This window comes from Paracoccus zhejiangensis, from assembly GCF_002847445.1.
In the GTDB taxonomy this organism is placed as follows: Bacteria; Pseudomonadota; Alphaproteobacteria; order Rhodobacterales; family Rhodobacteraceae; genus Paracoccus; species Paracoccus zhejiangensis.
This window is the reverse complement of record NZ_CP025430.1, coordinates 2,471,173-2,526,536: the sequence shown is the minus strand read 5'-3', so window position 1 is coordinate 2,526,536 and position 55,364 is coordinate 2,471,173. Positions and strand designations below refer to the sequence as shown.

General features: G+C 66.9%; 54 protein-coding genes (1 of these 54 running past the window's edge). 27 read left to right on the top strand and 27 right to left on the bottom strand.

Annotation, left to right across the window (positions count from 1 at the left end):
• Positions 1-37 precede the first annotated feature (37 nt).
• A complete protein-coding gene (locus CX676_RS12220) occupies positions 38-985 on the bottom strand; it encodes an L-threonylcarbamoyladenylate synthase (protein WP_101752868.1) in 948 nt (315 codons plus the stop codon).
• A 115-nt stretch (positions 986-1,100) separates the two neighbouring features.
• On the opposite strand from CX676_RS12220, the gene CX676_RS12215 reads away from it, so the two are divergent.
• The 4 genes from CX676_RS12215 to CX676_RS12200 are packed head-to-tail and all read left to right on the top strand — an operon-like array spanning position 1,101 to position 4,698.
• The gene (locus CX676_RS12215; RefSeq protein ID WP_101752867.1) at positions 1,101-2,798 is read left to right on the top strand and encodes an acyl-CoA dehydrogenase; all 1,698 of its coding nucleotides are present in this window, start codon (positions 1,101-1,103) and stop codon (positions 2,796-2,798) included.
• Positions 2,798-3,817 (top strand): MBL fold metallo-hydrolase, encoded by a 1,020-nt coding sequence (locus CX676_RS12210; protein ID WP_232816655.1) that lies wholly within the window; start codon positions 2,798-2,800, stop codon positions 3,815-3,817. The genes CX676_RS12215 and CX676_RS12210 overlap by 1 nt, the downstream gene beginning before the upstream one ends.
• 51 nt (positions 3,818-3,868) lie before the next feature.
• The gene (locus CX676_RS12205) at positions 3,869-4,021 is read left to right on the top strand and encodes an aa3-type cytochrome c oxidase subunit IV (protein ID WP_101752866.1); all 153 of its coding nucleotides are present in this window, start codon (positions 3,869-3,871) and stop codon (positions 4,019-4,021) included.
• Positions 4,022-4,071: 50 nt separating this feature from the next.
• Entirely contained in the window at positions 4,072-4,698 is a 627-nt protein-coding gene (locus tag CX676_RS12200; RefSeq protein WP_101752865.1) for a hypothetical protein, read from the top strand.
• Here CX676_RS12200 and CX676_RS12195 read toward each other — a convergent pair.
• The 7 genes from CX676_RS12195 to greA all read right to left on the bottom strand — a co-directional run bounded on the left by CX676_RS12195 (position 4,683) and on the right by greA (position 9,444).
• The gene (locus CX676_RS12195; protein WP_101752864.1) at positions 4,683-5,015 is read right to left on the bottom strand and encodes an AzlD domain-containing protein; all 333 of its coding nucleotides are present in this window, start codon (positions 5,013-5,015) and stop codon (positions 4,683-4,685) included. The genes CX676_RS12200 and CX676_RS12195 overlap by 16 nt on opposite strands.
• Positions 5,012-5,800, bottom strand: coding sequence for an AzlC family ABC transporter permease (locus CX676_RS12190; protein WP_101752863.1), 789 nt, complete (start codon positions 5,798-5,800; stop codon positions 5,012-5,014). The genes CX676_RS12195 and CX676_RS12190 overlap by 4 nt, the downstream gene beginning before the upstream one ends.
• A 97-nt stretch (positions 5,801-5,897) precedes the next feature.
• Positions 5,898-6,557 (bottom strand): HD domain-containing protein, encoded by a 660-nt coding sequence (locus tag CX676_RS12185; RefSeq protein WP_198590187.1) that lies wholly within the window; start codon positions 6,555-6,557, stop codon positions 5,898-5,900.
• On the bottom strand, positions 6,550-7,170 hold the full coding sequence (locus CX676_RS12180; protein WP_101752861.1) for a 2-dehydro-3-deoxy-6-phosphogalactonate aldolase: 621 nt from the start codon (positions 7,168-7,170) through the stop codon (positions 6,550-6,552). Before CX676_RS12180 ends, CX676_RS12185 begins: the two co-directional genes overlap by 8 nt.
• On the bottom strand, positions 7,167-8,060 hold the full coding sequence (locus CX676_RS12175; protein WP_101752860.1) for a 2-dehydro-3-deoxygalactonokinase: 894 nt from the start codon (positions 8,058-8,060) through the stop codon (positions 7,167-7,169). Before CX676_RS12175 ends, CX676_RS12180 begins: the two co-directional genes overlap by 4 nt.
• Positions 8,047-8,970 (bottom strand): hypothetical protein, encoded by a 924-nt coding sequence (locus CX676_RS12170; RefSeq protein ID WP_101752859.1) that lies wholly within the window; start codon positions 8,968-8,970, stop codon positions 8,047-8,049. Before CX676_RS12170 ends, CX676_RS12175 begins: the two co-directional genes overlap by 14 nt.
• A 3-nt stretch (positions 8,971-8,973) precedes the next feature.
• A complete protein-coding gene (gene greA, locus CX676_RS12165; protein WP_101752858.1) occupies positions 8,974-9,444 on the bottom strand; it encodes a transcription elongation factor GreA in 471 nt (156 codons plus the stop codon).
• A 231-nt stretch (positions 9,445-9,675) separates the two neighbouring features.
• Here greA and CX676_RS12160 point away from each other — a divergent pair, with 231 nt between their 5' ends.
• From CX676_RS12160 to CX676_RS12120, 9 genes are all read left to right on the top strand, one after another.
• Entirely contained in the window at positions 9,676-11,331 is a 1,656-nt protein-coding gene (locus tag CX676_RS12160) for an electron transfer flavoprotein-ubiquinone oxidoreductase (RefSeq protein ID WP_101752857.1), read from the top strand.
• Positions 11,332-11,419: 88 nt separating this feature from the next.
• Positions 11,420-13,378, top strand: a complete 1,959-nt coding sequence (locus CX676_RS12155; RefSeq protein ID WP_232816440.1) for a tetratricopeptide repeat protein — start codon at positions 11,420-11,422, stop codon at positions 13,376-13,378.
• Positions 13,375-14,211: a 4-(cytidine 5'-diphospho)-2-C-methyl-D-erythritol kinase gene (locus tag CX676_RS12150; RefSeq protein ID WP_101752856.1), complete on the top strand. Its 837-nt coding sequence runs from the start codon at positions 13,375-13,377 to the stop codon at positions 14,209-14,211. Before CX676_RS12155 ends, CX676_RS12150 begins: the two co-directional genes overlap by 4 nt.
• 23 nt (positions 14,212-14,234) lie before the next feature.
• Positions 14,235-14,969: a pyridoxine 5'-phosphate synthase gene (locus tag CX676_RS12145; RefSeq protein ID WP_101752855.1), complete on the top strand. Its 735-nt coding sequence runs from the start codon at positions 14,235-14,237 to the stop codon at positions 14,967-14,969.
• 22 nt (positions 14,970-14,991) lie between these two features.
• Positions 14,992-15,399 (top strand): holo-ACP synthase, encoded by a 408-nt coding sequence (gene acpS / locus CX676_RS12140; RefSeq protein WP_101752854.1) that lies wholly within the window; start codon positions 14,992-14,994, stop codon positions 15,397-15,399.
• A gap of 73 nt (positions 15,400-15,472) precedes the next feature.
• Positions 15,473-16,264, top strand: a complete 792-nt coding sequence (gene lepB / locus CX676_RS12135; RefSeq protein ID WP_101752853.1) for a signal peptidase I — start codon at positions 15,473-15,475, stop codon at positions 16,262-16,264.
• Positions 16,261-16,950 carry a ribonuclease III gene (rnc, locus tag CX676_RS12130; protein WP_101752852.1) on the top strand — a complete coding sequence of 230 codons (690 nt, stop codon included), beginning with the start codon at positions 16,261-16,263 and terminating at the stop codon, positions 16,948-16,950. Before lepB ends, rnc begins: the two co-directional genes overlap by 4 nt.
• Entirely contained in the window at positions 16,947-17,888 is a 942-nt protein-coding gene (gene era, locus CX676_RS12125) for a GTPase Era (RefSeq protein ID WP_232816439.1), read from the top strand. The genes rnc and era overlap by 4 nt, the downstream gene beginning before the upstream one ends.
• On the top strand, positions 17,881-18,213 hold the full coding sequence (locus tag CX676_RS12120) for a DUF1491 family protein (protein ID WP_101752851.1): 333 nt from the start codon (positions 17,881-17,883) through the stop codon (positions 18,211-18,213). Before era ends, CX676_RS12120 begins: the two co-directional genes overlap by 8 nt.
• Positions 18,214-18,289: 76 nt before the next feature.
• Here CX676_RS12120 and CX676_RS12115 read toward each other — a convergent pair whose 3' ends face one another.
• The 3 genes from CX676_RS12115 to CX676_RS12105 are packed head-to-tail and all read right to left on the bottom strand — an operon-like array spanning position 18,290 to position 21,119.
• A complete protein-coding gene (locus CX676_RS12115; protein WP_101752850.1) occupies positions 18,290-19,591 on the bottom strand; it encodes a TRAP transporter large permease in 1,302 nt (433 codons plus the stop codon).
• Positions 19,584-20,075 carry a TRAP transporter small permease gene (locus tag CX676_RS12110; protein ID WP_101752849.1) on the bottom strand — a complete coding sequence of 164 codons (492 nt, stop codon included), beginning with the start codon at positions 20,073-20,075 and terminating at the stop codon, positions 19,584-19,586. The genes CX676_RS12115 and CX676_RS12110 overlap by 8 nt, the downstream gene beginning before the upstream one ends.
• A gap of 6 nt (positions 20,076-20,081) precedes the next feature.
• On the bottom strand, positions 20,082-21,119 hold the full coding sequence (locus tag CX676_RS12105) for a TRAP transporter substrate-binding protein (protein ID WP_101752848.1): 1,038 nt from the start codon (positions 21,117-21,119) through the stop codon (positions 20,082-20,084).
• Between the two features lie 352 nt (positions 21,120-21,471).
• Between CX676_RS12105 and CX676_RS12100 the strand changes: the two genes are divergently transcribed.
• The gene (locus CX676_RS12100) at positions 21,472-22,188 is read left to right on the top strand and encodes an IclR family transcriptional regulator (RefSeq protein ID WP_101752847.1); all 717 of its coding nucleotides are present in this window, start codon (positions 21,472-21,474) and stop codon (positions 22,186-22,188) included.
• A gap of 74 nt (positions 22,189-22,262) precedes the next feature.
• Here CX676_RS12100 and CX676_RS12095 read toward each other — a convergent pair whose 3' ends face one another.
• From CX676_RS12095 to CX676_RS12080, 4 genes are read right to left on the bottom strand one after another with little or no spacing between them, the layout of a single operon-like run.
• Positions 22,263-23,390 (bottom strand): acyl-CoA dehydrogenase family protein, encoded by a 1,128-nt coding sequence (locus CX676_RS12095; protein ID WP_101752846.1) that lies wholly within the window; start codon positions 23,388-23,390, stop codon positions 22,263-22,265.
• Complete coding sequence (locus tag CX676_RS12090) at positions 23,390-24,577, bottom strand: acetyl-CoA C-acyltransferase (protein ID WP_101752845.1); 1,188 nt, start codon at positions 24,575-24,577, stop codon at positions 23,390-23,392. The genes CX676_RS12095 and CX676_RS12090 overlap by 1 nt, the downstream gene beginning before the upstream one ends.
• A gap of 24 nt (positions 24,578-24,601) precedes the next feature.
• Positions 24,602-25,369, bottom strand: a complete 768-nt coding sequence (locus CX676_RS12085; protein ID WP_101752844.1) for an SDR family NAD(P)-dependent oxidoreductase — start codon at positions 25,367-25,369, stop codon at positions 24,602-24,604.
• Between the two features lie 3 nt (positions 25,370-25,372).
• Complete coding sequence (locus CX676_RS12080; protein ID WP_101752843.1) at positions 25,373-27,040, bottom strand: acyl-CoA synthetase; 1,668 nt, start codon at positions 27,038-27,040, stop codon at positions 25,373-25,375.
• A gap of 130 nt (positions 27,041-27,170) precedes the next feature.
• Between CX676_RS12080 and CX676_RS12075 the strand changes: the two genes are divergently transcribed.
• The 4 genes from CX676_RS12075 to CX676_RS12060 all read left to right on the top strand — a co-directional run bounded on the left by CX676_RS12075 (position 27,171) and on the right by CX676_RS12060 (position 29,905).
• Positions 27,171-28,184, top strand: a complete 1,014-nt coding sequence (locus CX676_RS12075; RefSeq protein ID WP_101752842.1) for an AraC family transcriptional regulator — start codon at positions 27,171-27,173, stop codon at positions 28,182-28,184.
• A 67-nt stretch (positions 28,185-28,251) separates the two neighbouring features.
• Complete coding sequence (locus CX676_RS12070) at positions 28,252-28,812, top strand: hypothetical protein (RefSeq protein WP_101752841.1); 561 nt, start codon at positions 28,252-28,254, stop codon at positions 28,810-28,812.
• Positions 28,809-29,357, top strand: coding sequence for a hypothetical protein (locus tag CX676_RS12065; protein WP_101752840.1), 549 nt, complete (start codon positions 28,809-28,811; stop codon positions 29,355-29,357). Before CX676_RS12070 ends, CX676_RS12065 begins: the two co-directional genes overlap by 4 nt.
• Positions 29,354-29,905, top strand: coding sequence for a hypothetical protein (locus tag CX676_RS12060; RefSeq protein WP_101752839.1), 552 nt, complete (start codon positions 29,354-29,356; stop codon positions 29,903-29,905). Before CX676_RS12065 ends, CX676_RS12060 begins: the two co-directional genes overlap by 4 nt.
• Here the strand turns inward: CX676_RS12060 and CX676_RS12055 are convergent.
• From CX676_RS12055 to CX676_RS12015, 9 genes are all read right to left on the bottom strand, one after another.
• Positions 29,877-31,178, bottom strand: coding sequence for a hypothetical protein (locus CX676_RS12055; protein WP_101752838.1), 1,302 nt, complete (start codon positions 31,176-31,178; stop codon positions 29,877-29,879). The genes CX676_RS12060 and CX676_RS12055 overlap by 29 nt on opposite strands.
• Positions 31,179-31,261: 83 nt before the next feature.
• Complete coding sequence (locus CX676_RS12050) at positions 31,262-32,092, bottom strand: sulfite exporter TauE/SafE family protein (RefSeq protein ID WP_101752837.1); 831 nt, start codon at positions 32,090-32,092, stop codon at positions 31,262-31,264.
• A 3-nt stretch (positions 32,093-32,095) separates the two neighbouring features.
• Complete coding sequence (locus CX676_RS12045) at positions 32,096-32,845, bottom strand: DUF1028 domain-containing protein (protein WP_101752836.1); 750 nt, start codon at positions 32,843-32,845, stop codon at positions 32,096-32,098.
• 3 nt (positions 32,846-32,848) lie between these two features.
• On the bottom strand, positions 32,849-34,639 hold the full coding sequence (locus CX676_RS12040; protein ID WP_101754300.1) for a gamma-glutamyltransferase family protein: 1,791 nt from the start codon (positions 34,637-34,639) through the stop codon (positions 32,849-32,851).
• Between the two features lie 13 nt (positions 34,640-34,652).
• A complete protein-coding gene (locus tag CX676_RS12035; RefSeq protein ID WP_101752835.1) occupies positions 34,653-35,519 on the bottom strand; it encodes an ABC transporter permease in 867 nt (288 codons plus the stop codon).
• Positions 35,519-36,463 (bottom strand): ABC transporter permease, encoded by a 945-nt coding sequence (locus CX676_RS12030; protein WP_101752834.1) that lies wholly within the window; start codon positions 36,461-36,463, stop codon positions 35,519-35,521. The genes CX676_RS12035 and CX676_RS12030 overlap by 1 nt, the downstream gene beginning before the upstream one ends.
• 73 nt (positions 36,464-36,536) lie before the next feature.
• On the bottom strand, positions 36,537-38,039 hold the full coding sequence (locus CX676_RS12025) for an ABC transporter substrate-binding protein (RefSeq protein ID WP_101752833.1): 1,503 nt from the start codon (positions 38,037-38,039) through the stop codon (positions 36,537-36,539).
• Positions 38,036-39,163 (bottom strand): ABC transporter ATP-binding protein, encoded by a 1,128-nt coding sequence (locus CX676_RS12020; protein ID WP_101752832.1) that lies wholly within the window; start codon positions 39,161-39,163, stop codon positions 38,036-38,038. The genes CX676_RS12025 and CX676_RS12020 overlap by 4 nt, the downstream gene beginning before the upstream one ends.
• Positions 39,160-40,185, bottom strand: a complete 1,026-nt coding sequence (locus tag CX676_RS12015) for an ABC transporter ATP-binding protein (protein ID WP_232816438.1) — start codon at positions 40,183-40,185, stop codon at positions 39,160-39,162. Before CX676_RS12015 ends, CX676_RS12020 begins: the two co-directional genes overlap by 4 nt.
• A 435-nt stretch (positions 40,186-40,620) precedes the next feature.
• On the opposite strand from CX676_RS12015, the gene CX676_RS12010 reads away from it, so the two are divergent.
• Genes CX676_RS12010 through CX676_RS11990 form a run of 5 tightly spaced genes read left to right on the top strand, consistent with a single transcriptional unit; the run spans position 40,621 to position 45,502 of the window.
• Entirely contained in the window at positions 40,621-41,601 is a 981-nt protein-coding gene (locus CX676_RS12010; protein WP_101752830.1) for a TRAP transporter substrate-binding protein, read from the top strand.
• A gap of 57 nt (positions 41,602-41,658) precedes the next feature.
• On the top strand, positions 41,659-42,258 hold the full coding sequence (locus tag CX676_RS12005; RefSeq protein WP_101752829.1) for a TRAP transporter small permease: 600 nt from the start codon (positions 41,659-41,661) through the stop codon (positions 42,256-42,258).
• A complete protein-coding gene (locus CX676_RS12000; RefSeq protein WP_198590186.1) occupies positions 42,258-43,544 on the top strand; it encodes a TRAP transporter large permease in 1,287 nt (428 codons plus the stop codon). The genes CX676_RS12005 and CX676_RS12000 overlap by 1 nt, the downstream gene beginning before the upstream one ends.
• 4 nt (positions 43,545-43,548) lie before the next feature.
• Positions 43,549-44,736: a CaiB/BaiF CoA transferase family protein gene (locus CX676_RS11995; RefSeq protein ID WP_101754298.1), complete on the top strand. Its 1,188-nt coding sequence runs from the start codon at positions 43,549-43,551 to the stop codon at positions 44,734-44,736.
• Positions 44,729-45,502, top strand: coding sequence for an enoyl-CoA hydratase (locus tag CX676_RS11990; protein WP_101752828.1), 774 nt, complete (start codon positions 44,729-44,731; stop codon positions 45,500-45,502). The genes CX676_RS11995 and CX676_RS11990 overlap by 8 nt, the downstream gene beginning before the upstream one ends.
• Before the next feature lie 7 nt (positions 45,503-45,509).
• On the opposite strand, the gene CX676_RS11985 is transcribed toward CX676_RS11990, so the two are convergent.
• Positions 45,510-46,193, bottom strand: coding sequence for a GntR family transcriptional regulator (locus CX676_RS11985; RefSeq protein ID WP_101752827.1), 684 nt, complete (start codon positions 46,191-46,193; stop codon positions 45,510-45,512).
• The gene (locus CX676_RS11980) at positions 46,190-49,090 is read right to left on the bottom strand and encodes an FAD-binding and (Fe-S)-binding domain-containing protein (RefSeq protein WP_101752826.1); all 2,901 of its coding nucleotides are present in this window, start codon (positions 49,088-49,090) and stop codon (positions 46,190-46,192) included. Before CX676_RS11980 ends, CX676_RS11985 begins: the two co-directional genes overlap by 4 nt.
• A 118-nt stretch (positions 49,091-49,208) precedes the next feature.
• On the opposite strand from CX676_RS11980, the gene CX676_RS11975 reads away from it, so the two are divergent.
• Positions 49,209-50,399 (top strand): pyridoxal-phosphate-dependent aminotransferase family protein, encoded by a 1,191-nt coding sequence (locus CX676_RS11975; protein WP_101752825.1) that lies wholly within the window; start codon positions 49,209-49,211, stop codon positions 50,397-50,399.
• A gap of 8 nt (positions 50,400-50,407) precedes the next feature.
• On the opposite strand, the gene CX676_RS11970 is transcribed toward CX676_RS11975, so the two are convergent.
• Positions 50,408-50,833, bottom strand: coding sequence for a GlcG/HbpS family heme-binding protein (locus CX676_RS11970; RefSeq protein WP_101752824.1), 426 nt, complete (start codon positions 50,831-50,833; stop codon positions 50,408-50,410).
• Between the two features lie 1,209 nt (positions 50,834-52,042).
• Here CX676_RS11970 and CX676_RS11965 point away from each other — a divergent pair.
• The 3 genes in view from CX676_RS11965 to CX676_RS22560 are tightly spaced (each overlapping or abutting the next) and all read left to right on the top strand, a layout consistent with a single transcriptional unit that may run on beyond the window.
• On the top strand, positions 52,043-54,748 hold the full coding sequence (locus tag CX676_RS11965) for a xanthine dehydrogenase family protein molybdopterin-binding subunit (RefSeq protein WP_157935916.1): 2,706 nt from the start codon (positions 52,043-52,045) through the stop codon (positions 54,746-54,748).
• Positions 54,745-55,266: a (2Fe-2S)-binding protein gene (locus CX676_RS11960; protein ID WP_101752822.1), complete on the top strand. Its 522-nt coding sequence runs from the start codon at positions 54,745-54,747 to the stop codon at positions 55,264-55,266. The genes CX676_RS11965 and CX676_RS11960 overlap by 4 nt, the downstream gene beginning before the upstream one ends.
• Positions 55,263-55,364, top strand: the beginning of a protein-coding gene (locus CX676_RS22560; RefSeq protein ID WP_157935915.1) for a hypothetical protein. Its footprint extends 837 nt past the window's final position; 102 of the gene's 939 nt are visible here — the first part of the coding sequence; the start codon lies at positions 55,263-55,265; its stop codon lies off the right edge, out of view. The genes CX676_RS11960 and CX676_RS22560 overlap by 4 nt, the downstream gene beginning before the upstream one ends.

Genomic DNA, 55,364 nt, shown 5'->3' with positions numbered 1-55,364 from the left:
CGGCGAGTCCCCCGGGATATTTCGGGTGAAGTAATGTTCAGCGCGGTGCGGCGGCGCGGCGCAGCCGGTCATTGATCGCCACGCCCAATCCATGCTCGGGGATCGGCGCGACGGCGATGGGCCGGCCAAGCCGGTCGGCGCGGCGCAGCAGGTCGAAAAGATGCGCGGCGGCTTCGGCCAGATCGCCATGGGCCGAGAGGGTCAGCGGCCCGGGATGGCCGAAATCGAGATAGGTTTCGCCCGGCTCTGGTCTGTCCACGTTGAGGCGCAGCACGGCCTTCGGGGCGTAATGGCTGGTCAGCTGTCCGGGTGCGCTGGGGGCGGAAGGGTCGGCGTGATGCTGCGCCAGCGGGCGGCCCAATGCGGCTTCGATGGCTTCCGACGGCAATCCGCCGGGGCGCAGCATGAGGGGCTGACCGTGCTCCCATCCGATGATGGTCGATTCCACGCCGACCGGGCAGGGACCGGCATCGAGCACCGCGGCAATGCGGCCATCGAGCCCACCATCGGGATCTAGGACATGCGCGGCGCTGGTTGGGCTGATCCGGCCCGAGGCATTGGCCGAGGGCGCGGCAAGCGGTCCGCCAAAGCTGCGCAGCAAAGCCTGTGCCGCACTGGCCGCCGGAACGCGGATGGCCACGGTGTCGAGACCGGCGGTCACCAGCGAGGCAATGCCGGCGTCCGTGCGCAGCGGCAGCACCAGCGTCAGGGCGCCGGGCCAGAAGGCTTGCGCCAGCGCCCGTGCCTCATCCGAAAAGGTCGCGATGGCCTCGGCCTCGGCCAGACCCGCGACATGGACGATCAGCGGGTTGAAGCTGGGCCGGCCCTTTGCGGCATAGATGGCGGCGACCGCCTCGCCGTTTCGCGCATCCCCGGCAAGGCCATAGACGGTCTCGGTCGGCATGGCGACGGTCTGTCCCCGGCGCAGAAGATGCGCCGCCGTGGCAAGGCCACTTTCGTCAGGGGCGAGTCGCAGGGTTTTCATTCGTGACGCCGGGTTTGGGTTGCCGCAGGACGGTCCGTCGCTAAGGTGACGACAGCGTTAACTGCATATGCCGGCCCGGCGTACTTGCCAAGCCGCACCGAGGGGGGGAACAACCATGAGCTATCGCGCGCCCGTCGACCAGATCACCTTCATCCTGAACCATGTGTTGAACTTCCCGCGATTGGCCAAGACCGAGCTGTTCGCCGAAGCCACCGACGAGACGGTCAACGCCATCCTCTCCGAGGCCGGCAAGCTGGCCGAGAACGAGATCGCCCCCCTGAACCGCAATGGCGACCTGACCCCGGCCCGGCTGGAAAACGGCAAGCTGCGCTCCTCCCCCGGCTTCGAGGCCGGTTTCCGCGCCATTGCCGAGGGCGGCTGGATCGGCCTTGCCTCGGACCCCGAATATGGCGGCATGGGCCTGCCGCAGGCGCTGAACATGGCGGTGGCCGAGATGCTGTCGGGCGCCTGCCTGTCGCTGCAGCTGAACCCGCTGCTGACCCAGGGCCAGATCGATGCGCTGCAGCATCACGCCGATGACGAGATGAAGGCGCTGTACCTGCCCAAGCTGAACAGCGGCGAATGGTCGGGCACGATGAACCTGACCGAGCCGGGTGCCGGCAGCGACGTGGGTGCGCTGACCACCAAGGCCGAGCGCAACGAGGACGGCACCTATTCGATCACCGGGCAGAAGATTTTCATCACCTGGGGCGACAGCGACGTGACGGAAAACGTCTGCCATGCGGTGCTGGCGCGGCTGCCCGATGGCGGCAAGGGCACCAAGGGCATCAGCCTCTTCATGGTGCCGAAATTCATCCCCGACGAGAACGGCAATCCGGGTGTGGCCAACAGCCTCAAGGTCGTTTCGCTGGAGCACAAGATGGGCATCCACGGCTCGCCCACCTGCGTCATGAGCTATGAGGGCGCGACCGGCTGGCTGATCGGCAAGGAACATGGCGGCATGGCCGCGATGTTCACCATGATGAACGCAGCCCGTCTGGGGGTTGGCGTGCAGGGCGTCGGCGTGGCCGAGGCGGCGCTGCAGCAGGCGGTCGAATACGCGACCGAGCGCAACCAGTTCGGCCCGATCATCCGCCATGCCGATGTGCGCCGGATGCTGGCCACCGCCCGGGCCGAGGTTTTTGCCGCCCGCGCCATCTGCCTTGCCACCGCCATCACCGCGGATGTCGCGCGCTCGACCGGGGACGAGGATTGCGCCTCGCGCGCCGCCTTCCTGACGCCGATCGCCAAGGCCTATGGCACCGATGTGGGTTGCCGGGTGGCCGACATGAACGTGCAGGTCCATGGCGGCATGGGCTTCATCGAGGAAACCGGCGCGGCGCAATATCTGCGCGATGTCCGCATCACGCCCATCTATGAGGGCACCAACGGCATTCAGGCGATGGATCTGGTCGGTCGCAAGTTGGCCGATGGCGGCGAGGCGGCGAATCGGCTGCTGGACGAGATGCTGGACGTGGCCAAGGCGGCGCAGGCCGATCTGCCGGACCTCGCCAATGATGCCTTCCAGGCGGCCGAGAACCTGCGCGATGCCACGCAAGCGATGCTGGAGCGCGACCTGCAGGACCGTTTTGCCGGGGCGGTGCCCTATCTGAACGCCTTCGCCAAGGTTCTGGGTGCGCTGTTCCACCTGAAGGCGGCGATGTCGGGCGATCCGGGCCGGATCGTGCTGGCGCGGATCTTCATCACCCGGGTGATGCCGCGCTATGCCGCCGATCTGGCCGAGGCGCAGGCCGGGCTGGCGGATCTGGAAGCGATCACCGACGACCAGCTGGCCGGGGCCTTCGGGGCGTGATCCGCTATCCGGTCGAGCAGCCGCCCGGCGAGGGCGAGGCGATCGAGATCGCCGAAGGCGTGCTCTGGATGCGCCTGCCTTTGCCGATGGCGCTGGACCATGTGAACGTCTACGCGCTGGACGAGGGCGATGGCTGGACCATCGTCGATACCGGCTTCGATTCGCGCCGCAGCCGGGCGATATGGCAGACGCTGCTGGACGGCCCGCTGGGGGCGCGCCCGGTGCGCCGGGTCATCGGCACGCATCACCATCCCGACCATATCGGCCTTGCCGGCTGGTTCATGGACCGGGAGGGGGCCGAGCTGTGGATGAGCCGCACCGCCTGGCTGACCGCGCGAATGCTGGTCCTTGACGAACAGGCGCGGCCCTCGCCGCAATCGCTGGCCTTCTGGCGATGGGCGGGGATGCCGCAGGAGCTGCTGGACCGGCGCGCGGCCGAGCGGCCCTTCAACTTCGTCGATTTCGTCCATCCGCTGCCCCTAGGCTTCACCCGCCTGACCGAGGGCGAGCGGGTGCGGTTCGGTGGCCGCGACTGGCGGGTGCACATGGGCGACGGTCATGCGCCCGAACACGCGACCTTCTGGTCCGAGGATGGCGATCTGGTCCTGGGCGGCGACCAGCTGCTGCCCTCGATCTCGCCCAATCTCGGCGTCTATCCGACCGAGCCCGAGGCCGATCCGGTGGGCGAATGGCTGGCATCGTGCCTGCGCTTTGCCGAGCTGGCCGAGGAGCGGCACCTGGTCCTGCCCGGCCACAAGCTGCCCTTTACCGGCCTGCCCTTGCGCTTGCGGCAATTGATCGACAACCACCACGGCGCGCTCGAGCGGCTGAGCGGGGCGCTGGCCAAGGGTCCGCGCAGCGCGGTCGGCTGTTTCGACATCATCTTCAAGCGCAAGATCGGCGAGGCCGAGTTCGGGCTGGCGCTGGTCGAGGCGGTGGCCCATGTCAATCACCTGCGCCGGCAGGGGATCGTGCAGGCGGCGGGTGAAAGCGATGGCGCGGTGCTGTGGGGGGCGTGACAGGCCTTTCCTAATCGGCTATCCGAAAAACGAACCGAAACGGAGGGACGTATGGCCACGCATCACGAAGGCACCGAGCACAAGCACGGCGAGATGGATATCACCGCGCACCAGAAGACCTTTGCCGGCTTCGTCAAGCTGTCGACCTGGGTCGTCATCATCTCGCTTGGCGTGCTGGTCTTCATGGCACTGACCAACGCCTGATACGGGCAGACGCAGGCACTTCACATAAAAAGACGGGCAGGGGCAGCAGCATGAAAAGACGGACATTCCTCGTCGCGGCAGCGGCGCTGCCTCTGGCGGCTTGCGGGGCCGACAATATCTGGGCCAGCGACGAGGCGGTGCGCGCCGCGCGCTTCGTCTCGGACGAGCCGCCTTCGATCACCCTCTTCACGGTGATCGGCATTCCCAAGGGCGAGGGCGGGCATTCGGCGCTGATGATCAATGGCAGCCAGCGGATCATCTATGATCCGGCCGGCAGCTGGCAGCACCCGCGCATCCCCGAACGGCATGACGTGCTGTACGGCATCACCCCGAACTTCAAGAACTTCTACATCGATTACCACGCCCGCAGCACCTACTGGGTGGCCGAGGACCGGGTGCCGGTCAGTCTGGCGGTGGCCGATGCCGCCATCCGCTCGGCCGAGCAGGAGGGCGCGGCCAGCAAGAGCTTCTGTGCCGTCAATACCGGGCAGGTGCTGAACCGGGTGCCGGGCTTCCAGGGCGCGCCGACCGGCTTCTCGCCGTTGAAGCTGCGCCAATGGTTCCTGACCCGTCCGGGCGTGGTCTCGAAAAGCCATCGCGACGGCGACCCGGCGAACAATCACAACGTCCTTCTGCAGCAGAAGGACGGGACGATCACGGGTTATCCCAGGAACTGAAGCGTCAGGACCAGCGTGGCCGCGCCGGCAAGGATCGCGGCCAGCATGTTCTTCCAGATCATCCCGACAGCGACGGTAACAACGGCGGCGATCAGCCGTGCCGGGTCGGTCTGGCCTTCGGTCGCCGCCGGCCACATGACCAGCGGCGCGACCAGCGCCGGCAGCACCGCAACCGGGGTATAGCGCAAGAGGCGTAGCACCCAGCCCGGCATGGCATAGCGCCCCAGCGCGCCGAGGAAGGACCAGCGGATCAGGAAGGTCCCGGCGCCCAGCACCAGGATGACCAGCCAGATCTGGGCGTTGGACAACTCGATCATGCCGTGGCCTCCTTCTGCCGCCGCTCCTGCCAGGCCTCGACCCAGGCACCCACGGCCATGCCGATCGGCGCGGCGATCAACAACCCGGTGCCGGCGGGCATCCAGGCCAGCGCCAGCGCCATCAGTACCGACACCAGCGCCGCCGCCTTATGCGCCAGCGTGCGCAGCATCGGCGCGATCATCGCGAGGAAGGTGATCGGCACGGCGAAATCCAGCGCGATGCCCTCGGGGATGGCCTCGCCGACCAGCGCGCCGACGACGCTGGCAATGGCCCAGGGAATGCACATCGCCGCCGCGGCACCGTAGAAATAGCCAAGCCGCTGCTTGAGGCTGAGACGCGGGTTCATCTCGTAATGCTGGATGCTGAGCGCAAAGGTCTGGTCAACCAGCAGATAGGAGACTGCCGCCCGGTCCTTGCCCGGGGCCGAGCCGAGCCAGGGCACCAGCGAGGCCGAATACATCGCCATGCGCAGGTTCACCGCCAGCGCCGAGACGATGGCCAGCACGACCGGCACATTGTCGGAAAGAAGCTGCACGGCGGTGAATTGCGAAGCCCCGGCCAGCACCAGCACCGAGAAGCCGATCACCTGTGAGAGATCGAGGCCCGCTTCCGAGGCCAGCACCCCGAACAGGATGCCGAAGGGCAGCAGCGGGACGAGGAAGGGGATCGACTGCACCATGCCATGGCGGAAACACTGCGCCGGGCTGCGCGCGAGGATACGGGCCTGCACCTCGTCGGGCAGGGGATGTTCATGCGCAGGCACTGAGGAGGGCGTGGGGGACATGGTAATTTGCAGATTCTGAAAAGTTGATCCTGACTGTCACGCCGCAGGGTGACGCACAAGGGCACTCTTGGCGGCGGGCGGTCCTGTCAGCCGGGAATCAGCCCAGTTCGGCCAGAAACGCGTCATGGAACCGGCGCAGGCTGGCGTCGCGATCCTTGGCCAGCGCCCTGCCGGTCGCGGTCTGGAAGCCCTCGGCCAGACCGAGAAGCTTGGTCTGGAAATGATCCAGCGCGAAAGCCGCATCATCCAGCGGGCGCCCCTCGGCTGCCGGGTCCTGCGGGTCATAGAGCGCCCGCTGGCCCAGCCCGGCGACGTAGAAGCAACGGGCCACCCCGATCAGCCCGATCGCGTCCAGCCGGTCGGCATCCTGCAGGATCCGCGCCTCCAGCGTCTCGGGCGTGATCCCGGCGGAAAAGCTGTGGGCATGGATGGCATGGGCCACCGCCGCGATGTCCTCTTGCTGCCAGCCGAACCCTTCCAGCAGCTCCACCGCCCGATCCGCCGCCAGCCGCGAGGCCAGCTTGCGCTCGGGCGAAGCCTTGTCGACCCAGACGCAGTCATGAAGGATCGCCGCCGCCTGCAACAGGCGAAGGTCGCCACCCTCCACCGCCGCGATCCGTTCCGCATTGCGCCAGACCCGCAGCAGATGTGCCTCGTCATGGGCGCCGTCGCGCCGGTCGAAGGCATGGGGCAGAAGCTGCCGCGCGAGGTCGGGGTCGGCGAACTGCCGGTGCAGCGTGGGCGCAGGATCAGCCAAGGGCCGCGTCATAGGCCGCGACCAGATCTGCCGCCTTCCGCGCCACCACCTCGGCGCTGTCACCGGGCTTGTAGAGCGACGAGCCGATGCCGAAGCCCGTGGCCCCCGCCGCGCGCCAGTCGGCCATGTTCGCGGCCGAGACCCCGCCCACGGCGTAAAGCGGCACCTCTTTCGGCAGCACGGCGGCCATGGCCTTCAGGCCCATGGGTCCGACCAGCTCGCCCGGGAACAGCTTCAGCGCATCGGCCCCGGCCTTCAGGGCCGCGAAAGCCTCGGTCGGGGTCATCACGCCGGGATAGGACAGCATCCCCGCCGATTTCGTCGCCGCGATCACTGCCGGGTCGCAGTTCGGCGACACGATCAGCCGTGCCCCGGTCGCGCCGATGGCGACCACCTGCGAGGGCGTCAGCACCGTGCCGGCGCCGATCAGCGCGTGATGCCCGTGTGCCTTCTGGATCGCCGCGATGCTGTCCAGCGGGTCGGGCGAGTTCAATGGCACCTCGATCAGGCTGACGCCGGCGCGGATAAGCGCGTCAGCCACGGGCAGCGCCTCGGCGGGGGTGAGGCCGCGCAGGATGGCAACGATGGCGCGACCGCCGGTCGGATTTGTCATGATCTGTCCTCTGTCCTTGCCTTGGTCAGTCCGGCCAGGGACATCGCCCCGCCGTCATGCTGACGTGCCTCGTTCCCCTGCAGCGCCAGCGCTGCCGCATAGCGCGCGGTCAGCGTCGGCGCGCCGATCAGCGCCACATCCTGCCCCAGCCACCAGCCGCGCATGGCCGCCAGTTCCGCCCCGATCAGCAGGCCCGACAGCCGCGACCGGGCGGCATCGGGCGACAGCTCGCCCGCCAGCCCCTCGGCCCTGAGCGTGAACAGCCGCGCCATCAGCCGCTCGGCATCGCGCCGGCCCTCCGTCACGCCGGCCTCAAAGGCGGCCTCGTCCCAGCCCTCGCCCATCCCATGCCGCAGCACCGATTGCGTCGACAGCAGCTGGAACAGCTCGCCCGTCATCGCGGTCTGGAAGCCCACCACCTCGCCCGCACTGATCCGCGCCCATTTGTTATGGGTGCCGGGCAGGGCCACGACGCCATCGAAATCGGGGTGCAGCGCCAGAAGCCCGGCGATCTGGGTTTCCTCGCCGCGCATCACATCGGCCGGGCTGGCCTGACGCATGCCGGGCAGGATGCGCAGATCGATGCGCGGATCGCGGGCCGGTGCGCGCACCATTGCAGACGGGTCCAGCGGTGCCGAGGGGGTCGGCAGATAGGGCGCCTCGATCCAGCCCTGACGGCTGCCGACCATGCCGCAGGCCAGCATCGGCATGGCTGCGTCAGAGAGCCAATCGCCGACAACGCCCAACAGCGCGAATTCGAAGGCCATCGCGTCGGGCAGGCTGGCGGCGCCGGGGCCGCTGGCCTCGGCCAGGATGGTCGTGCCCTGCATCGCATGGGCGCGCAGGTTGGTGCTGCCCCAGTCGAGGGCGATCCAGTCAGGCGAAGACATTCGCGGCACGTCCCAGCAGCATGAAGGCGCGGGCCGACCGGGTATCGGCCAGCCGGCGCAATTGGGTATCGTCCAGATGGCCGCCGATGCGGGTCAGCATCAGGTCGAAATGGCGCAGGAAGTGATGCGCGGTGTCGCGAAAGATCTCATCGCCCTTCAGCATGGCGACGGTCAGGGCCAGCGCGTCCTCGTCATGGATGCCCGCCATGTCCTGCATGGCATCGCCGCGCATCCCCTCGGCAAAGCGTCGCCACAGGTCAGGGCGCGGCGCATCGGGGCTGAGGCTGTCCATGTAGAGGCCGTTTTCCGACAGAAGCGTCACCACGTCCTGGGCCGAGCGGATGACCCGCGAGGTCTCGTGGTCCTTCAGCGCGGCGCGCAAGGCGGCGATGGTTTCGACGTCATCCGGCCCCTCGGGAAAGTTCAGCGCGCGGATCAGGTCATCCGAATCGACCGCGACCGAGGCCGGCGCGTCAAAGCGCATCGCCGTCTGCCGGCCATCGCTGGCGGGGGCGGATGCGCGTGCAGGTGTCGGGGCAGATGCCGCGCGTGGTTGCGCAGGTTGCGGATTGGCGCGCGGCGTCTGCAGCGGTGCCGCTGCCGGCAGTACCACGCCGCCCCGCGCCGCCGCCTCGCGCATCTGCCCAAGCCGCAGCCGCAGTTCTGCCGCCTCGGCGCGCAGGCCGGCAATTGCGCTGGCCAGCCCCACCGCCATCCAGATCAGCGCCACCGGCAACAGCACCGCCAGCACCGTGGCCAGCCGCATCAGCCCGCTGACCTGACCCTCGGCCTCGGGTCCGAACAGCCAGAACCCGCCGGTCAGCACCAGCCAGATGGCCGTCAGGATCGCGCCGATGGTGACCGCCTCGTCGCTGCCAAGGGCAGCGCCTATCCTCTGCCGCAGGGTCATGGCTTACTCGTAGCGGATCGACAGGATCTCATAGCTTTTCTGGCCGCCGGGGGTGACGACATCGACGCTGTCGCCCTCGTCCTTGCCGATCAGGGCGCGGGCCAGCGGCGAGCGGATGTTCAGCAATCCCCGCTCGATATCGGCCTCGGGTTCGCCGACGATCTGGTAGGTCTTTTCCTCGTCCGTATCCTCGTCGACGATGGCGATGATGGCGCCGAACTTGATCGAGCCGGACAGTTTCGAAGTGTCGATCACCTCGGCCCGCGACAAGAGCCCTTCAAGCTCCTTGATACGGCCCTCGATGAAGCCCTGCTTCTCGCGTGCGGCGTGGTATTCGGCATTCTCCGAAAGGTCGCCATGCTCGCGCGCCTCGGCGATGGCCCGGATCACTGCCGGCCGTTCTTCGCTTTTCAGCTGGGCCAGTTCCTTGTCCAGCGCCTGATGGCCATTCCGGGTCATCGGTACTTTTTCCATCGCAACATTCCAATCGACAGAAGGGGTCAAATAGTAATTGAACGCCCCCGCCAATGAGGATGGCAGGGGCGATGTATCTCGGGACACCCTGCAACCAAGACCGGGCCGAATGCAAGCGCGCAGACCTTCAATCGGCATCTTTTGGCCCTATGGGTCTTTGCGTCATGATTGCCCCCGGCTTTCGAGCACGCTAGGGCTGTTCCCAGCAAATCTGAGGGGAGAGAGCCAAGCATGACTGACGAGACCCAGATCACCCGCGAGTCGATGGAATATGACGTCGTGATCGTTGGCGGCGGGCCATCGGGCCTGTCGGCGGCCATCCGGCTGAAACAGATCGATCCCGACCTGAATGTCGTCGTGCTGGAAAAGGGGTCCGAGATCGGCGCGCATATCCTCTCGGGCGCGGTGCTGGACACCTCGGGTCTTGATCGGCTGATCCCCGACTGGAAGGCGCAGGGCGCGCCGATTTCCACCGAGGTGACCGACGACAATTTCTATGTGCTGGGCGAAGCCGGGCAGATGCGCGTGCCGAACTGGCCGATGCCGCCGTTGATGTCGAACCACGGCAAGTACATCGTCAGCATGGGCAATGTCTGCCGCTGGCTGGCCGAACAGGCTGAGGCGCTTGGCGTCGAGATCTTCCCCGGCATGGCCGCCAGCCAGATCGTCTGGGACGGCAACCGGGTGAAGGGTGTCGTGGCGGGCGAGTTCGGGCGCAACCCCGATGGCAGCATCGGCGACGGCTACGAGCCGGGGATGGAGCTTCTGGGCAAATATGTCTTCATCGCCGAGGGCGTGCGCGGCAGCCTCGCGAAAGAGATCATCAACAAGCTGAACCTGTCCGACGGCCATGACCCGCAGAAATTCGGTCTCGGCATGAAGGAAATCTGGGAGATCAAGCCCGAGAAGTTCAAGCAGGGCCGGGTCGTCCACACCATGGGCTGGCCGCTTGGCAAGAACGCCGGCGGCGGCAGCTTCATCTATCACCTTGAGAACAATCAGGTTCTGGTGGGCTTCGTGGTGCACCTGAACTACCAGAACCCGCATCTCTATCCCTACATGGAGTTTCAGCGCTTCAAGCATCACCCGATGGTCGCGGAGCTGCTGGAGGGCGGCAAGCGCGTGGCTTACGGCGCCCGCGCCATCAGCGAGGGCGGCTGGCAGTCGATCCCGGAACTCAGCTTCGACGGCGGCGTGCTTCTGGGCTGCTCGGCCGGCCTGGTGAACGTGCCGCGGATCAAGGGCAACCATAACGCCATGCTCTCGGGCATCGCCGCCGCCGAGGCCGCCGCGAAAGCCATTGCGGCGGGCCGCGAGGGTGACCGGCTGGCGGATTACGATGCCGACGTGCGCAGCGGTCCGATCGCCAAGGACCTGAAGCCGGTGCGCAACGTCAAGCCGATCTGGTCGAAACTGGGTCTCTGGCCCAGCCTCGCGCTGGGTGGCTTTGACATGTGGGTGTCGAACCTGACCGGCTGGAACCCGCTGGGGACGTGGAAACACGGCAAGACCGACGCCGCCGCCACCGGCAAGGCCAAGGATTTCGCCGCGATCGACTATCCGCGCCCGGATGGCAAGCTGAGCTTCGACCGGCTGACCAACGTGTCCTTCAGCTTTACCAACCACGAGGAAAGCCAGCCCTGCCACCTGAAGCTCAAGGATCCCTCGATCCCGATCTCGGTGAACCTGCCCGAATATGACGAGCCGGCGCAGCGCTATTGCCCGGCCGGCGTCTACGAGGTGCTGCAGGGCGAGAACGGGCCGAAGTTCCAGATCAACTTCCAGAACTGCGTCCATTGCAAGACCTGCGACATCAAGGATCCGTCGCAGAACATCAACTGGACGACGCCGCAGGGCGGAGACGGGCCGAATTACCCGAATATGTGATCGAATCGGCGGGCAGGGCGGCGTTGCCCCTTGCCCGCAGCGCCGCTAGGCTGCGCCAAGACAATTTTGCGCGAACGGGACGGTGACCTTGACCTTTTCTCTCCACAAGCTGGGGCTGGCGACGGCGCTGCTCGCGTTGATGTCGGGTGCGGTTCAGGCGCAGGACGCCCCGCCGCCGCCGCGTCCCGACAACTTGCAGGCGCCCGCGACTTCGCAGGACGCAAACCCTGAGGCCGAGGATGAAGACGCCCCGGCACCCGAAGCCGGGCCGGAGGCCCCGGTCGAGGAAGCCGTGGGGCCGGTAGACGAGGCTCCTGCCGAACCCGACCTGCCGCCCGCACCGCTGACGATGGGGCTTGCCGGCCCCTACCTGGCCGCCCGCATCGCTGTCGTGGAAAATGATTTCATCGTTGCCGCGCGCTATTTCAAGCAGGCCATTGCCCATGATCCCGGCGATCCCTTCCTGCAGGACAGCGCACTGGTCTCGATGATCTCGGCCGGGCAGATGGACGGGGCGCTGGAACTGGCCCAGCAGATGACGAGCGACGGCAAGGACGGTACGGAACTGGCCGGGCTGGTGCTGCGCGCCCATTATGCGCAGGCCGAAGATTGGGATGGGCTTCTGGCCGAGATCGCCCGCAATAATTCTGAAGGAGCCGAAGGTGGCCCGCAGGGCAACAACCTGCTCGACGGGATGCTGGCGGCTTGGGCCAAGCTGGGCGCGGGCAATGCCACAGAGGCGCTGGCCGATTTCGCCGCCATGGCCAAGGTGCCGGGTGCCGCCGGAATGCTGGATTACCAGCTGGCCATGGCCCGCGCGCTGGCCGGCGATTACGAGGGCGCCAATGAGCTTCTGTCGCGCGATGGCGCCGACAGCCACCTGATGGGCGTTCTGGCCCGCGCGCAGGTTCTGGCCCAGCTTGACCGGCGCGACGAGGCGCTGGCGCTGCTCGATGGTGTGCCCGCCGGCGCGTCCGAGCCGCAGGTTGTCGATCTGCGCAACCGGCTCGATGCCGGCGAGGATGTGACCTTCGACGTGGTCAAGTCGCCGCGCGACGGCATTGCGCAGGTCTTCCTGACCTTCGCCACCGCGCTGGCCAGCAGCCCCGAGCCCGAGCCGCTGGCGCTGATCCATGCCCGCCTGGCCAGCTGGGTTGCCCCGGAACTGGGCGAGGCGCGGCTGGTCACGGCGCAGATCCTGCAGATGCACCAGCAATATGATCTGGCCGAGGCCGAGTTCGAGGCATTGCGGCGTCTGGGGCAGGTACGCCCCGTGGCCGAGCTGTCGCGCATCGACTCGCTGTCGCGCGCCGAGCGGTTCGACGAGGCCGAAAAGGCTGCGCTCGCCCTGACGGCGGCCCAGCCCGATCTACCGCAGGCCTGGATCGCGCAGGGTGATCTGCTGCGCCAGCAGGACAAGTTTTCCGCCGCCGTGCCCGCCTATGACAAGGCGCTGTCGCTGATCCCCGAGGATCAGGGCGATCAGCGCTGGTTCCCCCTTTATGCCCGCGGGATCGCGCTGGAGCGCTCGGGCCAGTTCGACCGCGCCGAGGCCGATCTGAAGGCCGCGCTCGAGATCCGTCCCGACCAGCCGAGCCTCTTGAACTATCTGGGTTACAGCTGGATCGACCGGGGCGAGAATCTGGACGAGGCGCTGAAGCTGATCCAGAAGGCGGTCGAGCTGTCGCCTGACGACGGTTATATTCAGGACTCGCTGGCCTGGGCCTATTTCCGTCTCGGCCGTTACCAGGATGCGGTCGAGCCGATGGAGCTGGCCGCCCGCAGCATGTCGGCCGATCCGCTGGTCAATGACCATCTGGGCGATGTCTACTGGATGGTCGGCCGCAAGCGCGAGGCCGAGGTGCAATGGCGCCGCGCCCTGTCGCTGAAACCGACCGAGACCGAGGATGACGTCGATCCCGAGCGGATCAAGGCCAAGCTGGAACGCGGCCTTGATGCGGTGATGGCCGAAGAAGGTGCCGGACCCTCGCATGCGCCGGTGACGCCAACCACGGCCGAAAACGGCACGGCGACGCAAAGCGAATGATCCAGCCGGCCCCGGCCAAGCTGAACCTGGCGCTGCATGTCACCGGCCGGCGCGCCGATGGCTATCACCTGCTCGATTCGCTGGTGGTCTTTGCCCGCCATGGCGATGCGGTCGAGGTGGTGCCGGGTGCCAGCGCGCTGACCGTCGATGGCCCCTTCGCCGGCGATGTACCTGTGGGTGCCGACAATCTGTGCCTGCGCGCCGCGCGGACGATGGGGACCGGGGCGCGGATTCACCTGACGAAGAACCTGCCGGTCGCCTCGGGCATTGGCGGCGGCTCCGCCGATGCGGCGGCGGTGATGCGGGCCTTGGCAGCACAGGGCCATGCGCTGCCCGCCGATCCTGCCGCCCTTGGTGCTGACATTCCCGTCTGCCTTGCCGGCCAGCCCGCCCGGATGCGCGGCGTGGGCGAGCGGCTGGACCCGGTGCCGGAGGTTCCGGCCCTGCCGATCGTGCTGGTCAATCCCGGCATCCCGCTGTCGACGCCCGCCGTGTTCAAGGCGCTACAGCGACGCGACAATTCCCCCATGCCAGAACCGGACTGGCATGATGCCGATAGCCTGATTGGCTGGCTCGGGAAGACCCGCAACGACCTGCAGCCCGCTGCCATCTCCCTTGCCCCGGCCATTTCGGAGGTGCTTACGGCGCTCGAGGGGCAGGGCGCGCGGCTTTCCCGCATGTCCGGCTCCGGTGCCACCTGCTTCGGACTCTTCGACGATGCCGACAGTGCCGCCCGCGCGGCCCGTGCGCTGGCCCGTCCCGACTGGTGGGTCGTCGCCAGTGAACTGGCATCTGGCCCGGTGCGCGGCTACACTTCCACCGCAACCGTCTGAAAGGCCCGCGAGAAAGGACCACCATGCTGCGTCTCGGTGTGAATATCGACCACGTCGCCACCATCCGCAACGCCCGCGGCACCCCCTGGCCCGACCCGCTGCGCGCCGCCCGGATTGCCGAGGAGGCCGGGGCCGATGGCATCACCGCCCATCTGCGCGAGGATCGCCGCCATATCTCGGATGCCGATATCGACGCGCTGATGGACGGGTTGCGCCTGCCCCTGAACCTAGAGATGGCGGCGACCGCCGAGATGCAGACCATCGCGCTGCGTCACCGCCCCCATGCCGTCTGCCTCGTGCCGGAAAAGCGCGAGGAACGCACCACCGAAGGCGGGCTGGACGTGGCCGGCAACGAAAACGCACTGGCCCATTACATCGCGCCGCTGCGCGATGCCGGCAGCCGCGTCTCGCTGTTCATCGGCCACAGCCCCCGCCAAATCGAGGCCGCCGCCCGCATCGGTGCCGCCGTGGTGGAACTGCATACCGGTGCCTATTGCGACTATGACACCGAGGGCCGCATGGACGAGCGTGATGCCGAGCTGGCCGGCCTGCGCGAGGGCGCGGCGCTGGCCGCAAGCCTCGGGCTCGAGGTCCATGCCGGCCACGGGCTGACCTTCGACACGGTCGGCCCCATCGCCGCCATCCCCGAGATCATGGAGCTGAACATCGGCCATTTCCTCATCGCCGAGTCGGTTTTCATCGGCCTTGGCCCCGCCATCGAGGAAATGCGCCGCCGCATGGACGAGGCGCGCCGGTGATCACTGTGGACATCGCCGGATCATGATCCTCGGCATCGGCACAGACCTTGCGAATATCGAGCGCATCCAGGGCACGCTCGACCGCTTTGGCGACCGCTTCCGCAACCGCGTCTTCACCGAGACCGAGCTGGCGAAGGCCGCGCGTCGCAAGGACGAGGCGGGGACGCTGGCGAAACGTTGGGCAGCCAAGGAAGCCTGTTCCAAGGCGCTTGGCACCGGGCTTGCGATGGGCATCTCGTGGCGCGATATGGCGGTCAGCAACCTGCGCACCGGCCAGCCAGTCATGCATCTGACCGGATGGGCGGCCGAGCGTCTGGCCGAGATGACGCCCCCCGGGCATGAGGCCATCGTCCATGTCACCCTGACCGACGATCACCCCTGGGCGCAGGCCTTCGTGGTCATCGAGGCCCGCCCGAACGCGCCGGCATAGCCCGTCCAGCTTGACTCGCCCCCCGCGCGGGACCATGAACGCGCCACGCGCAGAACCTAAGGATCAAGGCATCATGGCAGACAGCACCGTCCGCAAGAAGGAAGGCATCTGGGAGACCGTCAAGACGATCTTCTGGGCGCTGGTCATCGCGGGCATCTTCCGCACGCTGTTCTTCCAGCCCTTCTGGATTCCCTCGGGCTCGATGAAGGACACGCTGCTGATCGGGGATTTCCTGTTCGTCAACAAGATGGCCTATGGCTATTCGCAACATTCCTGCCCCTTCTCGATGTGCCCGATCTCGGGCCGCATCCTCGGCTCCGACCCAGAGCGTGGCGATGTCGTGGTCTTCCGCCACCCGACCCGCAATGTCGATTTCATCAAGCGCGTCATCGGCCTGCCCGGCGACACCGTGCAAGTGACGGGTGGCAAGCTGATCCTGAACGGCGAGCCGGTGCCGACCGAACCCGCCAGCGATTTCGTCGAGATCAAGGCTCAGCAGGGCCCGCAGGGGCTGATCCCGCGCTGCGTCAATGATCCCGTCCCGGAAGGCGGCGAATGCATCAAGCAGCGTTTCACCGAGACGCTGCCCGGCGGCAAAAGCCATGACGTGCTGAACATCCTCGATGGCTGGGTGGCCGATGACACGCCGGTCTTCACCGTGCCCGAGGGCGAATATTTCTTCATGGGCGACAACCGCGACAATTCCGAGGATTCGCGCTTCTCGCCGGTGACCGGCGGGCTTGGCTTCGTGCCGGCGGAATACCTGATCGGCCGCGCCGACCGGATCATGTTCTCCTCGGCCGGCCGCTCGCTCCTCTACTTCTGGACCTGGCGCGCCGACCGCTTCTTCAAGGCGGTCGAGTGAAACCCGGCGCCGATATCCGCGCCTTCATGACCCGGCTGGGGCACGAGTTCAGCCGGCCGGATCTGCTTATCCGCGCGCTGACCCATGGCTCGATCGCCACGGCCACGCGCCCCGACAACCAGCGGCTGGAGTTTCTGGGCGACCGGGTGCTGGGCCTCGTCATGGCCGAGGCGCTGTTCAGCGCCGACCGGCAGGCGACCGAGGGCCAATTGGCGCCGCGCTACAACGCGCTGGTGCGGGGCGAGACCTGCGCCGCCGTGGCCCGCGAGATCGGTCTGGGCGATGTGCTGAAACTCGGCCGCTCGGAAATGCTGTCCGGCGGTCGCCGGAAAGAGGCGCTGCTGGCCGATGGCATGGAGGCCGTTCTGGCCGCCGTCTATCTGGATGCCGGGTTCGAACCCGCGCGCGAGGTGATCCTGCGGCTCTGGGCCGAACACATGGACGCAACGCCCGACGACCCGCGCGACGCCAAGACGGCGCTGCAGGAATGGGCGCAGGCCCAAGGGATGCCGCCCCCCGAATATGAACAGACCGGACGCGATGGCCCCGACCACGCGCCGGTTTTCCACATCACTGCCCGCCTTGCCGATGGCAGCACCGCCGAGGCGCGGGGCGCGGGTACCAAACGCAGCATCGAACAGGCCGCCGCCCAGGCCCTGCTGGACCGGCTGGAGGGCCGTTCATGACCGAAGAAATGAAGACCGAAGACCAGCCGACCGACACCCGCGCCGGCTTCGTCGCCCTGATCGGCGAACCCAATGCCGGCAAGTCGACCCTGCTCAATCGCATGGTCGGCGCCAAGGTCTCGATCGTGACCCACAAGGTCCAGACCACCCGCGCCCGCATCCGCGGCATTGCCATCGAGGCCAAGGCGCAGATCGTTTTTGTCGACACGCCCGGCATCTTCCGCCCGCGCCGCCGGCTGGACCGCTCGATGGTCGCCGCCGCCTGGGGCGGGGCCTCGGATGCCGATATCGTCTGTCTGCTGGTCGAGGCACATCGCGGGCTGACCCCCGGCGTCCGCGCCATCATCGACGCGCTGAAGGAACACAAGGTCAGCGCCCCGGTGGCCCTGGTCATCAACAAGATCGACCGGGTGAAGGCCGAGGCGCTGCTGGCGCTGTCGGCCGAGGCCAATGCCGAATATCCCTTCGCCCATACCTTCATGATCTCGGCCGAGCGCGGCCATGGCGCCGCCGATCTGGGCGAATGGCTGGCCCAGACCCTGCCGCTTGGTCCCTGGCTCTATCCCGAGGACCAGATCGCCGACCTGCCGATGCGCATGATCGCCGCCGAGATCACCCGCGAAAAGCTGACCCTGCGCCTGCACGAGGAAATCCCCTACCAGCTGACGGTCGAAACCGAGAACTGGGAAGAACGCAAGGACGGTTCGGCCCGGATCGACCAGCTGATCTATGTCGCCCGCCCCGGCCACAAGGGCATCGTCCTTGGCAAGGGCGGCGAGACGATCAAGGCCGTCAGCACCGCCGCCCGCGCCGAGCTGGAAGAATTCACCGGCCGCAAGATCCACCTGTTCCTGCAGGTGAAGGTGCGCGAGAACTGGCTGGACGAGGCCGAGCGCTACAACGAGATGGGCCTCAACTTCCGCGACGGCGATGGCTGAGGCAAGGCTGGCGACGGGCATCTGGGTCTCGGCCTATCTCGCCCGTCTCGGCCAGAACAACATCCCCGCCTATATCCTCGCCCGGGGCGACGACACCGCCGGCGCCGTGCTGGTCAAATGCGCCCGGCTTGACGGCACCGCCCAGCTTTGGGCGCGCGAATGGGACTTTGAGACCGATACCCGCGACTGGAGGGTGATCGAGGACGCCCCCGAGCGCACCATCGACGAATCCATCCGCCGCCAGCGCGGCTATGATCCCGACCTCTGGGTCGTCGAGGTGGAAAGCCGCGAGGGCAGGGTGCTGCTGGGGGAAGAGGGGTTATAAGCGGTCCATGTGAAACCGCCCGGTCCTCGAAGGGACCGGGCGGCTCTTGTTTGGATGATCAGGAACGCGAGGACCGTCAGCCCATTTGCCCCGGCAGCCACAGCGCCAGCGCCGGGATGCCGACCAACATCGCCAGCCGGACGATATCGGCCAGGATGAAGGGCAGGATGCCACGGACCACGGTACCCATCTTCAGCCCGGGCTGGGTCGCCTGCACCACGAACAGGTTCATGCCAATGGGCGGGGTGATCAGCCCGATCTCGGCCACGGTGACGACGATGATCCCGAACCAGATCAGGTCGTAACCCATCTGCGCGGCAATCGGCATCAGCAGCGGCACGGTCAGCAGCACCATGGACATGCTGTCCATGAAGCAGCCCAGCACGATGTAGAAGGCGAGGATCAGCAGCAGCACCGCCATCGGCCCCAGCCCCGCATGTTCGATCAACCCGATCAGGTATTGCGGCAGGCCGGTGCCCTCGAGGAAGAAGTTGAACAGCGCCGCGCCGATCAGGATGAAGAAGATCATCCCGGTCAGCCCCGCGGTCTCGGCGATCGAGGATTTGAGCGTCGCCCGATTCACCCCGCCCGAGAAAAGCGCGAGGATGAAGGCACCGACGGCTCCCACAGCGGCGGCCTCGGTCGGTGAGAACCAGCCGGCATAGATGCCGCCGATCACCACCGCGAACAGCGCCGCCACCGGCCAGATGCGCAGGGTGGCGCGGATACGCTCGGCCCAGTCATGGCGCGGGCTGGGTGGGGCCAGTTCCGGCTTCAGCCGCACCTGCACCATGACCGCGACGGCATAGAGGACCGCGCCGAGGATACCGGGGATCAGCGCCGCGATGAACAGCTGCCCGATGCTCGATTGCGTCAGCAGGCCATAGACCACCAGGATCACCGAGGGCGGGATCAGCACGCCAAGCGTGCCGCCTGCCGCCACCGTGGCCGAGGCCAGCGAGGGTGAATAGCCGTGACGCGCCATTTCCGGCATCGCCACCCGGCCGATGGTGGCGACCGTTGCCAGCGACGATCCGCAGATCGCCCCAAAGAGCGCCGAGGCCCCGACCGAGGTGACCGCCAACCCGCCGCGCACATGGCCGATCCAGGCGTTGATGGCCTGAAACAGCGCCCGCGACAGCCCGGCATGGCTGGCGAATACCCCCATCATCACGAACAGCGGGATGACCGAGAAAGAATAGGGAAAGATCGCCTCGAACGGTGCCGAGCCCAGCACATAGGCGACCCCGCCCCAGCCGTTCATCCACCAGAAGCCAAACGCGCCGACCGCGCCCATGGCGATGGCGACCGGCAGGCCGAGGGCGATCAGCCCAAGCGCCACGAAGAAGCCCAGAAGGCCAAGAACAGGATCAGACATGGGCCGCGGGCTCCGTCGGTTGGTCGTCGCGCAGGATGCCGGCGAAATGCAGCGCCGCGCCGATCAGGCTGATCGCCATGCCCGCGAGCAGCGGATACCAGAACCAGGCGATGGGGATGCCCAGTTGCTGCGAGACATCGCCAAAGGCGGTGCGGGTCTTGAAGGTGGCAAAGCCGTGCCACAGCAGCAGGGCCAGAAGCCCCAGCGTGACCAGCGTGGCAAAGCCGCGCAGCACCAGCGCCACCGGGCGCGGCACCGCGCCAACGATGACATCGACACCCACATGCGCGCCGGTCAGGAAGGCGAAGGGCATCACCAGCCAGGCGCCGGTGAAGACGCAAAGCTGCACGATATCGACCACGCCGATGATCGGCGCGCCAAACCGGCGGCCGAGGATGTCGGCCACCGTGATCAGGGCGGCGGCCGAATAGGCCGCCACCCCCAGCACGGCGAACAGCCGCACCATCTTGTCGAGACGCTGCATCAGGGATCAGCTTTCGTTCGGGTGCTGGGCCTCGTATTCGGCCACCGCATCCTGCATCGCCTTGTAGATCTCGGCGGCGTTCTCGACCCCTTCGCCCTCGACCGTCTTGATGTAGTTCTGGATCATCGGCTGCAGCGCCTCGCGCCATTTGGCGCGCTCGTCCTCGCTCAGCTTGGTGATGACGTGCCCTGTGGCCTCGGCCTCTTCCCGGCCCGGCTTGTCCCAGGCATCCCACCAGTCGCCGAACTTGGGCTCGAGCGCGTCGCCCGAGGCCTGATCGATGCAGCTTTTGGCGGTGTCGCTCAGCTTGTCATAGCTGTTCTGGTTCATCACGAAGAAGAACGAGACGGTATAGGCACCGGCGTCGAGGTGGTATTTCAGCACCTTGTTCAGGCCAAAACTTTTCACCGGGTCCCAGGGGAAGACGGTGCCGTCGATCACGCCCTTCTGCAGGTTCTCATAGACCTCGCCCGGCGGCAGGCCCTGCGGATCGGCGCCGAGGAAGGTCAGCATCTCCGAGACGGCGGGGCTGGGCGTGCGGATGCGCAGACCCTTCATGTCCTCCATCACCTTCACTTCCTTGGCGCTGGTATGGATCAACCCGCCATTATGGGCGAAGAGACCCAGCACCTTCAGGCCCTGATATTCCGGGGCGAGGTAGTCGGGGAAGACCTTCCACAGCGCATAGGTGGCGGCACCGGCATCGGCGGTCAGGAAGGGCATGTCGATCAGCGAAGTGCGCGGAAAGCGCCCGCGCGGCAGTCCGGTCAGGCCGACGGCGATGTCGCTGACACCGGCCAGAACCTGTTCCTGCTGGCGGGCCACGTTGCCCAGCTGGCTGCCGGCGCCCGAGATCTCGAATTCCAGCTCGCCCTTGCTGCAGGCGGCGACCTGCTCGGTCCAGGGCTGGATGAAGTCGACCTGGAAGCCGTGGACGGCGGGCAGGTAGTGGCTGAGCTTCAGCTTGGTCACCTCGGCCGCAGCCGACAGCGGCAGCAGTGCGACGATCGCGGCCGAAGCCATCAGGGTCTTGGAGATGGTCATGGGTTTCCTCCCGTAAGGGTGCGTGAGTGGCGTGGAACTGGATGTACGGAAAACGACTGCCGCGGCCCGGCGCGCCTTCTGCGCGCCTCTGCGGTTCAACCTGCTGCGGGCGGGGCCGGCAGTGGCTGGGTCCAGGGCTGCGGTTGCGGCGGCCGGGTGGAGGCCGTGGCGCAAATCCCCGCATTGGGGGTGCGGTCCCGGAAAAGGCTGATCTGTTGGCTCGCGCCCTGCCGGTCCGATTGTGCCTCGGCTGCCGGTGGCGATTTTTTGCTGATTGCCATGCGCCCTCCCTTGCGCTGCATCAGATTTACTATTATTGAACAACTATGTTCGATTAAAGAGATACGTCTAAATGTGCGCATCTGTCAACGACTCTTCGTCGGGCCCCGAAAGCAACCGTCTGCAGACGCTGGATCGGGGTCTGCGCGCGCTGCGGGTCATCGCCGACTCTCCGGACGGGGTCAGCGTGGCCGAACTGGCCAGTTCGCTTGGAATTGCACGGGCCATTGCCTATCGCATCGTCAGCACGCTCGAGGATCACAGCGCCGTTCACCGCTCTGCCAGCGGGCGGCTGCACCTGGGGGCCGGGCTGCTGACATTGGCGGCGCAGGTCGAGCAAGGGCTGCGCGGCCATGCCCGGCCGATTCTCGAATCACTTGCAGAGGCCAGCGGCTGCTGCGCCTTCCTGTCGGTGGCGCAGGGCGATGAATGCGTGGCGATGTTTTCGGCCGTGCCTGTCAGCGGTTTTCTGGAGGTGAACTACCGCGTCGGCTCGCGGCATCCGCTGGACCGGGGCGCGGCGGGCGTCTCGATCCTTGCCGCCCGCGCCCCGCGCGAGGACGACGATCCGCGTCTGGCGCAGGTGCGTGCCGATGGCTTCGCCCATACCAGGGGCGAGCTGGAGCGCGGCGCCACCGGTATCGCCGCCTCGGTCGCCCTGTCGCGGCTGCGCCATCCCGGGCTCGAAGCCTCGGTCGGCATCGTGACCCTCGGCGCACTGGACGTGGACCGCATCGCCGGGTTGGTCATGTCCGCCGCCGCTGCGCTGGCCGCGCAGATGAACGCGTAGGGTGCGCATGCCAATCGAATGAAAAGAAGCGCCCCACGGGGCGCTTCTTTTTTGTCACGATCAGGGATCGCCGGTCACAGCCCCCGCGCGATCACCATGCGCTGCACCTCGCTGGTGCCTTCATAGATCTGGCAGACCCGCACGTCGCGATAGATGCGTTCGACCGGGTAATCGGCCAGGTAGCCATAGCCGCCATGCAGCTGGATCGCCGCCGAGCAGACCTTTTCGGCCATTTCCGAGGCGAAAAGCTTGGCCATCGAGGCTTCGGTCAGGCAGGGCTTGCCGGCCTCGCGCAGCGCCGCCGCCCGCAGCACCATCAGCCGCGCCGCGTCGATCTGGGTCGCCATGTCGGCCAGCTTGAAGGCCACCGCCTGATGCTCGATGATCGGCTTTCCGAAGGTGATCCGCTCCTTGGCATAGGCCAGCGCCGCCTCATAGGCGCCGCGCGCCATGCCCACCGCCTGCGAGGCGATGCCGATGCGCCCGCCCTCAAGGTTCGCCAGCGCGATCCTGTAGCCCTCGCCTTCCTCGCCAAGACGGTTTTCCACCGGCACGCGCATATTGGTGAAAGCCAGCGCGCAGGTGTCCGAGCTATGCTGACCCAGCTTGTGCTCGACGGTGACAACCTCGTAACCCGGCGTGTCGGTCGGCACGATGAAGGCCGAGATGCCCTTCTTGCCGGCCTCGGGATCGGTCACGGCAAAGACGATGACCACCTTGCCATTCTGGCCCGAGGTGATGAACTGCTTGGCCCCGTCGATGACATAGTGATCGCCATCCCGCCGCGCCCGCGTCTTCAGCGCCGAGGCGTCCGAGCCGGTATGCGGTTCGGTCAGGGCAAAGCCGCCGATCCATTCGCCCGCCGCCATCTTCGGCAGGAAGCGCGCCTTCTGCTCGTCGGTTCCGTATTTCAGGATCGGCACGCAGCCGACCGAGCTATGCACCGACATGATGGTCGAACAGGCGCCATCGGCAGCGGCGATTTCCTCCAGCGCCAGCGCATAGGCGACGGCCCCGGTTTCCGAACCGCCATGCGCCTCGGGCACCAGCATCCCCAAAAAGCCCAGCTCGCCCATCTGCGTCAGTTCCTCGCGCGGGAAGGCATGGGCGCGGTCACGCGCCGCCGCGCCAGGCGCCAGCACGTCCTGCGCAAACTGCCGCGCCATGTCGCGGATCTGTTCCTGTTCTTCGGTGAGCATCATCAGTTCAGCCTTTCGATGGCGACCGCCGTGGCCTCGCCACCGCCGATGCACAGGGTCGCCACGCCGCGATCGAGCCCGTTCCGCTCCAGTGCGTTGAGCAGCGTCACCATCACCCGCGCCCCCGAGGCGCCGATGGGATGCCCCAGCGCGCAGGCGCCGCCGTTGATGTTCACGATGTCATGGGAAAGGCCCAGATCCTGCATCGCCGCCATCGCCACGACCGCGAAAGCCTCGTTCACCTCCCACAGGTCAATGTCGCCGACCGACAGCCCGGTCCGCTCCATCAGTCGGTGGACCGAGCCGATGGGGGCGGTGGGGAAGAGGTTCGGCTTGTCGGCATAGGTGGCGTGACCAAGGATGCGGGCGCGGGGCGTCAACCCGCGTCGCTCGGCCTCGGAGGCGCGCATCAGCACCAGCGCCGCCGCCCCGTCCGAGATCGAGGAGGAATTGGCCGCCGTCACCGTGCCATCCTTGCGGAAGGCGGGCTTCAGCGTCGGGATCTTGTCCAGCCGCGCCTTGCCGGGCTGTTCGTCGAAATCGACCGTCACCTCGCCCTTGCGCGACGAGATGGTGACCGGCACCACCTCGGCCGCAAAGGCACCGCTGTCGATGGCCTTCTGCGCCCGCGTCAGCGAGGCGATGGCGTAATCATCCTGCGCCTGACGGGTGAACTGGTATTCCTGTGCGCAATCCTCGGCAAAGGTGCCCATCAGCCGGCCCTTGTCATAGGCGTCTTCAAGCCCGTCAAGGAACATGCTGTCCATCACCTGGCCATGGCCCATGCGATAGCCACCGCGCGCCTTGGGCAGCAGGTAGGGGGCGTTCGACATGCTTTCCATGCCGCCCGCGACGATCACATCGGCGGAACCTGCAAGGATCAGGTCATGGGCCAGCATCGCCGCCTTCATGCCCGAGCCGCACATCTTGTTGATGGTGGTGGCCCCGGCTGCCAGCGGCAGACCCGCCGCCAGCGCCGCCTGCCGGGCGGGAGCTTGCCCCTGACCGGCGGGCAAGACGCAGCCCATGATGATCTCTTCGACGGCGCTGGCATCCAGCCCCGCACCCTTCAGCGCGCCGCCAATGGCCGCACCGCCAAGCGTGGCCGCCTCGACCCCGGCGAAATCGCCCTGAAAGCCGCCCATCGGCGTGCGCGCGGCACCCACGATGACAATCGGATCCTTGTCCATGATGATCTCCTTATTGGGGGCGCGTTATTTCGGCGCCATGCGCAGCGCACCATCCAGACGGATGACCTCGCCGTTCAGCATCTGGTTCTCGATGATATGCCCGACCATGGCGGCAAATTCCGCCGGCCGGCCAAGGCGCGAGGGGAAGGGCACGTTGGCGCCAAGGCTGTCCTGCACCTCTTGCGGCAGGCCGGCCATCATCGGCGTCTCGAAGATGCCGGGCGCGATGGTGACAACGCGGATGCCGTGCCGCGCCAGTTCGCGGGCTGCGGGCAGGGTCAGCGCGGCCACGCCGCCCTTGGATGCGGCATAGGCCGCCTGGCCGATCTGCCCGTCAAAGGCCGCGATCGAGGCTGTGTTGACGATCACCCCGCGCTCTCCGCCTTCGCCAGCCGGGTTCTTCGCCATCGCATCCGCCGCCAGCCGCAGCATGTTGAAGGTGCCGATCAGGTTGATGCCGATGGCGCGGGCAAAGCTGTCCAGCGCATGCGGGCCCTCGCGGCCGACGATCTTCTCGCCCGGTGCCACACCGGCGCAATTCACCAGCACATCGACCCGACCGAAATCGGCGATGGCTGCGGCAATGGCCGCCTCGCCATCCGCGGCGCTGGTTACATCGGTGCGCACAAACCGCGCATTCGCGCCCAGTTCCGAGACCAGCGCGTCGCCCGCCGCCGCGTTCACGTCCAGTGCGACGACCTTGCCGCCGCCCGCCACCGCCATCCGCGCCACCGCCGCGCCAAGGCCCGAGCCGGCGCCGGTGATGAGAAATACCTTGTCCTTGACCTGCATCGTTCAGGCTCCTTGCTGTTCTTCGAGTTTGGCGATTTCCGCCTTGCGCAGGATGAAGCGCTGGATCTTGCCGCTGGGGGTCTTGGGCAGATCCTCGACGAACTCGACACGGCGCGGATAGGCATGGGCCGAGAGGCGCTTGCGCACGTGCTGCTGCAATTCCTCGGCCAGCGCCGGGCTGCCGGCAAAGCCTTTTGCCAGCACTACAAAGGCGGTGACGATCTCGGTGCGCTCGGGGTCGGGGACACCGATCACCGCCGTCTCGGTCACCGCCGGATGCTCGATCAGCGCGCTTTCCACGTCGAACGGCCCGATGCGATAGCCAGAGGAGGTGATGACATCATCCGCCCGGCCGATGAAGCTGACCGAGCCATCAGGCTCGAATTCGACACTGTCGCCGGTGCGGTAATAGCCGCCCGAGATCGTCGGGGTGGGCTTGTTGTGATAGCCGGTGAACCACAGGATCGGCGACTTGGCGATGTCGATGGCCAGTTCGCCCGGCTGGTTCGGGCCAAGCTCGGTTCCGGCTTCGTCGAGCACGGCGACCCGGTAGCCGGGCATCGCGAGCCCGGCCGAACCGGCGCGGACCGGGTGATCCAGCCCGTGATGGTTGTTCACGCACATGCCAAGCTCGGTCTGGCCGTAATGGTCAAAGATCGGCACGGCCAGATGGGCATCGAACCAGCGGATCACCTCGGGGTTCAGGGGTTCCCCTGCACTGCTGACCACGCGCAGCTGGCCCTTGACCGCCTCGGCAGCCTCGGGGCCGGCGGCCAAGAGCAGTCGGAAGGCGGTGGGCGAGCCGGCAAGGCTGGTCACGCCCAGCTTGCCGATAATGCGATAGGTGCTCTCGGCCGTGAACCCGCCCTCGTAAAGCGTCGTTGCCCGACCCAGCAGCAGCGGCCCGCAGAGCGCGTAATAGAGACCGTAAGCCCAGCCGGGATCGGCGATGTTCCAGAAGATGTCGTCTTCGCGCAGGTCGATCGCCTCGCGCATGTAGGCGCCGAAGGCCAGAAGCGCGCGCAAGGGCACCGGCACGCCCTTCGGCGCGCCCGTCGTGCCCGAGGTCGACATCATCATGAAAAGATCGTCGCCCTTGCGCATCACCGGGGTGAAGTCGGGCGAGGCCTCGGCCATGCCGGCGCGGAAATCAACGTCGCCCGCCGGCAGCGCCTGACCCTCGGCCAGAACCGTCAGCACGGCGGGGCAGTTTTCCACCTCGTCCAGCTTGCCGCGATTGGCGCTGTTGGTGACGACCAGTTTCGCGTCGCTGGTCTGGAAGCGTTGCTGGATCGCCAGCGAGCCGAAGGCGGTGAACAGGGGCTGGTAGACCGCCCCCAGCCGCCAGGCGCCCAGCACCGTGGCGACCAGCTCCACCGTGCGCGGCAGAAGCCCGGCCACCACGTCACCCGGCCCGACGCCCTGCGCCTGGAACAGGTTGGCGGCCCGTGCCGACAGATCGCGCAGATCCTCGAAGCTGTATTCGGTCAGCACCTCGTCCGCCGAGAGGCAGCGCAGGGCCAGGCGCCCGCTGCCGGTGTGACGGTCGCAGCATTCCACGCAGGCGTTCAGCCCGGTCTGCAGATCGCCCTGCAGGCTGGCGATGGCCTCTTCGATGCGGAACGCGGCGGCGGCCTCGGCGAGGCTGGGGCGGTTGCTTCTGTCGGACATGGGCTCCTCCTTCCCGGGTCTGGCACCGACGGGCCAGCCGCCGGACTGGGGCGGACTCTACCCGATTCAGGATTGCAAACAATGACAGCGGCGGCCAAATTGCCTGATCGGAATTGCCAGAGGTGGGGGCATGGAACGCCGGCAGATCTCGCCCGGTTTCGTCGAGGATGCATTGGCGCCACTGCGCCAGCGCGGCATCGATCCGCGCCCGCTGCTGGTCGCGGCGGGCATCGATCCGGCGCTGACCCAGCCGGTCAGCAACCTGCAATATGGGCAGGTCTGGCTGGCGATCACCGATTTGATCGGTGACGAGTATTTCGGCAATGGCGCGCGGCCGATGCGCCCCGGCAGCTTCCAGCTTCTGTGCCATGCGGTGCTGCACGCCGGCACGCTTGACCGCGCGCTGCGTCGGGCGCTGATGTTTCTCAATGTGGTGCTGGATGATCCGACCGGCGAGTTGAGGGTGAAGGATGGCGAGGCCGAGATCCTGCTGAGCGACCGGAACGGCCCCCGCAGCGCCTTTGCCTATCGCAGCTATTGGCTGATCCTGATGGGCGTGGCCTGCTGGCTGGTCGGGCGGCGCCTGCCGCTGATGCGGGTGGATTTCGCCGGACCGGCCCCCGCCAACCGCCGCGACTATCACCAGTTCTTCGGCGCGCCGGTCACCTTCGACCAGCCGCAGAGCCGCCTGACCTTCTCGGCCCGCTATCTGAGCCTGCCGACGATCCGTGACGAGAAGGCGCTGAAAAGCTTCCTGCGCGGTGCGCCCGCGAATATCCTGCTGCGCTATCGCCACGATCAGGACCTGACCACCCGCATACGCAGCCGGCTGCGCGCCACCCCGCCCGAGGACTGGCCCGATTTCGACGGCATCGCCCGCGACCTGCGCCTGTCGCCCGCCACCCTGCGCCGACGGCTGCGCAGCGAGGGGCAGGGTTTCGCGGCCCTGCGGGAGGAGATGCGCCTGCGGCTGGCGCAGGACCGGCTGCGCGGCAGCGAGGACAGCGTGGCCGAGATCGCCATGGCACTGGGCTATCGCGAAGCCAGCGCCTTCTATCGCGCCTTCCGCAAATGGACCGGCGTGACCCCGGCGGAATATCGCGCGGCGGACGAGGGCGCGCGGACCGCGCCTGACCCGAATTGAGGCGGGCCCGCGCCGCCGCCCCTCGCGGCCTCTTGCACCCTGTCGCCGAACACGTCCAAATACCCCCATGTCCGAGGCCCCCACACCCACCCTGCTTCGCCGGCTCTGGCTTCGCGCGCTTGCGACGGCGGGGGTGACGGCGGCGGTATTGCTCAGCTGGTGGTGGAAGGTCGAGGATGCGCGGACGCCCGAAGATGCCCCGGCTGCAGCCTTCGGCGCGGCGCTCGACCTGGGGCGCACCGCCTTCACCCCGGTCGCGCTGGACTGGCACCCGGCAGAGGGCAAGCTGGTGCTGAGCGCGCTGATCGAGAACCGGACGGGCGAGACGCAGGTGGCGGTCTTCGGCGGTCCGCCCCATCCGCCGGAACTGGTTCTGGACGGCGTCCCGCAGGAACCGCCCCAGGTCATCTTGCGGCGCGATGACGAGCCGCTGCAGGACCTGCAGCCGCGCCTGTCCGAAGAGATCGCGCTGGTCTGGCCGGCTCCGCCCGACTGGCAGCCGGCCCCGGTCCGGATCGATTTCGACCGGCAGGCCTTCAAGCTGCGCGACAACCTTTACGGTCAGTCCAGCTGGCTGGGCTTTTCGCCCGCCGCCCGGCTGACCGCCACGCCCGGGATCGTCCCATGATCCGCGTTGCGCCCCTGCTGACCGCCGCCGCCGGTGTTGTGCTGCTGGCGGGGATGATGCTGACCAATCCCGACTACAACAGCGCCGTGCGGCCCTTCGAGACGGATGTTCCGCCCGGCGAGACCGGTCAGACCCGGCTGATCGGCGGGCGGATCGAGGGCTGGCGGACAGCGGATCGCATCACCTTTCCCGCCTTCGGCTCGCCCCGGCAGCGCGACACGCAGGCGATTTTCCTGGTCGTCGATCTGAAGCTGTTCGGCACGACCGACTCGACCATGCTGCGGGCGGGATGGATCGGTGCCAGCGGTCGGCGCTATGACACCACCGCGCGCATCAGCGGGGCTTTCCTGCAGATCCAGGACCTGTGGCTGCAACCGGGGCTGGAGAGCAAGGCCATCGCCATCTTCGAACTGCCAGAGGACGAGATCGCGGGCGGCGCGCTGATGCTGTCGGACCGGATCGATGCGCCGCTGGACGGGCGACTGCGGCTGGCCGCGCCGGTCGATGCGCCGTCCCATGTCGATCATCTGGAGTTGGACGGATGAGGCAGCTCGAGTGGATCGCGCTGACCGTTCTCTGCCTGGCACTGACCGTGCTTCTGGTCGCCTGGCCCGACCTGAAGGAATTGCGCCGGGGTAAGGTCTGGACGGTCACCGCCACCGATGACGCAAGCGCAGATCTGGCGGGCGTCACGGTGTCCGTCGATGCGGCGCGGGCCATGGTGCTGCCCGGATCGCCCGACCGGGCGGTTCTCTATCTGCGCATGGGCCTTGCGGGTCAGCCCGAAACGCTGCGGTCATGGCTGGCCTGCGATATCGGGCTGAGCGACAGCCGGGGCCGCATCTGGCGGCCGCTGACCAATGTCGCGGGGCTGGAGATCATCGCCGCGCTCGGGGACGAGGGCGACACGACGAACAACTGTGACCAGTCGCGGATCATGGCGCCGGCGGATGGCAGCCCGTCGATGTCGGTGCAGGCGTTCCTGGTGCCATCCGACCTGCTGGACGAGTTGCGTTTGCGGATCTCGGGCTTCGCGGTCCGGCCTGCGGCGCTGTCCCTGCCGGTCAGGCCGGTGCTGCGTCCGCCGGTCTAGCCTGCGAGCGCAGCGCCAGTTCCAGCCCGGCGGCGAGGATGCAGAATTGCAGTGGGCTGACCAGAAGTCCGCCGGCCGGTGCGCCGGGCGCGTTGAACAGCGCGTTCAGCGGCACCGACAGCACCTGCCATGTCAGCATGTCCTGCGGCCCGATCAGCCGGGCGATCCCGACCCAGGCCCAGTTCCCCAGCCAGTCGACCAGCCGCCACAGCACCAGAACCGAGGCGGTCAGGGCGAAGCCGGCCGAGGCGGCCAGCAGCACCCCGTTCATCACCGCGTTCCAGCGTTTGACCACGCCCATCCAGAAATGGCCGATGAAATCGGTGACGGGCTTCGGCAGCGCCTTCCAGCGGTCGATGGCCCGACCGGCAACGCGCAGGGTCTGGGCATCCGCGCCATGCAGGTCATGTCCATAGACGATGGCCCCGAGATTGAACCAGACCAGCGGCAGGAGCCCGTACCAGAACAGCGATTTCAGCATCGGCCAAAGCTGGAAGCCCGGCGCCCAATCCACTGGGCGCAAGACGGCATCGCTGATCGCGGCCGAGGCGGCGGGAATGATCTGTTGCAGCAATTCGCCGGGCTTGGGCAGGGTCGCCAGCCAGCCGGCGAGCTCGTTCTTCCAGCTGCCGATGATGTAGAGACCCAAAAGCGCCCAGGTCGCCTCGCAGGCCACGACCAGCATCGGCCAGAATCCCACCTTGCTGCGCCCCTGCATGGCTTTGGCCATCCGGCGGATCGCCCAGATCAGCAGGACAGCGAGGATGACCCAGCCGGTCTGGCTGACCTCGAGCGCCGTGGGAGGAAGCTCGGGCTGGGTGAAATCGACCCGCGCCATCTGCGCGGTATAGAAGATCTGGGAATAGCTGCGCAGCGTGTCGCCCAGGAATCCCCAGCCGGCGTAATAGCCATAGAAGGGGATCAGAACGGCCAGCAATGCGGCGGCGAAGACCCCGCCCTCCGGCGTGGTATCGGTGGCCGGGGCAGGCAGGCTTGCCGCTGCGATCCGGCGCCGCAGACGCAGGCGCGGCAGGCCGTCGCGCAGGATCAGGAACATCGACACCGCGATCAGCAGCTGCAGCAGGATGACCGGCGCGATGGCCAGCAGTCCCAGCAACCGGTCGACAAAGCCGATCTCGACCGCTAGCCTGAGCAGGACCTGATCGAGCAGCGCCCCTGCGGCCCAGATCGCGGAGAGGACGGCGCCGTGGCGCAGGAACAGCGACAGGCTAAGCCTGACATGCTGCCCGATAAGTCCGAACTCGCGCCCCAAGGTCCCTCGTCACGTCACCTGCCACGCGGGGAAGGTGGCATGGATCGCCGGCAGAGTTAAGCGGAAAGCCCGCCCGCGCCGCCTTACCCCCCGAAGAGGTCGATGAACATGCGAAGCGAGGTCAGCAGCAGGAAGCCGCCAAAGGCCAGCCGCAGCGCCCGGCGCGGAATGGAATGGGCCAGTTTCACGCCCAGCTGCGAGAAGCTGGTGGTCAGCGGGATGATGACGGCAGCGGCCAGCAGGTTGACGTAACCGAGCGAGAAGGGCGGCAGCCCCTCGATCCCCAAGCCGCTATAGGCATAGATCAGCGCGCCGGGCAGGCCGATGATGAAGCCGATGGCTGCGGAGGTGCCGACGGCGCGGCGGATGTCATAGCCGAGGAAGTTCAAAAGCGGGACGCCAATGGTACCGCCGCCGATACCCATCATCGCGCTGATCGACCCGGCAAGCAGGCCGAAGAAGGCCCAGACCGGCTTCGAGAAGCCCTTGGGCTCGGGGTCGGCGCGGCCCTTGCGCAGGATCATGTCGGCGGCGACGATCAGCGCCACGGTTGCAAAGACCGCGATCAGCACATTGCCCGAGACATAGCCGCCGACAAAGCTGCCGATGACCACGCCGACGAGGATCGACGGCCCCCAAAGCCTCAGCAGCCCCATGTCGACCGCGCCTTTGCGGTAATGACCCATGCCCGAGGCCAGCGAAGTGAAGACGATGGTTGCCAGCGAGGTGCCGACCGCGACCTTCATGGCGATATCGGCCTCCATCCCGGTCAGGCTGAGGGCGAAATAGAGCGCCGGAACGATGACGATGCCGCCACCCACACCCAAGAGCCCGGCCAAAATCCCACCTGCAACGCCCGCGCCGACGGCGACGGCGGCCAGTTCCAGCAATGTGCCCGTGGTCATTCCGTCCATGTCTTACTCTCTTGTCGTGGCAAGGGATGCCGTCGCCCGACCGGCGGCGGCGCGTGCCGCCTCGGCCTCGGTGATGCGGCGATCTATGTCGGCGCGGTCGGTCGCGCCACTGAAATTCGCAGCCGTCGGCATGATTTCGGCGACGAACAGCAACCGCTCGCGTGCCACCGCCAGCAATCGGCGCAGCTCCGCCAGCGGGTCGCTGTGATCGTCGACGCGCAGGTCGAGCCAGGGATAGGCCTCGCCCCGGTGAATCCGCAGGGCAGCAGCCTGCCGCCCGCGCCGGTCGCCGCCCGCATCCTCGCCCGCCTGCATGGCGGCCAGCATCCGTTCGGGGAAGTCGAGATCATCCCGCTCGCGCCAGACCCGCGCGGTCTCGGCCACGACCTCGGGCCCGGTCAGCATGTTGCCGGCGACCGAATAATCCTCGCCCAGTTCATGCCCGGCCCAAGCGATACAGGCGGCCCCGGTATGGGCGACGCCCCGCCCCGAGGCGTCCAGCATATGCGCCTGCCGCTGCGCCTGACCGCCATCACGGGCGACGAAGTCGGCCAGAACCTCGGCCGCCGGATCGCCGGCCTCGAGCCGCTGCAACCCCTCGACACCCCAGAGCGGGTTCACGAAAGCCTGCGTGGCGACGGCGGTGCGGTGGCCGATATGGGGCACCAGCGAGCCGCAGGCGAAGAAGCGGCTGGCGACCGCGATGCCAAGCGCGCCGGTTGTCGAGTCACGGGCGATCAGCGAATAAGTCATGGCTCAGCGCCCCACCGCATAGGCCTGCATCAGCCGCGGCGTGGCGGCGGCGGTCAGCATCCCGTCAGGCTCGCGCCGGGCGGCGGTCAGGCGGCCGACGGTCCATTCGGCGGCAACCGTGACCTTGTGGCCGCGGGCGCGCAACTCGTCGATGACGGCCTCGCCGAAATTCGGCTCGACCATGATCTCGCCGGGCTTGGCCTCGCGCGGGTAGAAGCTCGACTGGAAATGCGCGGTATGAAACAGCGGCGCGTCCATGCCCTGCTGCATTCCCAGCCCGTGATGGACATAGCGCAGGAACCAGATCAGCTGCCATTGATCCTGCTGGTCGCCGCCCGGCGTGCCAAAGGCGATGCGGGTGCCGTCCTTTTCCGCGATCGAGGGTGTCAGCGTGGTGCGGGGGCGCGACCCGGGGCGGAGAGAGGTCGGCAGGCCGTCTTCCAGCCAGAACATCTGCGCCCGGCTGTTCAGCGGAAAGCCGAGGCCGGGGATGACCGGGTTCGATTGCAGCCAGCCGCCCGAGGGTGTGGCGCTGACCATGTTGCCCCATTGGTCGATCACATCGAGATGCACGGTATCGCCCCGCCGCTCGGTCAGGTGCGCCATGGTCGGCTCGCCGGCGCTGGCCCCGCGCGCGGCCGAGAAATCGCGGGCGGCGCGGGCGATGGCGGCATCGGCCAGATGCTCGAGCCCCGGCAGGCGACCGGGGCGCTGCTCGAGGCTGGCGCTTGCGCCGATCAGCTTGCGCCGTTCGGCGGCATAGTCACGGGATAGCAGCGCATCGATGGGAATGTCGGAAAAATCGGGATCGCCGTAATAGGCCTCGCGGTCGGCATAGGCCAGCTTCATCGCCTCGGTGACGGTATGGACAAAATCGGCGCCGTAAGGGTCCATTGCCGCCAGATCGACGCCTTCGAGAATGCGCAGCGCCTGCAAAAGCACCGGCCCCTGCGACCAGGGCGCGGTCTTGAAGACGGTCCAGCCGTGATAGTCGATCGACAGCGGCGCTTCCCAACTGGCCTGCCACTCGGCCATGTCCTCGCGCGACAGCACCCCGGAATGCGCCTCGCCCGAAACATCCGTGACGCTGGCATCTGCAAGGTAGTCCGCGATGGCGTCGGCCACGAAACCCTGCGACCAGACCTTGCGGGCGGCGTCGATGCGGGCCTCGCGGGTCGTGCCCTCGGCCTCGTCGACGATGCGCTGATAGGCGGCGGCGAGGTCGGGGTTCCTGAACAACTCCCAATCCTTCGGCGCCTCGCCGTCCGGCAGCCATGTGGCGAAGCTGGTGGGCCATTCGTCGCGGAAGAAATCATGCAGCCCGGCGATGGTCGCCGCGACGCGGGGCAGGACCGGGTGGCCGTCGCGGGCATAGGCGATGGCGGGGGCCATGACTTCGGCCAGCTCCAGGCTGCCATGATCGCGCAGCATCAGCATCCAGCCGTCGAAGGCCCCGGGCACCACGGTCGCCAGAAGGCCCGAGCCGGGGATCAGCCCGTCGCCGAAGAGGTCGCGGTAATGCGCCATCGTCGCGCCCTTGGGGGCGACGCCCTGCGCGCAGAGCACCTTGGTCTCGCCGGTCTCGCCCAGATGGATGATCGCCGGCAGATCGCCTGCCGGGCCGTTCAGGTGCGGTTCGACCACCTGCAGGACCATGGCGCAGGCGACCGCCGCGTCAAAGGCATTGCCGCCCTTTTCCAGCATCCCCATGCCCACGGTCGAGGCCAGCCAATGGGTCGAGGTAACGGTGCCGAAGGTGCCGCGGATGTCGGGTCGGGTGGTGAACTGGCTCATCTCGTCTCTCTTTTCAGTCTTCGCGGGGGTCCAGCGCATCGCGCAGCCCGTCGCCCAAGAGGTTGAAGCCCAGCACCACGAGGAAGATCGCGATGCCCGGCCACCAGGCCATCCACGGGGCCTGGGTCATGAAGTTCTTTGCGGTGTTCAGCATCGCGCCCCAGCTTGGCGCCGGCGGCTGCTGGCCGAGGCCGAGAAAGGACAGCGAGGCCTCGGCGATGATGGCGCTGGCGATGGTCAGGGTGGATTGCACCAAGACCGGCGGCAGCACGTTCGGGAAGATATAGCGGCTGAGGATCGTGGGCGTCGACAGACCGATGGCATGGGCGCTTTCGACGTAATCCTCGGCCGCGACGTTGATCGCCTGTCCGCGGGTCAGCCGGATGAAGACCGGGGCGGCGGCGATGCCGATGGCGATCATCGCATTGGTCAGCGAGGGGCCAAGGAAGGCCGCCAGCGCAATGGCGAGGATCAGGAAGGGGATCGCCAGCAGCGCCTCGGTGCAGCGCGAGATGACGGCATCGGTCCAGCCGCCGAAATAACCGGCGAGGATGCCAAGGGGAACGCCGACGGCGATGGCGATGGCGACCGAGACGACGCCCGCCATCAGCGACGCGCGTGCCCCCCAGATCATCCGCGACAGGATGTCCCGGCCGATCTCGTCAGTGCCGAAGGGATGGGCGGCGGACGGGGCCAGCCGGATCGCGCCCCAGTCGGTCGCCGCCGGATCGGGGATCGGCAGGATCGGCGCGGCCAGCGCCAGCAGGACGAAGACCAGCACCAGCGCGCCGCCGAACATGGCGCTGCGATGGTGGCGGAACTTGCGCCAGACCCGGCTTTGCGGGCGGGGCAGGACGGGATCGGAGGCCACGTTGCTCATCAGCCGACCCTCAGACGCGGATTGAGAAGGAAATAGGCGGTATCGGCCAGCAGGTTCATCAGGATGAAACCGATCGCCGTGACCAGAACCACGCCCTGCACCACGGCATAGTCGCGCACAAAGACCGCATCGACGATCATCTTGCCGAAGCCCGGGATGGTGAAGATCTGCTCGGTCAGCACCGCGCCGCCGATTAACTCGCCAAAGAGCAGCGCCGACAGCGTGACCACCGGGGTCAGCGCGTTGCGAAAGGCGTGATGCATGATGACGGTGCGGTCGGGCAGCCCCTTGGCGCGGGCGGTGCGAACGTAATCCTGCCTGAGCACCCCGAGCATCGCCGAGCGCGTGTGCCGCATCAGCGAGGCGGCCAGCGCGGTGCCAAGGACGAAGGCCGGCATCAGCATGGTCCGGATCGACTGCCACGGGTCATCGGTCAGCGGCACATAGCCCGAGGCCGGGAGCAGCTGCCATTTCACCGAGACCAGCATGATCAGCATGATCCCCAGCCAGAAGTTCGGGATCGACAGGCCCGACAGCGCCACGACATTGGCGAGGTAATCGGTGGCCGTGCCCTTCTTGACCGCCGACAGGATGCCGGCCGGAATGCCGATCACCACCGCGAAGATCATCGACATGACCGCCAGCTGGATCGTCACCGGCAGCTTCTGCAGGATCATGTCCGAGACCGGCAGCCCGGTGCGGATCGAGGTGCCGAAATCGCCCCGGAGCGCGTTCATCGCCCAGTGGAAGTACTGCTGCCAGATCGGGTCGTTCAGGTGATAGACCTCGCGCAGCCGGTTCAGCGTCTCGGGGTCGCGATCCTCGCCCGCCAGCGCCAGCACCGGATCGCCGGGCAGCATCTTCTGCAGCGCGAAGACGAAGATCGAGATCAGGATCAGCGTCGGGATCGAGATCAGGATGCGGCGGGTCAGATGGGACAGCATGGCGCTTTCGGATCAGGGGCGGGGCAGGGGAAAGGGTGCCGGGCGGCGGAGTGGTGCCGCCCGGCGGTCAACGTCATTCCGTGAGTGTGACGTTTTCCAGTCGGATCATGCCGTCGGACATGGCGGTAAAGCCCTGCACCTTGTTCGACAGACCATAGAGCCAGGCCTCGTTGTAGAGGTAGAACAGCGGCAGGTCGGTCATCAGGATGACATTGGCCTGATGATACAGCTCCTTCCGCTTGGCCTCGTCGCTGGTGGCGCGCGCCTCGGCCAGCAGGCGGTCGACCTCGGCATTCGAATACTTGCCGTCATTGAAGCCGCCATCGGTGGTGACGAAGCCATAGATATTGCCATCCGGGTCGATGCGGCCCGACCAGCCCACCTGGCTCGACTGGAAATTCCCCGCCGCCTGGTCCGACACCATCGAAGCGAATTCCTTGGCGGTCAGCTTGATGGTGATGCCCGCCTCGGCCGCCATGGCCTGGATCATCTGCACCACCTGCTGATTTTCCGGTCGGTTGGGGAATTGCATCTCCAGCGTCGCCCCGCCCTCGAGCCCGGCCTCGGCCAGAAGCGCCTTGGCCTTTTCCACGTCGCGCGCGGGAACCGGGAAGGCCGGGTCGAAATAGGGGCTGACGGCCGAGACCGACTGGCTGGCCGCCGCGTTAAGCCCGGCAAAGACCACCTGATTGATCGCCTCGCGGTCGATGGCCAGCGACAATGCCTCGCGCAGCTTGGCCTCCTTGCCGAAGGGATTGTCGGCCATCGCGCCATTCTGGGTGTTGAAGGTGATGCCCTGATAGCCAAGCCCGGTCGCCTTGGCGAAGGCGAAGTTGGGGTTGCCCTCGACGGCCGGCACATCGGTGGCGGCAAGGCGGTTGATCAGGTCCAGATCGCCCGATTGCAGGTTCGCCAGTCGCACGGTGCTGTCGGGGATCGGCAGATAGCTGACCCCGTCCAGCTTGATTGCCTCGGCATTCCAGTAGCCGTCATATTTCTCCAGCTCGATCCTGTCCTGCGCCACGCGCGACTTGAACTTGAACGGGCCCGAGCAGACCGGGTTGGCCGCCACGTCGCTCTCGAAGCTGGCGGGCGACAGCATCATCCCCGAGCGGTCGGCCAGCTGCGCCAGCAAGGGCGCGTCGGGGGCCGAGAGATGCAGCTTGATATGGGTCGGATCGACCACCTCGACCGAGGTGATCGAGCTGACCTCGGATTTGCGCACGCTCTCCTCAAGCGTTTGCGAGCGTTCGATATTGGCCTTGACCGCTTCGCCGTCGAACGGCGTGCCGTCATGGAAGGTGACGCCTTCGCGCAGGGTCATGTCGATGGTCAGCCCGTCCTCGCTGACCGTCCAGTCGGTCGCCAGTTGCCCGGTCAGTTCCAGCTCGGGGGTCACGTCCAGCAGTTTGTCGCAGAGCGCGGTGAAGACAATGCGACCGACAAAGGTGCGGCTCTTGTCGGGGTCCAGCGCGTCGGGATCGCTTTCCAGCCCGATGCGCAGGGTCTGGGCCTCGGCGGCCATGGCGGTCGTGCCCATCAGGGCTGCGAGAAGCAGGATTCGGCGAAGGGTCATCTTGAGGTCTCCTGTTGGAAGGTCCGGTTCGGGTCATCGGCCGGGTTTTGCCCGGCTTCATTGGCGGCAAGGGCCTGTCGGTAGAGGGCAAAGCGGCGCTCGGCCCCTTCGGTCAGACGGGCAGGGGCGGGCGCGGCCCCGCTGTCCGTGGGCAGATCGCGCCAGCGCAGGCAGGCCACCTGAACCCCGTCGCCGGCATCCTCCAGCGGCGGACGCGCGCTGGCGCAGATCTCGGCGGCATGGGGGCAGCGGGTGCGGAAATGGCAGCCCGAGGGCGGATCGATGGGACTGGGCGTTTCCCCCGCAAGCGGACCCTGCCCGGTCGAGCGGCCGGATTCCGGCCCCGGGATCGCTGCCAAGAGGGCGCGGGTATAGGGGTGACGCGGGCGTTCGAAGATCTGGTCGGTGGGGCCGGTCTCGACGATCCGGCCCAGATACATGACGGCAACGCGGTCGCTGACATGTCGGATGATGGCCAGATCATGGGCGATGATGATCAGCGTCAGCCCCAACCGATCGCGCAGATCGCCCAGCAGGTTCACCACCTGCGCCTGCACGCTGACATCCAGCGCGCTGACCGGCTCATCCCCGATCAGCAGTTTCGGGCCGGCGGCGAGCGCCCGGGCGATGCCGATGCGCTGGCGCTGGCCGCCGCTGAATTCATGCGGATAGCGGTCCATATGCTCGGGCCGCAGCCCGACCTGTGACAGAAGTCGGCCAACCTCGGCGCGGCGCTCGTCGGCCTTGAGGTCGGGGCGATGCGTCTCCAATGGCTCGCCCACCAGCCGGGCAATGGTCAGGCGAGGGTTCAGCGACGAGAACGGGTCCTGAAAGACGAATTGCACATCCCGGCGCAGCGCCTTCAGCTCGGCCCCCTCGACCCCGGCGATCTCGCGGCCATCGATGCGGATCTGCCCGTCCGAAGGTTTCGACAGGCGCATCAGCAGCCGCGCCAGCGTCGATTTCCCGCAGCCGGATTCGCCGACGATGGCGAAGGTCTCGCCCTGATGCACGGTCAGATCGACGCCATCGACGGCGTGCAGTTGCCGCTTGGGGCGGAACATTCCGCCGGCGATCTGGAAGCGTTTGCTGAGGCCCCGGGCCTCGACCATGACGGGCTTCATGCCGACATCCTTCCAGCCGCGTCCAGCGGGGCGAAATGGCAGGCGGCGCGGTGGCCGGGGGTAACCTCGGCCAGCCGGGGCGTAGTGCTGCAGAGCGGAGCGGCGAAGGGGCAACGTGTGGAAAACCGGCAGCCCTCGGGCATGGTCTCGATCGAGGGTACCATGCCGGGAACGGTCGAGAGCCGCTGGCGTGGCCCGCGCAGGGCAGGGACCGAGGACATCAGGCCGATGGTATAGGGGTGCTGCGGGTCCTCGAAAATCTGCGCGACCGGGCCGGTCTCGACCACACGACCGGCATACATGACCGCGACGGTGGTGGCGATCTCCGACACGACGCCCAGATCATGGGTGATCAGCACCGTGCCCATCGCGCGTTCGGCCTGCAATTCGGCGATCAGGTCGAGGATCTGCGCCTGGATGGTCACATCAAGCGCGGTGGTTGGTTCGTCGGCGATCAGCAGCGCGGGATTGTTCACCAGCGCCATGGCAATCATCACCCGCTGGCGCATGCCCCCGGACATCTGGTGCGGATAGTCCCTCAGCCGCCGTTCCGGTGCCGGAATGCCGACCCGGCGCAGCATCTCGAGCGCGCGTTCGCGCCCGGCCTCGCGACCAGCGCCGGGATTGTGGCGCAGCCAGCCCTCGGCGATCTGGTCGCCGATGCGATGGGCGGGGTTCAGGCTCGACATGGGTTCCTGAAAGATCATCCCGATCCGCCGACCGCGCAAAGCCGCCAGTGCCGGCTGGTCATCCAGCGCGATCTCGGTGCCGTCGAACCGCATCCGCCCGCTGACCCCGCGCAGCAGGTTCGGTGCCAGAAGGCCCATCACTGCCAGCGAGGTCAGGCTTTTGCCGCAACCCGATTCGCCCACGATGCACAGCGTCTCGCCCCGGGCGACGGTCAGCTGCACATCGTCCAGCAAAGGCGGCAGATCGGGCGCGAGCCTCAGGCTCAGCCCGTCAAGGCGCAGCAGGTCTGGGGTCGCAGCATCGCCGGCGATCTGCATCAGGAAATGAACCAATTTATCATTGGTTCACTATAGCGACATTTTCAGTCCCTGCAACCTCTCAGAGCGACTGAAAAGAACGCCACGAGGTAGCGCCCCGGAACTTTCCTGTCGGCGCATCTCTACCTCTTGCCCACATAGATGTTGACCCATCGCAGAATCATTCATTATACATAATTCAAAATTACGCCGAATGTCGGGGAGGGCATCAGGTCGTGATCCGGGACAGGACAGTCAGAGTCAGAACCGCCCGCGCCGGTCATCCGCGCGGCCTTCGGGCGCGCTAACCATGACCCGGCGTGACAGCGATCCGTCCCTGCCGCCGTCGCCGTTCTATACATGCCGTTGTCCCGAGCACTTTGGCGCGGTCGTGGGTTCTGGCCGGCCGGTCATGCGGGAGAAGCGGCGGGCAGCCGCGATGAGAAGACGAACAATCAGGGAGGAAGAACAATGAGGGTCAAGCAATTGCTGGCCGCCGCGCTGCTGGCGGCGACGGGGATGGTGACGCAGGCCGCGGCCCAGACCGAGATCAAGTTCGGCCATGTCGGCGAGCCGGGATCGCTGTTCGATCAGAGCGCGACCGAGTTCGCCAAGCGCGCCAACGAGAAGCTTGGCGACAAGGCCAAGGTGGTCGTCTATGGCTCGAGCCAGCTGGGCGATGACAAGTCGATGCTGCAGAAGATCAAGCTGGGCACGATCGACATGGCACTGCCCTCGACCATCATGTCCTCGATGGTGCCGGTTTTCGGCCTGTTCGAAATGCCCTACCTAGTCCATGACCGCGAGCATATGGGCCGCATCCGCGACGAGATCGTCACCCCCACGCTGGTCCCCGAGGCCGAGAAGGCCGGCTACCGCGTGCTGGGCGTGTGGGAAAACGGCTTCCGCCAGATCACCAACAACGCCCATCCGATCAACACGCCTGCCGATCTGAAGGGCATCAAGCTGCGCGTCCCCAGCGGCGAATGGCGGGTGAAGATGTTCCAGAGCTATGGCGCCAGCCCCAGCCCGATGTCCTTCTCGGAGGTCTTCGTGGCGCTGCAGACCGGGGTGATGGACGGGCAGGAAAACCCCTATGCCCAGATCTATCCCTCGCGGTTCTACGAGGTGCAGAAATACCTGTCGAAGTCGAACCACGTCTATACGCCCGGCTATGTCGTGGCCGGCCGGTCCTGGGACAAGTTTGATCCCGAGATCCAGCAGGTGCTGCAGGACACCGCCGTCGAGATGCAGGATGTCGTCTACGAAATTGCAGCGGGGCTGGATACCGACCTGCTGCAGAAGCTGACCGAGGAGGGGATGGAGGTGAACGAGGTCGATACCGCCGCCTTCGTCGAGGCCAGCAAGCCGATCTATGACGAGTTCGCGGCCGCCATTCCCGGCGCGGCGGAGATGATCGCCAAGGCGCAATCGCTGGCCCCCGGCCAGTAACGCCTGCCGGGGTTCGCCCATCGGCGGACCCCTCGCTTTCCACCACGGGAGAGATCCATGACGACGCTGACCTTCCGGCGGGGATTCGAATCCCTGCTCGAGATCATCACGGCCCTGATCGTGGCGGCGATGACCCTGCTGATCGTGATGGGCACGGTCTATCGCTACATGGGATCGGCGCTCAGCTGGTATGACGAGGTGGCCTCAGTCGGGTTGGTCTGGATGACCTATTTCGGCTCGGCACTGGCGGCGCTGAAGGGCGCGCATATCGGCTTTCCGGGCATCGTGAACGCCATGCCGGTGCGCTGGCGCGTCGCCGCCACGATCTTTTCCGAGGCCTGCATCTTCCTGTTCTTCGGCCTCGTGGCCTATGCCGGGCTGCAGGTGCTGGTGATCCTCGAGGGCATGACCCTGGTCTCGCTGCCCAAGGTCTCGGTGCAGCTGACGCAGTCGATCATCCCCATCGGTGCCGCGCTCTTCATGATCGCCGAGGCCATGCGCCTGCCCGAGGTGATGCGCGACGCGCGGGGCCAGGGCTTCGTCGATCACGAGATCAAGGAGGCGCTTGGCGACATCTCGAACACGCCCTTGGAATCGGATGATGCCAGCGTGTCCTCGGCCAGCCATCGCCGTGCCAGCCAAAGCGGAGACGCCTGATGACCATCGGATACATGCTTCTGGGGATGTTCGTCCTGGCGCTGCTGAACGTGCCGATTGCCGTGGCGCTGGGGATCGTCGCGATCACCGCCATCGTCGTGGTGCAGGGCGTCGACATGCTGCCCAACCTGGCGCTGACCATGTACGATGGCGCCTCCAGCTTTCCGCTGCTGGCGATCCCGCTTTTCGTGCTGGCCGGGTCGATCATGAACGCCTCGTCCATCTCGCGGCGGCTGATCGCGCTCGCGTCGGCGCTGGTCGGCTTTGTCCGGGGCGGGCTGTCCTTCGTGGTCATCGGCGCCTCGATGTTCTTCGCCGAGATCTCGGGTTCCGCCGTCGCCGGTGTCGCCGCCTTGGGGTCGATCCTGATCCCGGCCATGCGCAAGAAGGGCTATTCCAAGGAATTCTCGGCGGCGATCTGTTCCTCGGCCTCGAGCCTCGCGATCATCCTGCCGCCCTCGATCCCGATGATCCTCTACGCGGTCATGGCGCAGCAATCGGTGGTCAAGATGTTCATCGCGGGCTTCGGCCCCGGCATCGTCGGCGCGATCTGTCTGGCCGTTGCCGCCTATGTGCAGGCGCGGCGGCACAATTTCCCGGTCGAGGAGCGGTTCCAGATTTCCAACGTTTGGCTGCGATTCAAGGAGGCGGGCTGGGCGCTGATGCTGCCAGTCATCATCCTGGGCGGCATCTTCGGCGGCATCGTCACGGCGACCGAGGGCGCGGCGCTGGCGGTGGTGGCGGCGCTCTTCATCTCGGGCGTGATCTATCGCGAGTTCGACGTGCGCGCGCTTTACAAGGCGCTGATTGACAGTGGGGTGCAGACGGCGGTGGTGATGCTGCTGGTGGCCTCGAGCTACCTGATCGGCGGCTTCCTGACCGAGGCGCAACTGCCCCAGCAACTGGCGCAGGCCATCGGCGGGGTGACCGAGAACAAGTATCTTATCCTGCTGATGCTGAACGTCGCCTTCCTGATCCTCGGCATGTTCCTGCATTCGGCGGCGGCGATCATTCTGGTGGTGCCGATCGTCATGCCGATGGTGCTGGCCGCCGGCATCGACCCGGTGCATTTCGGGCTGGTGGTAACGCTGAACCTCGCCATCGGCCAGCAGACCCCGCCGGTTGCCTCGGTGCTGATCGCCGCCTGCTCCATCGCCCGCTCGGATATCTGGGAGACGACCAAGGTCAATATCCCCTTCATCCTCGCGCTCTTGGCGCTCTTGATGATCTGCACCTACCTGCCGGGCGTCTCGCTGCTGCTGGTTCACCTGATCTATGGAGGCTGAGGCCATGAGCGACGCTGAACGACCCCTGCCGCTGAAGGGCATCCGTGTTCTGGATGTGAGCCAGGTGATGGCCGGCCCCTTTGCCTGCATGCTGCTGGGCGATCTTGGCGCCGATGTGATCAAGGTCGAACCGCCAAGCGGCGACCAGACCCGCAGTGCCATGGGGTTCCGGCTGAAGGGCGATGACAGTCTTGGATTCCTCAACATGAACCGCAACAAGCGGTCCATCGCGCTGGACCTGAAATCTGCCGACGACCGCGAGATCTTTCTGGAACTCGCCAAGACAGCGGATGTAATCGTCGAGAACTATCGCCCCGGCGTGGTGGCCAAGCTGGGTATCGACTACGACACGATCCGCGCGATCAACCCCGGCATCATCTATGCCAGCATCTCGGGTTTTGGCCAGACCGGGCCATGGTCGCAGCGGCCGGGGTTCGACCTGATGGCACAGGCAGCCTCGGGGATCATGTCGATCACCGGTCATCCCGACGGCCCGCCGGCGAAGTCGGGCGGACCGCTGGCCGATATCGGTTGCTCGCTGTTCGCGGTTTACGGCATCCTTTCGGCCTATATCGGGCGGCAGGCGGGCGGGCAGGGGCAGTTCATCGATGCCTCGCTCTACGAGGCCGGACTGTCTTTCGCGGTCTGGGACATCTGCGATTTCTGGGGCACCGGGAACATCCCCGAACGGATCGGCACCGCCAACCGCATGGCCGCGCCCTACCAGGCCGTGCGCGCCAGTGACGGCTATTTCGTGCTGGGGGCGAATAATGACCGGCTGTATCGTCGGCTCTGCGAGACCATTGGTCGCCCCGAGCTGATCGAGCATCCCGACTATGCCACCAACGCATTGCGCATGGCGAACCGCGAAGTGCTGATCGCCGAGCTGGAGCAGGTTCTGGTCACGCAAAGCCGGGACCATTGGGTTCAGGCGTTGCTGGCGGCGGGCATCCCTGCAGGCTCGATCATGGATTACGCCGAGGCGCTGGGGAACGAGCAGGCCGAGGCGCGCGGCATGGTCATGCCGATCCGCCATCCAGTCGAGGGCGAGGTGAAGAATATCGGCTTCCCGGTGAAACTGCGCGGCACGCCGCAGCAGGTCCGCCGCCATCCGCCGCTGTTGGACGAGCACCGGGCGGAACTGCTGCGCGAGCTGGGCATGGAAAACCGCCGCGAGGCCGCCGATGTCTGAGCCGGGCGATGTCAGGCTGCGGATCGATGGGCCGGTCGCGCATGTGACCTTCGACCGGCCATCCGCGCGCAATGCCATGACCTTCACCATGTATGCGCGGCTGGGTGAGATCTGCGACGAGCTTTCCGCGCGCGACGACCTCGGCGCCGTCGTCTTTCGCGGCGCGGGCGGGGCCTTTGTTGCCGGGACCGATATTTCCGAGTTTACGGCGTTCAAGGACGGCGCGGATGGCGTCGCCTATGAAGATCGCATCGATGCCGCGATGCTGGCCCTGACCCGGTTGCCCGCGCCGACGCTGGCGGTGATCGACGGCGCGGCGGTGGGTGGCGGGCTGGCGATTGCCGCGGCCTGTGACCTGCGGATCGTGACGCCCAATGCGAAGTTCGGCGTGCCCATCGCGCGGACGGTCGGCAATTGCCTCTCGGCCGCCAATATCGCCCGGCTCACGCGCGCCTTTGGCGACGGCCCGGTGCGGCGGATACTGCTGCTCTCCGAGTTTCTGGATGGCGAGACGGTTCATGGCTTGGGTTTTGCCAGTGCTTGTGTGGCAGCGGACCAGTTGCAGGCCGAGGCAGATCGCCAGATCGCGAGGCTCTGCGAGGCCGCGCCGCTGACCATCGCAGCTTGCCGCGAGATCTTCGGTCGGCTCTCGGCCCATGCCCCGGATGACCGCGACATCATCGCCCGTGTCTATGGCAGTGCGGATTTCCGAGAAGGCGTCGCGGCCTTTCTGGACAAGCGCAAGCCGGTCTGGTTGGGGCGCTGAGCCGCGATCAGCCGCCCTGCTGTCCCAGCAGGCTTTCCCGCAGGGTGACGCTGGTCTTTTCCAGGTGGTCCTTCAGGATCACCGACAGCGCCGCGCCATCGCGTGCCGCCAGCCGGTCAAGGATCACCTCATGCTCGGCCATGGCCTGATCCCACCGTTCGCGGGTCATGTTCGCCATATAGCGCCCGCGCCGCACCCGCGTCGACAGCGAGCGGTAATGCACGGTCAGTGTGTCGTTATGCGCCGCCGCAAGGATCGCCTCGTGGATCTGCTGGTTCAGCGCGAAATACTCGGGCAGCTCGCCCGCCTTGTAATGGCCCAGCATCCGGTTGTGCAGCGCCCGGATCGCCTCGACCTCATCGTCGGTGATGTGCTTGCAGGCCAGTTCCCCCGCCAGGGCCTCCAGCGCGGCCATGACCGGGAACATCTCGTCCAGGTCCTCGACCGTGATGGCGCTGACCCAGGCGCCGCGATTGGGTTCAAGGTTCACCAGCCCATCGGTCGCCAGCACCTTCAGCGCCTCGCGCAGCGGGGTGCGCGACACGCCGTAAAGCTCGCATAGGTCCTTTTCGGGCACTTTCTGGCCCATGGGCAACTGGCCCGAGACGATCATCTCGCGCAGCGCCTCGGTCAGTTCCTCGTGCAGCGAACGGCGGCGCAGCGGGGTCCCTGTGCGGGTGGTCAGGTTCATGCCGGCGCCGTCTCCTTCAGTGACCGCTCGAACAGGCGCGCGACATGCAGGGCGCGGCGCCCGGTGCCATCGGCGATCTGGTGACGGCACGAGGTGCCATCGGCCAGGATGATGGTTTCCGGCGCGGCGGCGCGAAGGGCGGGAAACAGGCTCAGCTCTCCCATCTGACGCGAAATCTCCTCGGTCTCGACGCCATAGCCAAAGGCCCCGGCCATGCCGCAACAACTTGTCTCGATCACCTGAATATCCGTTTCCGGCAGCAGGGCCAATGCCTTCTGGATGGCCGGCATGACATCCATCGCCTTCTGGTGGCAATGGCCGTGCAGCAGGATGCGTGCGCCGGGCGGGCGCAGCGGCAGGTTCAGCCGGCCGGCCTCGTGTTCCTCGGCCAGGTATTCCTCGAACATCTTGGCGGCAGCGGCGATCCGGTCGGTCTCGGCTCCCGGCAGCAGCGCCGGGATCTCGTCCCGAAGCGTCAGCAGGCTCGAGGGCTCCAGCCCGATGATGGTTCGCCCGGCCTCGACATGCGGGGTCAGTGCCGCGATCAGCCGGGCGGCCTCGGCGCGGGCGCGGTCGATCAGTCCCACCGACAGGAAGGTCCGCCCGCAATGCAGCGGGCCACCACCATCCACGGGCCGCGCCACGGTGACGCGGCGACCGGCAGCTTCCAGCACACGGGCGGCGGCGCGCAGGTTCTCGGGTTCGAACCAGCGGTTGAAGGGGTCGGCGAACAGCACGACATCGGCTCCCTCGGCCCCGGGCAATTCGTCATCGCGGAACGGGCGCGCGGACCAGTGGGGCAGGGGCCGCCGCGCCGAGAACCCGGTCGGCCCTTGCGTCAGGCGCGCCACCAGCGGGATGCGGTTGCGCAGGTTCAGAAGACCCGAGAGCCGCGCGGCATAGGGGGCATAGACCGGCAGGAAGGCCACCAGCCGCTCGTGCAGGCTGAGGCCGCGCGTTCTGGCCCGTGCTGCCAGCACCTCGATCTTCATCTTCGCCATGTCGACGCCGGTCGGGCATTCGCGCTTGCAGCCCTTGCAGGAGACGCAGAGCTTCAGGCTCTCGGCCATGGCGTCCGAGGTCAGTGCATCCGGGCCAAGCTGCCCCGAGATCGCCAGTCGCAGCGTATTGGCGCGCCCGCGCGTCACATGCTGCTCGGCCCGGGTGACGCGATAGGAAGGGCACATGGTCCCGCCGGCCAGCTTGCGACAGGCGCCGTTGTTGTTGCACATCTCGACGGCGCCCTGGAAGCCGCCGCCCTGACCCGGCCATGCCGACCAGTCGAACGCCGTCGCCAGCGGGGCGACCGCGTAGCCCGGGGCAAAGCGGAACAGGCTGCGATCATCCATCTTCGGGGCATCGACGATCTTGCCGGGGTTCAGCCGACGCTCGGGGTCGAAGCGATCCTTCACCTCGCGGAAGAGGCTGGTGATCTCGGACCCGAACATGCGCTCGTGGAATTCGGAGCGCACGATGCCGTCGCCATGCTCGCCCGAATGCGAGCCCTTGTATTTCGCCACCAGCGCAAAGGCCTCTTCGGCAATCGCGCGCATCCGTTTGACGTCGGCGTCCAGCTTGAGGTTCAGGACCGGGCGCACATGCAGGCAACCGACCGAGGCATGGGCATACCAGGTGCCCTTGGTGTCGTGGCGCTGGAACACCTCGGTCAGCTCGCTGGTATAGTCGGCCAGATCCGGCAGCGCGACGGCACAATCCTCGACGAAAGAGACGGGTTTGCCCTCCTGCTTCATCGACATCATGATGTTGAGGCCGGATTTGCGTACCTCGGCGATCTGGGATTGCAACCGCTGGTCGGTGATCGTCACCACGCCGCCCCAGCCCTCGCCCTGACCGCGCCAGTCAAAGCCCAGATCGCCCATGCACTGCTCCAGAAGCCGCAGCTTCCCGGCATTGGCGGCTGCATCGCCCTCGTCGAATTCCACCAGCAGCAGCGCCTCGGGCTCGCCCTGCACGAAACGTTCGATGGTGGGGCGAAACAGCGGGATCTGGCGCGACAGGCCGATCATGGTGGCATCGACCAGTTCCACCGACAGCGGGTCCAGCGCCACCAGATGCTGGGTCGCTGCCATCGCCTGGTAGAAGCTGGGGAAGTGGCAGACGCCCAGCACGCGCTGGCCGACCAGCGGCCAGAGCCGCAGTTCGATCCTGGTGAAATAGGCCAGCGTCCCTTCGCTGCCGACCAGAAGGTGTGACAGGTTGATCGGCTGGTTCGTGGGCACCAGCGCGTCGATGTTATAGCCGCCGACCCGGCGGGTCAGTTTCGGGATGCGATCCTCGATCAGCCCCGCATGCTCGCGGCCAAGGGACAGCAGCGGGTCCACCAGATCAGCGCCCGGCCCGTTCGGCTGGTTCAGCGGGCCGAAGGTCGCCACCCTGCCATCGGCCATGACCGCCTCGATCGACAGCACGTTGTTGCGCATGGTGCCATAGCGCAGCGAGCGGCCTCCGCAGGAATTGTTGGCCGCCATGCCGCCGATGGTGGCGCGCGAGGCGGTGGAGACATCGACCGGGAACCACAGCCCATAGGGCTTCAGCGCGCGGTTCAGATCGTCGAGGACGATCCCCGGCTCGACCACCACCCGGCGGTTCTCGGGGTCGAGCTCGAGGATGCGGTTGAAATGCACCGAGTTGTCGAGGATCAGCCCGGAATTCACCGTCTGGCCGCATTGCGAGGTGCCACCGCCCCGGCCGGTGACCGGCATCCCCGCCGCCCGCGCCGCGGCCAGCGCGATCTCGACATCCTCGCGCCCGGTCGGGATCGCCACGCCCTGCGGCATGATCTGGTAGAACGAGGCATCGGTGGAATAGCGCCCGCGCGAGAAGGGGTCGAACAGGATCTCGCCCCGGAAGTCCTGCCGCAAAGCCTGATCCAGCATCCCGCCCCCTCGTCCAACGTCTCTCGTCACAAGCCTGTTGACTCAGGACTAGTCGAAATGAATATATAATGCAAAATTAAAAACGCAACTTGGGCATCTGGCCCAGAGGGAGGACAAGATGACCCAGCGCGCCGGCCGCCATTTCCTGCAGATCCCCGGCCCGAGCCCGGTTCCCGACCGCGTGCTGCGGGCCATCTCGGCGCAGGTGATCGACCATCGCGGGCCGGATTTCGCCGGCGTCGGGCGGCAGGCACTTGACGGCATGAAGTCGGTCTTCAAGACCCGTCAGGATGTCATCATCTATCCCGCCTCGGGCACCGGCGCGTGGGAGGCCGCGCTGGTCAATGCGCTGTCCGAGCGCGACCGGGTGCTGATGTACGAGACCGGGCATTTCGCTGCCATGTGGAAGAAGATGGCGGAAAAGCTGGGCCTCGTTCCCGAGTTCATCGCCGGCGACTGGCGCGGCGGTGCCGATCCCGACGCCATCGAGGCGCGGCTGCGTGCGGACAGGGACCATGAGATCAAGGCGGTCTGCGTGGTCCATAACGAGACCTCGACCGGCTCGGTCTCGCCCGTGGCCGAGGTGCGGCAGGCCATCGACGCGGCGGGGCACCCGGCGCTGTTGATGGTCGACACGATCTCGGGCCTCGCCTCGATCGATTTCCGCTTTGACGACTGGGGCGTCGATGTCGCGGTCTCGGGCTCGCAGAAGGGGCTGATGCTGCCACCGGGAATTTCCTTCAACGCGGTCAGCGATAAGGCCATGGCGGCCTCGGAAACGGGCGGGATGCGGCGATCCTATTGGGACTGGCGCGAGATGAAGGCCAGCAATGCCACCGGCTATTTCCCCTATACGCCGGCGACGAACCTGCTGTTCGGATTGAACGAGGCGATTGCCATGCTGCATGAGGAGGGGCTGGAGAACGTCTTTGCCCGGCATCAGCGGCATGGCGCGGCAACCCGCGCCGCCGTGCGGCAATGGGGGCTGGAGGTTCTGTGCCAGCGGCAGGGACAGGAAAGCGGTGTGCTGACGGCTGTCATGATGCCCGAGGGTCACAGCGCCGATGCCTTCCGCGCGACGGCGCTGAAACATTACGATATTTCGCTCGGTAACGGCCTCTCGAAGGTCGCGGACAAGGTGTTTCGTATCGGCCATCTGGGCGACATCAACGACCTGACGCTGATCGGGACGCTGACCGGGGTGGAACTCGGGCTGCGCAAGGCCGGGGTGCCGCATCGCGCGGGCGGCGTCGATGCAGCGATGGCGGTGCTGGACCAGACCGCTGCGCCGGGGATCGCCGCCGAATAGCGGGTGGCTCAGCCGCCATCCGCGACCAGGCCCGCCGCCTCGATGGCGCGCTTGGCGCAGGTTTCGTCATTGTCGGAACTGTCGCCGGTGATGCCCACCGCGCCGATGATCCGGCCCTCGTGGCGGATCAGCACGCCGCCCGGCACCGGCACCAGCTTGCCACCAGCGAGCGCATTCATCGACTGGATAAAATAGGGCTGTTCCTTCGCGCGCTCGAAGATCGTGCGCGAGCCGAGCCCCAGCGCCACAGCCCCCTTGGCCTTGCCCTGCGCAATCTCAGGCCGCAGCGTGCTGGTGCCATCCTGCCGCAGAAGCACCTTCAGATTGCCGGCTGCATCGATCACCGCCACGGTGATCGGCTTCAGGCCCATCTCGGCGGCGATCGACAGGCAATCGTCGGCGATCCTGCGCGCGGTGGTCAGGTCAAGCTCCATGGTCGTCTCCTCTGCAACTCCCGCCGGGCATTGTGGCCCGGCCCGGCAAGGTTTGTGCGCAATAATCACGGGACTGGCCAGAACCTCAGGACCGGGTGCGGGAACAATCTGTGCCTGCAAGATGAGTCAGATGATCGTTTCGACTACTTCAAGGTTAATATTCTTGACGCAAGTGTCGTGCAGGCGACATTCGCTCTGCGTGTATCGGCTAGGTTGTGGGTGTAGCTAGTGCCGGTTCGGAAGCATCGTGACGGTTTCGCGTTCTCACCTCGCTTCCGTTTTTGTTCAAGGTGTTGTTGCCATTGTCGTTCGCCCACCAGCAGATGTTCCCTCAGACATCTTCCTTCGCGTTCCTTGGCGGGGACGTGAAGGCCGACAATGATGACGCTCGGACCTGGTCGGGATCGACTTAACTGGGGTTGACCGACCAGGTCCAAAAATTCCCCCGCACCCGACGGTGCTGCGGCAGTGCAGCCCCGTTGTCAGCCGGGATGTGGTGGTTTTTCCGCCCAGTCTCTTCGAGGGTACTTCCGGCTGGCTTGGCAGCACCGGGCGGGCCATCGACAGAGTAGGCGGGTTCTCGGAAGCGGCTTCCCCTGCTGCCGCTTGTCTGCTGCGCGGTCCTGTCTTGCCCGAGTCCCCCCGGGCCAGACAGACCGCTGATTTCGCCCGACATCGGCAGGAACCCTTCTGGTGGTGTCGGGTGAAAGGCGTTCTGACCGGATGACTTCGGGCCGGGATGGCCGGAGCCTCCGTCAAGTCCGCAACCCACCTGCGCCATCTCTGGCGCGGGTCGCTGGCGTTTGCGCCTCTGCGATGCGAGCACATTGGAACCGCTCCCGATCCGCGACGAAACGCCGCGAGCGCTGGCGAGGGGCAGGAAAAGCCCTACGCTGGCCTCGCCTTCTCCGCTCCCGGTTGTGATTTTGTCCGATTATTTTACTTGCGGCTGTTAATCTTTTTGTCTTTGATGGCAGGTGAACTACCTGTTTCAATTCGAGTATCGGACGATTTATCGGTCCCGCCCGCTTCGCTGCCAAAGACGGGAGCCTACAGATGTCCGCGTCTCGGACCAAGCCGGGTTTGGCCGGTGCCATAACGGCTGACGACCGGTTGAGCCGGCGCAGTTTCATCGCATCCGCCAGCGGACTGATCGCCGTTTCTGTACTGGGCCTTCCCCGGGCAGTGTCCGCGCATTCCTCGCAGCCGATGACATTCCCCCCGGACGCGCTGGGAAAGCCGGGCATCGCCACACAGCGCATCGACGGCCTCGCCAAGGTGCGCGGCGACAAGATCTTCGCGCGTGACTATGCCGCGCGGGACATGCCGGGCTGGCCCGCCACCCAATGGCACGCCCTCTATCTCTATGCGCTGTCTACCGATCATGCCTTTCTGGGGCTGGACCTGTCATCGCTGAGCAAGGCCGCACAACCCCGGCGCATCGTCTATGGCGATGACATGTCAAAGTCGCTGCGCTCGCCCAAACTGGTCCGCCGCCGCGATCTGGCGATCGACGAGAAGCTGCAGCAGGCCCGGCAGACCGGAAAGCAACTGCAAGGCTTCGACAGGCCGACCGGGCAGGAGTTTGACCTGATCGTGCAGCCGGGCGCGACCCCGAACTATCTCGGCCAGGCGGTCGCGCTTTTGCTTTTCGACAGCGCTGTCGCCTGTCGCGCGGCGCAGCGCGAGATGCGCTTTCGCGATACCGACTTTCAGGTCTATGCGACGGATGTCAGCCGGTCCGAGAATATGGGAGAGATTTTCCCGCCGCAGACGACCTATGTGAAATACGATCTGAACGGCCAGCAGTTCAGCTATGCCAGCGCCGATCCCGCGAGTTACCTGGCCGAGGTGCCGGGCTGGCAGGGCAGGATCGCCGCCGAGATCGCGGCCCATCCCGATTACATCACCCAGTCCATCGCCTGCGACATGCAGGCCACCGATCCGATGTTCCTCGAACCGGAAGCCGGGCTGGTCTGGTACGATGCCGAGACGGCGGCACTGAACATCGTCCTTGGCACCCAATCGCCCGATGGCGATGTCCGCGACCTTGCCGGGATGTTCGGCTCGGCGGATTCCCCGGTGAAGGTCGAGGCGATCAACCTGACCCCCTGTCCCCCCGGTGGCGGCTTCGGCGGGCGCGACAGTTCGCCCTTCAAGCTGATGCTGGCGCTGGCGGCACCCTTTGCCGAGGGTCATCCCGTCCGTCTGGCGCTGGACCGGTTTGAGCAGTTCCGTACCGGGTTGAAGCGCCACGGCACAACCGTCAAGGGCGCGCTGACCGCAGGCCCGGACATGTCGCTAAAGCTGGTCGAGATGAATTTCGCCTTCGACGGCGGCGGACGCAAGAACCTCAGCCCCTATTGCGCGGCGCTGGCGGCGCTCTGCGCCGGCGGCGCCTACCAACTGCCGATGGCGAACATTTTTGCCGAGGCGCGACACAGCCAGAACATCTCGGGCGGGTCGCAGCGGGGCTTTGGCGGGCCACAGGCCTATTTCGCCATCGAGACCGCGCTGGATGATCTGGCAGCAGGGCAGGGCTGGGATCCTGTCGCGCTGCGCCGCGCCAATCTGGCGACAGAAACCAGCACCACGGTCGCCGGCGGGCCGATCGCGCAGGAACTGCGGTTAGCCGAGATGCTGGACATTGCCGAGGCGCATCCACTGTGGCGCGATCGTGCCGCGATCAAGGCCGAGTTCGCCGCACGGGGCATCAGCTATGGCACCGGCCTTGCCCTCTCGCTGCAGGCCTATGGCACCTCGGGCGATGGCATGGTCGCGGCGGTCAGGATGGCACCAGATGGCAGTTTCAGCGTGCAGTCCGATGCGGTCGACATGGGCAATGGTTCGGCTACCACGCTGTCCGTGGCCATCGGCGAGCATCTGGGTGCGAATGCCAGCAGCATCGAGATGGCGGATTATGACCTCTTCGGCCAGACCGGGCTGACGACGGATGATCCGGCAAAGCAGCGTTGGGCCAATCCGAACTGGACGGCGAAAAGCACCGGCTCGTCCTCGGCCTGCCTGACCGGGCTGCATCAGGTCCATACGGTGAAGGAAACGGCGCGCGCCTTGTTCGAGGGCAGCATCCTGCCCGCAGCCCGGCGGCTGTGGCAGTTGCCCGACCTGGTGTCGAGCGAAGTGGCATGGGTGGACGGATTTCTGGTCGATATCCGGGGATTCATGCCGCCCGTGAGCCATCGGCAGTTGGCGCAGGAAATCCACGCCAGCCTTCGCTCCGACGAGCCGCTGCCGACCGGTGCACTGGGCCATGCTTATTTCCAGTCTAGCTGGGCCGAGGCCGATTTCGCCACCGCGGGTGGGACGCTGCGCCTGCGCCTCGACGGTCTCGCCACTTACAGCGCGCAGGACCAAGCGCCGACGCCGATCCCTCGCCAGAACACCGTCGGACCCGATGCCCTGACCACGCGCTATTCCCGCTATGTCTGGGCGCCCTGCCTGAATGTCGTCGGGTTGACGGTCGACCGTGCGAATGGCCGCGTCGAGGTGCAGAACGTGCTGAGCGTCCTGAACGCGGGGCGGATCCATGTGCCGGAACTGGTCTCGGGCCAGTCGCAGGGCGGGATCGCCATGGCCATTGGCTATGCGCTGATGGAGGACATGCCGGAGGGCATGGAGGGGCCGGCCAACGGGCTCTGGAACCTGAACCGCTATCACCTGCCGCGCATGGCCGATCTGCCTCTGGCCACCAGCTATGCGCCCGGCGTTCGGGCGCAGGAGCTGGTGATCCTCAAGGAAACCCCGGGCGATGGCCGGGCAGGGCGCGGCATTGCCGAGGCCGTCATGTGCTCGGTCGCGCCGGCGATTTCGAACGCGCTCTTTGACGCGGTGGGGCGGCGCTATGCCTCGCTGCCGATCACGTCGCAGAAGATCTTGCAGGGGTTGGCGTCATGAGCCTGCGTTTCACCGTCAACGGCCAGCCGCAGGAGGTCGCCGACGAACGCGGCACGGATCGGCTGATCGATTTCCTGCATGACGACCTGAACCTGACCGGCACCAAGTTCGGTTGCGGCATCGGTGTCTGCCGGGCCTGCACCGTGGTCATGGCCAAGGCACCGAACCCTGGCGGCACGCCTGTCGTCAGTTGCTCGACCCCGCTGTCGCTGCTGGCGGGCGCCGAGATCACCACCATCGAAGGCGTCACGTCGAAAGAAGGCCTGCTGCCGATCCAGCAGGCCTTTCTCAGCCATTTCTCGTTCCAGTGCGGCTATTGCGCCCCCGGCTTCGTCATGGCGGCCCAGCTTTTCCTCGAAGGGCTGGCGGCCCGGCCTGTGCCGCCGGACCAACTGGACGCGGCGATCGCCCGTGCCATTGGCGACCATATCTGTCGCTGCTCGGGCTATGTGCGCTATGCGCAGGCGCTGAAAGAGGTTGCGCTGTCGGTTCTGGCGGAAGGGAGCGACGCGACATGATCCGGGCGCTGCTTTTCGCAACGGCGACGCTGCTGGCAGCAGGGACCGGCGTCTCGGCCCAGACCAGCCATCAGGCCTATGCCGCGCAATGCCGGGAA

What these genes read in the sequence shown, in the direction of transcription:
- CX676_RS12220 (WP_101752868.1), bottom strand. Translation starts at nt 985, where the DNA reads ATGAAAACCCTGCGACTCGCCCCTGACGAAAGTGGCCTTGCCACGGCG.
- CX676_RS12215 (WP_101752867.1), top strand. Translation starts at nt 1,101, where the DNA reads ATGAGCTATCGCGCGCCCGTCGACCAGATCACCTTCATCCTGAACCAT.
- CX676_RS12205 (WP_101752866.1), top strand. Translation starts at nt 3,869, where the DNA reads ATGGCCACGCATCACGAAGGCACCGAGCACAAGCACGGCGAGATGGAT.
- CX676_RS12200 (WP_101752865.1), top strand. Translation starts at nt 4,072, where the DNA reads ATGAAAAGACGGACATTCCTCGTCGCGGCAGCGGCGCTGCCTCTGGCG.
- CX676_RS12195 (WP_101752864.1), bottom strand. Translation starts at nt 5,015, where the DNA reads ATGATCGAGTTGTCCAACGCCCAGATCTGGCTGGTCATCCTGGTGCTG.
- CX676_RS12190 (WP_101752863.1), bottom strand. Translation starts at nt 5,800, where the DNA reads ATGTCCCCCACGCCCTCCTCAGTGCCTGCGCATGAACATCCCCTGCCC.
- CX676_RS12180 (WP_101752861.1), bottom strand. Translation starts at nt 7,170, where the DNA reads ATGACAAATCCGACCGGCGGTCGCGCCATCGTTGCCATCCTGCGCGGC.
- CX676_RS12175 (WP_101752860.1), bottom strand. Translation starts at nt 8,060, where the DNA reads ATGTCTTCGCCTGACTGGATCGCCCTCGACTGGGGCAGCACCAACCTG.
- CX676_RS12170 (WP_101752859.1), bottom strand. Translation starts at nt 8,970, where the DNA reads ATGACCCTGCGGCAGAGGATAGGCGCTGCCCTTGGCAGCGACGAGGCG.
- greA (WP_101752858.1), bottom strand. Translation starts at nt 9,444, where the DNA reads ATGGAAAAAGTACCGATGACCCGGAATGGCCATCAGGCGCTGGACAAG.
- CX676_RS12160 (WP_101752857.1), top strand. Translation starts at nt 9,676, where the DNA reads ATGACTGACGAGACCCAGATCACCCGCGAGTCGATGGAATATGACGTC.
- CX676_RS12150 (WP_101752856.1), top strand. Translation starts at nt 13,375, where the DNA reads ATGATCCAGCCGGCCCCGGCCAAGCTGAACCTGGCGCTGCATGTCACC.
- CX676_RS12145 (WP_101752855.1), top strand. Translation starts at nt 14,235, where the DNA reads ATGCTGCGTCTCGGTGTGAATATCGACCACGTCGCCACCATCCGCAAC.
- acpS (WP_101752854.1), top strand. Translation starts at nt 14,992, where the DNA reads ATGATCCTCGGCATCGGCACAGACCTTGCGAATATCGAGCGCATCCAG.
- lepB (WP_101752853.1), top strand. Translation starts at nt 15,473, where the DNA reads ATGGCAGACAGCACCGTCCGCAAGAAGGAAGGCATCTGGGAGACCGTC.
- era (WP_232816439.1), top strand. Translation starts at nt 16,947, where the DNA reads ATGACCGAAGAAATGAAGACCGAAGACCAGCCGACCGACACCCGCGCC.
- CX676_RS12120 (WP_101752851.1), top strand. Translation starts at nt 17,881, where the DNA reads ATGGCTGAGGCAAGGCTGGCGACGGGCATCTGGGTCTCGGCCTATCTC.
- CX676_RS12115 (WP_101752850.1), bottom strand. Translation starts at nt 19,591, where the DNA reads ATGTCTGATCCTGTTCTTGGCCTTCTGGGCTTCTTCGTGGCGCTTGGG.
- CX676_RS12110 (WP_101752849.1), bottom strand. Translation starts at nt 20,075, where the DNA reads ATGCAGCGTCTCGACAAGATGGTGCGGCTGTTCGCCGTGCTGGGGGTG.
- CX676_RS12105 (WP_101752848.1), bottom strand. Translation starts at nt 21,119, where the DNA reads ATGACCATCTCCAAGACCCTGATGGCTTCGGCCGCGATCGTCGCACTG.
- CX676_RS12100 (WP_101752847.1), top strand. Translation starts at nt 21,472, where the DNA reads ATGTGCGCATCTGTCAACGACTCTTCGTCGGGCCCCGAAAGCAACCGT.
- CX676_RS12095 (WP_101752846.1), bottom strand. Translation starts at nt 23,390, where the DNA reads ATGATGCTCACCGAAGAACAGGAACAGATCCGCGACATGGCGCGGCAG.
- CX676_RS12090 (WP_101752845.1), bottom strand. Translation starts at nt 24,577, where the DNA reads ATGGACAAGGATCCGATTGTCATCGTGGGTGCCGCGCGCACGCCGATG.
- CX676_RS12085 (WP_101752844.1), bottom strand. Translation starts at nt 25,369, where the DNA reads ATGCAGGTCAAGGACAAGGTATTTCTCATCACCGGCGCCGGCTCGGGC.
- CX676_RS12080 (WP_101752843.1), bottom strand. Translation starts at nt 27,040, where the DNA reads ATGTCCGACAGAAGCAACCGCCCCAGCCTCGCCGAGGCCGCCGCCGCG.
- CX676_RS12075 (WP_101752842.1), top strand. Translation starts at nt 27,171, where the DNA reads ATGGAACGCCGGCAGATCTCGCCCGGTTTCGTCGAGGATGCATTGGCG.
- CX676_RS12070 (WP_101752841.1), top strand. Translation starts at nt 28,252, where the DNA reads ATGTCCGAGGCCCCCACACCCACCCTGCTTCGCCGGCTCTGGCTTCGC.
- CX676_RS12065 (WP_101752840.1), top strand. Translation starts at nt 28,809, where the DNA reads ATGATCCGCGTTGCGCCCCTGCTGACCGCCGCCGCCGGTGTTGTGCTG.
- CX676_RS12060 (WP_101752839.1), top strand. Translation starts at nt 29,354, where the DNA reads ATGAGGCAGCTCGAGTGGATCGCGCTGACCGTTCTCTGCCTGGCACTG.
- CX676_RS12050 (WP_101752837.1), bottom strand. Translation starts at nt 32,092, where the DNA reads ATGGACGGAATGACCACGGGCACATTGCTGGAACTGGCCGCCGTCGCC.
- CX676_RS12045 (WP_101752836.1), bottom strand. Translation starts at nt 32,845, where the DNA reads ATGACTTATTCGCTGATCGCCCGTGACTCGACAACCGGCGCGCTTGGC.
- CX676_RS12040 (WP_101754300.1), bottom strand. Translation starts at nt 34,639, where the DNA reads ATGAGCCAGTTCACCACCCGACCCGACATCCGCGGCACCTTCGGCACC.
- CX676_RS12035 (WP_101752835.1), bottom strand. Translation starts at nt 35,519, where the DNA reads ATGAGCAACGTGGCCTCCGATCCCGTCCTGCCCCGCCCGCAAAGCCGG.
- CX676_RS12030 (WP_101752834.1), bottom strand. Translation starts at nt 36,463, where the DNA reads ATGCTGTCCCATCTGACCCGCCGCATCCTGATCTCGATCCCGACGCTG.
- CX676_RS12025 (WP_101752833.1), bottom strand. Translation starts at nt 38,039, where the DNA reads ATGACCCTTCGCCGAATCCTGCTTCTCGCAGCCCTGATGGGCACGACC.
- CX676_RS12020 (WP_101752832.1), bottom strand. Translation starts at nt 39,163, where the DNA reads ATGAAGCCCGTCATGGTCGAGGCCCGGGGCCTCAGCAAACGCTTCCAG.
- CX676_RS12010 (WP_101752830.1), top strand. Translation starts at nt 40,621, where the DNA reads ATGAGGGTCAAGCAATTGCTGGCCGCCGCGCTGCTGGCGGCGACGGGG.
- CX676_RS12005 (WP_101752829.1), top strand. Translation starts at nt 41,659, where the DNA reads ATGACGACGCTGACCTTCCGGCGGGGATTCGAATCCCTGCTCGAGATC.
- CX676_RS12000 (WP_198590186.1), top strand. Translation starts at nt 42,258, where the DNA reads ATGACCATCGGATACATGCTTCTGGGGATGTTCGTCCTGGCGCTGCTG.
- CX676_RS11995 (WP_101754298.1), top strand. Translation starts at nt 43,549, where the DNA reads ATGAGCGACGCTGAACGACCCCTGCCGCTGAAGGGCATCCGTGTTCTG.
- CX676_RS11990 (WP_101752828.1), top strand. Translation starts at nt 44,729, where the DNA reads ATGTCTGAGCCGGGCGATGTCAGGCTGCGGATCGATGGGCCGGTCGCG.
- CX676_RS11985 (WP_101752827.1), bottom strand. Translation starts at nt 46,193, where the DNA reads ATGAACCTGACCACCCGCACAGGGACCCCGCTGCGCCGCCGTTCGCTG.
- CX676_RS11980 (WP_101752826.1), bottom strand. Translation starts at nt 49,090, where the DNA reads ATGCTGGATCAGGCTTTGCGGCAGGACTTCCGGGGCGAGATCCTGTTC.
- CX676_RS11975 (WP_101752825.1), top strand. Translation starts at nt 49,209, where the DNA reads ATGACCCAGCGCGCCGGCCGCCATTTCCTGCAGATCCCCGGCCCGAGC.
- CX676_RS11970 (WP_101752824.1), bottom strand. Translation starts at nt 50,833, where the DNA reads ATGGAGCTTGACCTGACCACCGCGCGCAGGATCGCCGACGATTGCCTG.
- CX676_RS11965 (WP_157935916.1), top strand. Translation starts at nt 52,043, where the DNA reads ATGACATTCCCCCCGGACGCGCTGGGAAAGCCGGGCATCGCCACACAG.
- CX676_RS11960 (WP_101752822.1), top strand. Translation starts at nt 54,745, where the DNA reads ATGAGCCTGCGTTTCACCGTCAACGGCCAGCCGCAGGAGGTCGCCGAC.